This is a genomic window from Labrys neptuniae (genome assembly GCF_040797145.1).
Classification (GTDB): Bacteria; Pseudomonadota; Alphaproteobacteria; order Rhizobiales; family Labraceae; genus Labrys; species Labrys neptuniae.
Genome location: NZ_JBFNQD010000030.1, coordinates 1 through 42,076, shown reverse-complemented (window position 1 = coordinate 42,076; position 42,076 = coordinate 1). Strand labels below are relative to the sequence as shown.

The following is a 42,076-nucleotide window of genomic DNA, read 5'->3' as shown; positions in this document are numbered from 1 at the left end:
GCGGGGTGGAGCAGCCCGGTAGCTCGTCAGGCTCATAACCTGAAGGCCGCAGGTTCAAATCCTGCCCCCGCAACCAATTCTGTCATAAATCAATTACCGTCTGGGTCTAACAGCTCGGGTGGTGTTTGCGTTCGGAATCTCCAACCCCGACGGAAGCATGCCCACATACGCAATGCTCCGTTGATGGTTCAGATAGTCTCGCTGGTTCGCTGTAAAGCGAGTTCCTCAGCAAGGCTGAGGGCTATTTTTCTTGTGTCGTGGTCTCGTGGGCGTAGGTTCAAGTCCCAGTTCGATCAGCCGGCGTTCTGCCGCAAGAGAACAAATTGCTTTGAGGACGCTTGGATTCGTCAGGTGTGGGTCACGCAGTGCATGAAACGCAGCCTGGATGATCCGCTTGTTGTCCGATTTTGGATTCTTGTTGGCAACATAGGCAAAGAGTGGCGCGCTGTGCAGGCCGCTCGTGGCCCCGGCGACCAAGGCTTCATAGATCTTCTTCTTTGTTTCGCCCATGGTTTGACTCTCCACAATTGGCAGCCGTTTCAGTCGAACGATATCGTCGCTCCATGATAACTGAGCAACGTTGAATATCGCTGCTTGCAACAGCCGCCGCATTGATCCGCATCAATATGAAGTGGTGGGAGGCTAGATTCATTAGGAAAGCTGGAGGGGCTGATCAACCCCAAGCAATAAAGAGCGAAGCCAGATCGCGAGTCCGGAAACAAACGGAACGATGATCTTCCGGCTTGCATCGATTTCACAGGCCCTACGCGGTCTTGTGGCAGGTAGTTCTTGTCGCCTTTGTCTGCTTGCTCGATTTGGTGTTCTATTTCGAAATTAGCTGAACTACTCTTTGTCCAAAGTGTACGCTTTTTCTCTTGATGCCTGTCAATGCTCGGATCGGCGCTCAAGCTATATTAAGAGTTTGCCGGCAAGGAGCAAGGTTCGATGAGGTACTCGGCGGTCATGGTTTATGTCGATACTGGCGGCTACAATACTGCTCGCGTCGATCTTGCCTGCGAAGTCGCGCGACATTTCGAGGCCAGGCTTATCGGGGTGTCGGCAAGTGCCGCGCAACCGCGGGTCGTGCTACCCGAAAAGGGGCCGGCTACCATCAGCCTGGATATGAGCCCCTATCTGGACTACGCCGAAGCGGATCTGCGTTGCGCGAAGGACCTATTCCATCGTGTCGCGCAGGCCCATGAATGCCGCCTTGAATGGCGGAGTTCCATCGACAATCCAAACGATTTCGTGGCTAGCGAGGGGCGGGCCGCCGATATCATTCTGGCCGGTCGGATGGGGAACGACGTTTCGCCACATCATGCCATCGATCCGGCCAAGCTGATCGTGTACGCAGGGCGCCCCGTGCTGGTGGTGCCGGCATCGGTCAAGACCAGTCTCCTCGGCTCGCATGCCGTGATTGCCTGGAAGGATTGCCGTGAGGCTCGCCGTGCCGTGCTCGATGCTTTACCCTTGCTGAGCAAATCGAAAAATGTGAGCGTCATCAATATCGTGGAAGGAGACCAACGTCTGACAGCACTGCAACAAACGAGCGACGTGGAGTGCTTTCTGGCGCATCACGGCATCATTTCCCGATCGGTGATCATTGAGGACGATGGGCGCTCAATTTCGAGGCAAATCACGGATTTTGCCAAGGCGCACCAAACCGGCCTCATCGTTATGGGGGCTCGGATTCATGCCCGCCTGCATGATTGGACGATAGGCGGGGAAACGCACGACATGCTCAAGAAATGCCCTATCTGCCTCTTGCTCAGCAATTGAAATTCTCTCCCGAAGTCCCTGGCCAATTCCGGTCGAATAGAGCTCGACCGCTCTCCTCGAGTACCAGCGTGGTTCAGCCATACCGCTGCACCGGCTCCAGATGTGGCCAATACGGTCAACTCGCGAGAGGAGATATCAAAGCCCGAGTGACGATGCCCATGCTTTGCGGGCCGGTCCGGACCATCAGATTTTCCATACCCTCGAGCCGAAACGGCACGATCACGTCCAACTTCCTCAGGGAATTCATCCCGATGAAGGAGACGGACGTGATCTTTCAAGAGGTTTCAGACAAGATACTGGTATTGTGACTGTCTTCAGGCGACGTGCAGATTGTCTTCAACGCTGCGAACACCGGCGGCTGACCAGGCCGCGCGCTCTGCGACCTGCCGCTCGTGCCACGCCTTGATCTTGCCATCGAGAATTACCTTGTCGCCGATGACATTCACCTTGATCCCGTCGGCCTCGAACTCGGCATCCCGTTTGAGCGCGGCCAGGATCTTGGCCTGGACGTCGGGAATTTGCACGCGGGCCTTGACTTCAATGCTGTTGGTGATGCCGAGCACGCCGGAGAGCTTGCGAACTGCCCGATAGGCGGCTTCTCGCTGAAACTGCCAGTCGACGGTGCCCGCAAGGGTGACCCAGCCCTTCTCGACCTTCACCTTGACGACCCCCTCGGGGACCATGGCATCCCACGAGATGACTGAGACGGCCCTCGATGCGATCTGGTCGTCGGCTGTCTTCTTGTGGTCCGGGTAGCGGACCTCGATTTCCTCGGCTATCGCACGGACGCCTTTGATGCGGCGAGCCAACGTTTCGGCCGCGATCTTCTCGGCATAACTGCCGACATGGCCGCTCAGCGTGACGATGCCATTGTCGACGGCAACACCAATACGAGCGGCGTCAATGCTTGGATCGAAGTCGAGGGCGTCGATGATCGATTGACGCAAGACCTTGTCATTCATCGTTTCTCTCCATTTTTACTTGTCGTACGAAATGCCAGAAACAAACGCGCGGGCCGCTCGGGAGCGGCACTCACGCAGCGTTCTTGACGTCGATCTTCCGGGCGACGCTCGGCGAAGACTTGGGCACGGTCACCACCAATACGCCGTTCGAGAATTTGGCATCGATCTTCGATGGGTCGATTCCTGGCGGCAGCTCCATGCGGCGGGCGAAGGAGCCGTAGCGACGTTCGACGAGATGATAGTTCTTGTTGGTTTCGTCCCTCTCGGACTTCTTGTCACCACGAATGGTCAGGACATTGTCCGTGAGAGTCACCTCGATGTCCTTTTCCTGAAGCCCCGGCAATTCGGCGGTGAGTTCGATTGCCTGGTCGGTCTCGGCGACATCCATGCGCGGGGAAAGGTCGGCGTTTGTCGGCAGGCCGGTCCAAAGGGATTGCCTGAAATTGGGGAACCCCGAACCGAAGTCGTTGAACAGGCGGTTGACCTCGGTTTGCAAGGAAGTGAAGAGACTGCTCGGTGCGGAGTTCACGCCAGGTGAACCAAGCGGATTCGGAACCTTGTCACTCATATTTGGCCTCCATTGATCCTGGCGGGGTGCCAGTAAATGGAGTTCATCACATTCCGAGAATGAGCGCGTTGATTTCTGTCAAAACGATAGGCGCAAGAGGTAAAGTCTTATGCAATTACTTGTCTTATTGACGCCCGCGAACACGTCCGGATCGCATATCAGCTCACAGACCGCCTCAGACGTGGCTGTCCCGTCGAAGAAGGACTGGCCCCGCCGGCTTCCCGAAAACAGGGAGGTTTGACCGCGTCCTAGTGACTCAGCAGGCAGCATTTGGTTGAAGAATGCAGGAGGTCGCGGGTAACGCCGCCAAACATCCATTCCCTCGCCCGAGCATGGCCATAGCCTCCGGCAACGATCAAGTCGGCATGCTGCCGCCCGGCATGGACAAGAATGGTCTCGCAAACCGTGCCGTCGACCGTTTCGAGAACCTGTGCATGTGTTTCGACGTCGTGAAGCCTGAGGAACTCCGCAACGGCGTCGACGCGCCGCGCAGCGTTGTCCCGGCCGCTTTCTTCCACGACCTCGACGATGCTGACACGCGATGCTTCCCGTAGAAATGGAAGGGCGTCAATGACAGCCCTGCGAGCCTCGCGCGTGTTGCTCCAGGCCACGAGGACATGGTCCGCCGCCAATTGCGACAGGCTGGGTGGCACGACCAGAATCGGTCGGCCGCAGCGCAGCACGACCTCTGCCGGATCCAGCGCCAGGTGCGGCAGATTGGGCGGGTTGTGGCGGCGCTGTCCCACAATGATGAGATCGGCCCTGGCACTTTCATGATACAGCGCGTCGGCTGGAAACTGCATGCTGGTCTGCCATTCCAAGTCCTTGCGATTGGAAACCGCGGCATCCCTGAACCGAGGCTCCAGGTCCTCGTCGCCATACCAAGGCAGGACCGGGCGGCTAATGGCGGGATCGTGGCCGAGAGAAATCGGCTTTACCTGTTCCCTCGCCGCAAGATCGATTGCGGGTACGCAACCAATGCCAATGAGTTTGGCGTTGAACCGCGAAGCCAGCGTTGCCGCGAGTTTGGTTCTTTCGTCACTTTCCTTGTTATCCTGCACATGGACCAGCATGCTGGTATAGGTCATGTTTTCGCTCCGCCTATGGGATGAAAAAGTCATCGTTGCCCAAAGGGGTAGCGGATCCTGGGCGGATGTCGTTGATCTTGCGCAAAGGACCTATGAACCGATGGCGAGGAAGAGTGCTGGGATCTTGCTCTATCGGTTGAAAGGCGACGACCGCGACATCGAAATTCTTCTCGTTCATCCCGGAGGGCCGTTCTGGGCGAAACGAGATGAACAGGCCTGGTCGATCCCCAAAGGGGAATACGATGTCGGCGAGGATGCTTACAGCGCTGCCTTGCGTGAGTTTGAGGAAGAGCTCGGGATGCCATGCCCCCATGCCGTGCCGATTGACCTGGGCGATATCCGCTATTCCAGCGGCAAGCGTATGGCTGCCTGGGCTGTGGCAGGCGATTTCGATCCCAGCCAGCTACGCAGCAATATGTTCGAGATGGAGTGGCCACCTCGCAGCCGGCGCATCGAGCAGTTTCCCGAGGTGGACAAGGCGCAGTGGTTCGCGATGGCCGAGGCTCATGGCAAGATCCTGCCCGCTCAGCGGTCCTTCCTCGACCGATTGGCAGAGCAGCTCAGGCATGGCCACCATTCTGCGCCGAAATGATCCCGTTTTCAGATCGATATCTTGTAAGAACGGATCATCGACCCGCTCCATGCACGATACAAGTCTGTCAGGCCGGCCGGTTCATGGCCGGCGATGCCGGTCGCAAGGCCCGCAGAGCGTTGAGCACGACGGCGAGATCAATCGCCTCCTGAAGAAAGGCGCCAGCTACGGGATCGAGATACCCCAACGCAGCGCTTACCATGCCGACCAGCGAGAGCCCCATGCCGATAAGTACGCTCTGCAGGGCAATTCGACGCGTGCGGTGTGCGATGGCGAGGGCTTCTGCAACACGTTCGATCCTGTCGACCAGCACCACGACGTCGGCTGCCTGGGAGGCGGCGACGGCGCCTCTTGCCCCGAGCGCGGTGCCCACGTCGGCGGATGCGAGTGCGGGGGCATCGTTGATGCCATCTCCGATCATCATCGTGGGGGCGTGGCGCCTTTCCGCCGCTACGGCAGCCACCTTGTCCTGCGGCGTTGCGTCTGCGATGACATCGTCCAGCTTGAGCGACGTCGCCAGGGGTCGGGCGATGTCGGCGCGGTCGCCGGTCAGCAGGATGATGCGCTCGATTCCACTGGTACGAAATGCATCGAGGGTCGAATATGCATCGGGGCGCAGCTCGTCTTTGAACAGAACGCGGCCGACATAGTGTCCGTTCGAGGAAACGTGGAGTGCAGCATGGCCCGCCGGCACCGATGAAGTCCTCTCGGCACCCGCATCAGGCTCGACGAAGTCCAGGCGCCCGATCCGGATGCGAGCCTCTTCGAGCAATCCTTCCACGCCGTTTCCCGGGCTCTCATGGACTTCATTCGGCGGAATGAGATCGATATTGCGCCGGCGTGCTTCTTCGACCAGGGCCTGCGACATGACGTGATGAGAGGCCTGACCGACCGAGCCGGCCATGCGCAGGAACTGCTCAACACTCACGGATGGCTCGGGTTCGATTCGCGCGATCGACGGATAGCCGCGTGTCAACGTTCCTGTCTTGTCGAACAATACGGTGCGGATCCGGGCCAATGTCTCGAGTGTACCAGCGGTCTTGACCATTACGCCGCGCTTGGCGCAGCGTGACATGCCGGCGACCAGGGCAACCGGCACGGCGAGGATGAGCGGACAAGGGGTGGCCACGACGAGGACTGCGAGTGCGCGGTGAGGAGAGTCCCAGATCCACCAAGCCAGCCCGGCCAACCCCAGGGTCAGCAGGAGGAAACCGATGGCGTAACGATCGGCCATCCGCGCCATGGGGGCCTTGGATTGACGGGCGCACTCAACGAGGCTGAGGATTGCGGCGTATGTGCTCTCTCGTGCAGGCCTGGAAACCCGCAGATCGAAGGCGGCCCCCGCGTTCACGATTCCGCTCGAAAGGGCATCGCCGGCAAGTCGTCGCACCGGCATGGCTTCCCCGGTCAGGGCTGACTCGTCCAGGGTTGCATCAGGCCCGATGAGCAGGCCATCGGTCGGCAGGACATCTCCGGGGCGCACCAGGATGCGATCGCCAGGCGATAGGGATTCGATCGGCACCGTTTGGAGACGATCACCTTGATAAAGCAGGGCGCTGCGAGCGACCCGGCTGAGCAGGGCCGTCATGGCCGAACTCGCGCGGCCCTGCGCGAATTGCTCCAGGGCCTGGCCGCCGGCAAACATCAAGGCGATGACGACGCCGGCCAGGGCTTCGCCGCCCCAGATGGCGCCCGCCATCGCCAGAGCCGCAATGATGTCCAGCCCGACATTCCCTCGCACCAGGCCGCGCAGGATGGTGATCGCAAGGACGATTAGAACCGGTACGGTGCCGGCCAGCCATAGGGTGTGCGCGACCTGCAAACGCTCCAGCAGGTAAGCAACCAATCCTGCTGGTAGCGCAGCCGCGGGAAGCGCCGCGAGCGCTACGGAAGCCATCCGAGGCAGGTCGGGCTTTGTCGGCGGGGCAGACGCTTCCTTGGTATCTGCGGTGCGTCGTGCAATTAAGGAGAGGTCGTGAACCATGGAGTGGCCTGCAGGCGAAGCCGGATCGAGGCATCGGAAAACAGCACCGGTTGCACTGAATGCCGGCTTTCGAATGTCTCCGTCAGTGAGCCATCAGGAGCGGAACATCGGTTTTCTCGACGAGTTCAACGGTTGTGCCGCCCATGATCCATTCTCTCAGGCGCGAATGCCCGTAAGCGCCGGCAACGATCAGATCCGCTGAGATGCGGTGCGCTTCCTGCAGGAGTGTACTCGTCACGTCCTCAGTAAGGGGAAGAACGTCCACCACCGTTTCCACACCATGCCGTACCAGATAGGTCGCAATATCCGCCAGACCCACATCCTCATCGAGGTCGGCTTTTTGCCTTTCCTCTTCGACGGTCACGACTTTGACAAGCGATGCCAGCCTGAGGAGGGGGAGCGCCTCCGCGACGGCCCTGCTGGCTTCCTTGGTATCGGTCCAGCCGATGAGCACGGTCCGGATCGGCTGCCTGGGTTGTTGTCCGGGCGGCGCCAGATAGACGCTCCGGCCACTTTCGAACAATATCGCTTCGATCAAATGCCTCCAATCGGTGTTTGCCTCGTCCTTGCGCGGGCAACTGCCGATGAACAGGTCGGTGGTTCGGACTTGCGTTGCCAGAAGGGAGGATAACCATCCCGCGGCATCCTCGATGCGCCGGATTTCGCTGGATACGGAAAGGCGCTCGAGGCGCGGTTGCAGCCGTTCGATCGCGGCAGTAGCGCGTTGCTGGATCTGGTCCACCATGTCCATGCTGACGCCCGTACCCATCTCGCCGGCATAAATTGAAATATCGGGCAAGAGGCTGGTGAAAAGGCCGGTGAGATGGCTGTCAAAAGTCGCCGCCAGCATTTCGGCATGGGAGAGGCGAACTTCGTCCTCCTCGCTGCCATCGAGGTGGACGGCAAGGGTCTTGTAATTGTCCGGGCGAACGGAGGCTTTGGCTTCCAGTGGCTGGGTCGAGGAACTGTCGGCTTTCATTGAACCCTCCTGATTACGGGAATCCACGCTCTCTGCGTGCCCCGAGCGGAATGATGCCAGCCTTGCTTCTTCGAGCTTTCATTGCGTTGATCTGGCTCAAGGGAAATATCCGGAGGTCAAATATCGCGGCTCGCAGCGCCAATCCGGTAGCTCCGGAAGCTGCAGAGCTTGCGCTGAATCAAAGCCGAGCCCGCGCTCCAGCCCTAAACAGGCAGGTGCACCAAGATTGACGCGTCTTGTCGATGTCGCTGGCGCCGATGGCTGGCCTTGGTCGGAGGTCCTCACGGGCTGTCAGGCCGACGGAGTCGTCGCACTCCGGGCGTTGTGGTTTGCGGTCGTCGAGGAAGAACCATGATCCAGTCCAAGCCGCAGGCCAAGGTCGCCATCAGGGTGCGCGATCTCGTGGTTGGTTTTGGGGACAGGATCGTTCTCGATCACGTCGACCTCGATATTTGTGAAGGCGAAATCATCGGTTTGATCGGGGCGTCCGGCTCGGGCAAATCCGTCCTGTTGCGAAGCATCGTGGGGCTGGTGCCCAAGCGGGCCGGCAGCATTGAGATATTGGGACTCAATCCCGACGCGCTCGATGCCGAGGGACGACGGGATCTGGGCCTTCGATGCGGAATCATGTTTCAGCAGGGGGCCTTGTTCTCTTCCCTGACGGTGAGGGAGAACATCCAATTGCCGATGCGCGAGTTTCTCGATCTTTCCGACCACCTGATGGATGAACTCGCCATGTACAAATTGAAGATGGTGGGGTTGCTGGTGGATGCGGCCGACAAATACCCTGCTCAACTCTCCGGTGGTATGGCAAAGCGCGTCGCGCTGGCTCGAGCTCTGGCTCTCGATCCAGAAATCGTCTTTCTGGACGAGCCTACTTCGGGTCTCGATCCGATCGGAGCGGGCGATTTCGACGCATTGGTCTCCGTTCTGCATCACACCATGAAGCTGACGACCTTCATGGTAACCCACGACCTGGACAGCTTGCGCAATGTGTGCAGCCGGATTGTAGCGATGGCGAAGGGCAGGATTGTCGCCAGCGGCGGTTTGGAGGCGATGCTCCTCTCTCAAGATCCCTGGGTCAAAGCCTATTTTCACGGGGCGCGTGGCCAGGCGGCTTTTGGCTGACCTCTTGGCGCCAATGCCTGGACAGGCGAGAGGCCTTTCATCGAACGCCGCATCGTACTGCCGGTGACGGCCTATCAATCATCCGTGCAGGGGGCTCGCCTATGTCTGGTGCACATTTGCAGATGGAAAGCCCAGGCCATGCCGTTGAATCCGGCCGAGGCAACGTCGATAAGGACGGGGGCATGCCACGCAGTCTGTATCGCTTCATCTGGCAAGTGAGTGGTGCCCATCAGTTGTGGATCACGGTTCTGTCGATCCTCTTGTTCGCGGTCGGCACTTCCTCCCTCGAGGTGCAAAGGCGAGTCGTCAACGATGCGCTTCGCGGCGGGATCTATCGCCCTATCCTCATGCTGGCCGGCCTTTATTTGGGCATCAGCATCGCGGAAGGCTTGGTGAAGCTCTGCCTCAATATTTATAGGAACTGGGTGGGGGAGAGGGCTGTCCGGGCATTGCGCCAATCGGTGTTTGTAACGGGAGAGGGCGGTACGATCGCGCCGGTACCGGATCTGACCGAAGGCATTCAGCTTTCAATTGTTCTGGAGGAGGCGGATCCGCTCGGCGGATTCGTGGGGGAGGCCTTTTCCGAGCCCGTTTTGCAGGCTGGAGTCCTGATCTCCGTCGTTGGATATCTCCTCTATCTGCAGCCATTGATGGCGCTCCTCGTCGTGTTTGTTTTCTTTCCGCAGATCGGTTTCGTGCCGCTCATGCAGAACGCCATCAACCGGCGGGTGCAGACGAGGGTAGGTCTGCTGCGTGAAATGAGCGGCGAAATCGTGGGTGCCCGAGGGGCGATTGACGGTGACGGCCGTCAGCATACGCGCATCCATGCGGTATTCATGCAGAACATGGCCATCTACAAGCTCAAGTTCTCCATGAACTTTCTGATGAACCTGATGACCCAGCTCGGGGTGACGGCGATCCTGGCGCTGGGGGGCTATTTCGTCGTTGTCGGCAAAATCGAGATAGGCACTGTGGTCGCCTTCCTCTCGGGGCTGAGCAGGATCAACGATCCATGGGGCGATCTGGTCACCTGGTATCGGGATCTGCAGGCGACGCGGGTCAAATATCGTCTCCTGTGCGATGCCCAGAAGCTGGGAGCGATCGCGGGAGAGGTTGGGGAATGAGAGCTGCAGTGAGCCTGGCCGAACAGGGCAGCGGATCGCTTTTGCCGACCTGATGCGATCCTGGCTTCCCTCACGCGAGCAGTGCTTCCGACCGGTGGCCCGACTGTGCGGTCGCAGTGTCTTACTGAGCCGCCAGGAGCGCCTTGCGAAAACGTATGCTCGCGATCAGAAAGAAAACGCTGCCGATTGCAGTCAACGCCGCAAGCTGGGGCCAGATGATGGAAAGGTCGGCGCCTCGATAGAGGATGGCCTGGGATAGGCTGACAAAGTGGGGTGAGGGCGTGAACTGCATGACCGTCTGGAGCCATTCGGGCATGCTCTCCATCGGCGTGGTACTCCCCGACAGGAGGTTCATGACGATGAGGATCGGCATTACCAGCAACCCGAATTGCGCCATCGAGGTGGAGACCGTGGAAATCAGGATACCCAGCGCGGTAACCGAGAACAGGTAGACAATGCTCGATCCCACGAACAGGCCAAGGGAACCTGCGACCGGAACGCCCAGAAGGCGCTCGACGACGATCAGAAGCGAAAGGCTGGCTGCGACGACGATGACAAGCCCGTTGGCCCAGATCTTGGCCATCATGATCTCGAAGGGGGTGACGGGCATCACGAGCAGGTGCTCGATCGTGCCGTGTTCCCTTTCGCGGATCAGCGCGGCGCCCGTGAGGATGACCGCCAGCATCGTGACATTGTTGATCACCTGCATCACGGCCGTGAACCAGGCCGATTGCAGGTTGGGATTGAACTTGGCTCGGACCACCAGGTCGATTGGGGCCGGATTGTCGGCGCTGGGCAGGGCCTTGCGTGCTTCCTCGTAGATGATGGCCTGGATGTAGGAGGCACCGTTCCCGGCCTGGGACATCGCCGTCGCGTCGATGTTGAGCTGGACCGACGGATGACGCCCGGCCAAGGCATCCCGTTCGAAATTCGGGGGTATTTCGACGACGAATACGAAGCGCCCGGCATTCATTGTGCGATCGACGTCATCGGCATCGATGAGAACGGGTTCTTCGAAGAACGGTTTGAGCAGGGCGTCGCGCAGACGAAAGGACAGGGAGGAGCGGTCCTCGTCGACCACGGCGACCGAGGCATTCTGCACCTCGAAGGTAGCGCCTGTGGCGACCGTGTAGACGGCGAAGGTGAAGGTGTAGAGGATCAGGGCAACCAGAACGGGGTCGGCCTTCAGGCTGAATAGCTCCTTGATGCCGAGCCGCCATATCGTGGTGAGACGGCCCATGTCAGGCCCCCCTTTTGCGTAGCGCGAGCACGGAGGCTGCGATGAAGACCAGTCCGAACAGCAGGAGAACGGTGAGATTGGGCCAGAGGTCCCCAAAGCCCAGCCCCTTGGCGAACACGCCGACACTGACGGGCTGATACCAGGCGGCCGGGAAGGCAAGACCCATCAGGCGCCCTCCACCCGATAGGGAGGAGACAGGCACGAGCAGGCCGGAGAAGTTGACGGCGGGAATGATCGCAATGATGGCGGTGGCGAAGATGGCCGCGACCTGGCTGCGCACGAAACTGGACACGAACAGGCCGAAGCCGGTGGTGGCCAGCACATAGGCGAAGGACGCCGCCAGCAAAGTGGGAAGCGACCCGCGCATGGGGACCTGAAAGAGATAGACAGCCTGCAAGATCAAGGTCAGGCAACTGATGAAGGCGATTGCGACATAGGGCAATTGCTTGCCCAGAAGGAATTCGAGCTTGGTGACGGGGGTCGACTGGAAATTGGCGATCGATCCGGTTTCTTTTTCCTTGACGATGCCCAAGGCCGTCATCACCGCCGGGATGAGTACCAGGATCAACACGATCACGCTCGGAACGATGGCATTGGCGCTCCGGAATGCCTGGTTGTAACGAAAACGCGGTTCGATCCCGATCGGGTAGGCAGGGGCCGCCTGCCCTCTTTGCCGCTTTGCGGCATCGGTGAGGTAGGTCGTTGCCAATCCCGTGACATAGCCGCGAGTGGTTTCTGCGCGGAAGGGCATGGCCCCATCCAGCCAGATACCGACTTGCGGGGTGAGCTGGCGCATCAGGTCCCTGCCGAATCCGGATGGGAGCTCGATCGCCAGCTTCAGCTCTCCGCTCTGCATCCGGGTTTCGAGTTCCTCGGCCGATCGGATGGTGGGCTGCTGGGCGAAGTAACGGGAACCTTCGAAGCTCTCGAGCAATTGCCGGCTCTGCGCGGACTGGTCCTGATCGAAAGCCGCATAGGGGATTTTCTCCACGTCGAAGGAAATGCCATATCCGAAAGTGAGCAAGAGCAGGACCGGGCCTATCAGAGCGAAGGCGAGGCGCAGCGGGTCACGCATGATCTCCAGCGTCTCGCGCCGGGCATAGGCCCATAATCTACGCCCATCCAGCCGCCTTGGCCTGGCGGACGCCGCCTTGGCCGGAGCCACCGTCCGTGCCTTGCCGATCGAACTCGCCATGCCGGCCTGCTCGAGCACCTCGACGAAGGCGTCTTCCAGATTCGACTTGCCTCTGTCTGCCTTCAATTCCGACGGCGTTCCGACAGCAAGCACTTTGCCTTGATGCATGAAGGAGATGCGATCGCAGCGCTCGGCCTCGTTCATGAAATGCGTGGACAGGAAGATGGTGACGCCTTCCTCGCGCGAGAGCGACAGCAAGAAGCGCCAAAATCCATCACGCGCCACCGGATCCACCCCCGAGGTGGGCTCGTCCAGGATCAGGATTTCGGGGCGATGGATCACCGCCACGGCGAGTTGCAGGCGTTGGCGGATGCCGAGGGGCAGGCTTTCCGGACGGGTATCGGCGACGGTTTGCAGGTCGAAACGGGCCAGCATTTCGGCCACGCGTGGTTCGATGTCAGCACGCGCCAAGCCAAAGAGCTGCGCATGCAGGACGAGGTTCTGGCGAACCGTCAGTTCGCCATAAAGGGAGAAGGCCTGTGACATGTAGCCGACCCGGCGTCTGGTTTGCATGTCGCCGGCATCCAGAGGGTGACCGAACAGGCGCGCCTCGCCTTCGCTCGCGGGCAGAAGCCCGGTGAGCATCTTCATGGTGGTGCTTTTGCCGCTGCCATTCGAGCCCAGGAATCCGAAGATTTCGCCCTTTTCAATGCGGAAGCTGACATGATCGACGGCCGTAAAATCGCCGAAACGGCGTGTGAGGCCGGAAGCCTCGATCGCTGGCGGGCCATCTGCCGGGCCAGCGGGGCGCGGGGGGATCGTCAGCTCGGCCTTGTCGCCGGCGTCGGGCAACAAAGCGACGAAGGCGGCCTCCAGGCTGGAAGCATTTGCCTGTCGCTTGATGTCGTTTGGCGAGCCTTGCGCGATCACACGCCCTTCATCCAGGGCCGCAAGCCAGTCGAAATGTTCGGCCTCGTCCATATAGGCGGTTGCCACCAGAACACTCAGATTGGGGCTGTCTTCCCGAAGGCGTTCAATCAGACGCCAGAACTGCCGCCGCGACAATGGATCGATCCCGGTCGTCGGCTCATCCAGGATGATCAGATCGGGGTCGTGGATCAGGGCGGAGCAAATACCGAGTTTCTGCTTCATGCCGCCGGATAGTTTGGCTGCCGGCCGGTCGCGAAACGCCGACAGACCCGTCACCTCCAGCAATTGTGCGATACGCGCGCTGCGTTCGCTGGAGTTCTGACCGAAAAGCCGGGCAAAGAAATCGAGGTTCTCGGCCACGCTCAAGGTTGGGTAGAGGTTGCGGCCGAGGCCCTGGGGCATATAGGCAATGCGCGAGCGGTTGAGGCGTAATTGTTCGGTGGAGCGAACATCGCCTCCCAGAACCAGGATCTCGCCTTGCTGGGGCCGTGTGACCCCCGCCACGAGGCCGAGCAGGGTCGATTTGCCGACGCCATCAGGACCAATCAGGCCGGCCATGCAGCCGGCAGGTATGGCCAGAGAAACGTGGCTGAGGGCATCATGCCGCCCATAGCGATGGACGACGTCCCGCAACTCGATGACAGGCTCGGTCATTGCGGCAGCTTCACCAGAAGCCGGTCCGGCCAGGCCGCGGTCTGGCTGGTCCGCACATAGGCGACGCCACGCACGCCCGTCTTAACCCGGGCTTCGTATTGCTTCAAAAGTGTCGGTGCGATCTTCAGCTTGACACGGAACATCAGTTTTTCCCGTTCGTCGGCCGTTTCGACCGCCTTGGGGGTGAACTGAGCATCCGTGGCAACGAAACTCACGGTGGCCGGCACGACATAATCCGGAGCCGCGTCGAGGATGATGCGCGCTTCGTCGCCCAGAGCGAGGCGTCCCGCGGCTCGCGAGGGCAGGAAGATAGTCATGTAGACGTCCGACAGGTCGAGGAGAGTGACGACCGGAGCTCCGGCTGCGACGACCTCTCCCGACTGGACGAGCTTGTATTCGATGCGGCCACGTCGTGGCGCGGTCAGGACGGCGTCGTCGACGAGCGAACTGACGCGGGCAACCTCTGCCCGGGCGGCATCTGCCGCCGCGTTGGCTTCGTCGAGATTGGCGATGCCGGCCTTCCTTGCTGCCTCCGCGACATTGAGCTGGCTGCGCCTCAGGTCCAATTGCTGCGTCGTGCCGTAGCCCCGCGCAGCAAGGGTAGAGGCGCGGTCGAGTTCCTGATGGGCGAGGACGAGCTCGCTTTCACGCTGGGCCAGCGCCGCTTCGGCTTCGGCGATGGTTTTTTCGGCTCGCCGGACCTGAGCCTGCGTGCCGGCAAGCTGTGCCTGCAGGTCGGAGACATCCATGCGGGCAACGACCGAACCTGCCTCGACGGTTTGTCCTTCCTCGACAAGGACCTGTGCCACGCGCCCAGCGAATTTGGCTGCGACCAATACGTGTTCGGCTTCGATACGCCCGTTGGAGTAAGCGATGTCGGTGGGCAAGGCGGCCTTGCCGGTCCCGTTCCACAGGCTGCGCAGACGGTCGGCGATATTGGAGGTTTGGTCGGCAGCCGAGGACAGGCCGCTTATGGTGCATCCGGCGGCCACAACAGCGGCGAAAACACAAAGGCGAAGAGGCTGGCGCAACGAAGGTGCTCCCGAATGAATTGTGCGCCGACGGGCGCCTATCCATCTTCGTTACCTTCAGTCGGGCGGCACCCGGTTGATGCAGATCAAACGCTGGTCGTTTGCATGCGAACTGCTCGGGCGGCCTTCCTTTTCGGCTCAGTGCAAGGATGTTTCCTCGTCATCGGAAGCCGGAGGCGAAACCGATCGGCAGGGATGGCCGCGCTCGGACGGCATCAAGGCACCAGGACCGCCGCGCCCTGAAAGCGCCCCGCCCGCAGATCCGCAAGTGCTTCGTTCGCCTGCTCCAAAGCGTAGGCGGTGACCGTTGTCTGGATGCCGACCTTCGGCACGATCTCCAGGAATGTCTCGGCGTCGGCCCGTGTCAGGTTGGCGACTGAAAGAAGCTGCCGCTCTTCCCACAGAATGCGATACGGAAATTGCGGTATGTCGCTCATATGAATGCCGCCGCAAACGACCTTGCCGCCCTTGCGGACAGCGCGCAGCGCCTGAGGCACGAGCGCGCCGACAGGAGCAAAGATGATGGCAGCGTCCAGGGGCTGAGCCGGGAGCTCGTCGGATCCGCCGGCCCAGGCCGCGCCTAGCGACAAGGCAAGTTTCTGGGCATTGTCGTCGCCCGGCTGCGTGAAGGCGAAAATGTCCCGGCCCTGCCAGCGGGCTACCTGGGCGAGAATATGGGCAGCAGCTCCGAAACCATAGAGGCCGAGGCGTTGAGCGTCGCCGGTCATACGCAGGCAACGCCAGCCGATCAGGCCAGCGCACATCAAGGGAGCCGTGGCGACAGGATCCTCGCATCGGGGCAAAGGAAAGACGAAGGCCGCATCCGCCAGGACATGGGTGGCAAATCCCCCATCGCGCGAATAGCCGGTGAAGGCGGGCTCATCGCACAAATTCTCATGGCCGGACATGCAATAGGGACAGTGGCCGCATGTATGTCCAAGCCAGGCAATGCCCACGCGTGTCCCGGCTTCCAGCCCTGTCACGCCCCTGCCGATACGGTCGATGGTTCCGACGATCTCGTGTCCGGGAACGATCGGCGTTCTCGGGTTGGGCAGCTCTCCGTCGACCACATGCAGATCCGTCCTGCAGACGGCACAAGCCTCGACCTTCACCCGGATTTCGCCGAAGGAAGGCATCGGGTCGGGACGGACCTCCATTCGGAGCGGTTGTCCTGTCTGATGAAGCACCATGGCCTTCATGGCATCGTCCATGATCGCGTTGCCGGATATGTATCCGAATGGAGACTTTGATCGGCGCCACCGAGCAGGGGCAATCGGCTGCGGATTGCACGATGGTGTTGGCCGGCAGGCCATTGTCGTTGCTGCCCGGTTCCCCGAGCTTTATTCCAGATCATATTTGCCCTGCAGCGGCAGGATGGCGTTCAGCGCTTTCTGCCAGGTCGACACGCCTCCTGGATCAGGCTCGATATCCGCGACGGTCCATGGGTGTCGCGCGGAATGTTCACCAGGGCGCGTCGGTTTGATGGCCACCGATTGTGTCGCATGCAGACCGGCCACCTTGCGGATCTCCTGCAGGCACAGCTGCTCCAATCGCACTGCGGGCAACTTTTGCCGTGCCATGCTGGTTGCCTCTCCTGTTTCGGATGGATGCCATGTAGTCGCCCGGCTCATTCGGCCGCCGGCAATCCGATCGGCATGATGTCGGGTTCCCGTCGCATCCAATCATTCAATTGGGTGACCAGTTCGGCGTAGGGGATGCTGAGCGTCAGGCCGTGTCGTTCTCCGAACGAGACATAGGACGTCCCGTCGCCGTCGAGGCTGACATATTTCACCTGGTCGGGATTTATGGCGTATCGCCCCCCGTCGGATGTCACTTCGATCAAACCGCTACTCACCGCGCGCTCTCCGGAAATGCCTGTTCAAGCTTCTGTCGCGACATGGGAAGGCGGATGACGATATCCCGCTTGCCGCTTTCCGACGGTCTCCCATGACCGGGGGCACAAAGGTAACCCTCGGATCTCGTTCACCATGGATGCCTTCGACGAAACCAGCGTTGATCTGCATCAAGTCGGCGCACCGAGGTGGCGTGTCGAGATAAAGACGCTTCCCGGCCTCGGTCAGCCCGGCTTGCTTTGATCTGCCGCAAGAAAAGTGTTCCGATGGAGGTCTAGGTTCCTCGGGTGTTTGAAAAACAGGGCAAGAGCGACATGTCGGAGGCTTCCTCCTCGGATCCGAAGAATTTTCCCCGCCTCAGCTTCTTCGGCGCCACACAGACCGTAACCGGGTCGTGCTTCCTCATCGAGACGCCCAAGGCCAAGATTTTGGTGGATTGCGGTCTGTTCCAAGGCTCCAAGACCGAGAAGGAACTCAATTATCGCCCGTTTCCCTTCGATGCCTCCAGCATTGGTGCGGTTCTTCTGACCCATGCCCACATCGATCATAGCGGCCTGTTGCCCAAGCTCATGCGAGAGGGCTTTACGGGGCCGATCTTCGCGACGGCGGCCACCTTCGACCTGTGCTCGGTCATGCTGCCGGATTCGGGCCATATCCAGGAGACGGAGGTCCAGCAACTCAATATGCGCAATCGGCGCCGTGGCCTGCCGACCGTTACCCCGATCTATACCGTGGAGGATGCCACTGCCACGCTGGCGCTCTTCAGGCCCGCTGCCTTCAAGACCTGGCTTCGCATCGCCAACGGGATCAGGGCTCGCTTCTGGAACGCAGGCCATTTGCTGGGCTCGGCTTCGATCGAGGTCGAGATCACCGATGACGTCGGCAAGGTCACAAGACTGCTGTTTTCCGGCGACCTCGGACCCGGCCATAAATTGTTGCAGGCCGATGCCGAAGCCCCCGCAGGTTTCGACTATGTCGTCTGCGAGTCGACCTATGGTGACACGGATCGAGCCGATGCCTCGACCGAAAAACGACGGCGCCTGCTGAGCCACGAAGTCAAGGAGGCCGCACGCTCGAACGGGGCGTTGCTGATTCCATCCTTCGCCGTCGAACGAACGCAGGAACTGCTGGTCGATCTGGTCAGCCTGATGAATGCGAATGAATTGCCGAGGGCACCGATCTTCATCGATTCACCCCTTGCGACCGCGGCCAGCGGCGTGTTCGCGAAATATGTCAGCGAGATGCCGAGTGGCGAGGCCCTGACGTCGGCCCTGCAGGCCCCTAACGTTCATTTCACGGAGAGTGTGGAGCAGAGCAAAGCCATTTCCCGGTTCCGCAACTTCCACATCGTCATTGCCGCCAGTGGCATGTGCGAGGCGGGGCGCATCCGTCACCACCTCCGCAATTGGCTGTGGCGGGAAGAGGCGACGGTCCTGCTCGTGGGTTACCAGGCACAGGGTACGCTCGGCCGCCTCCTTCTCGATGGCACCTCCCGCGTGCGGCTGATAGGCGAGGAGGTGGAGGTCCGCGCCCGCATCCGCTCCATCGACCTGTATTCCGGCCATGCCGATGCAGGAGAACTGCTGTCGTGGCTGTTGGCGCGGCTGCCTGTTGCGGGCAACGTCTTTCTGACTCATGGCGAGCGTGAGGCCATCGCCGCGTTCAAGAACAGCCTGGCGAGTGCCCAGCCTGGGTTGTCCGTAGTGGTGCCATCGATCGACGAGGTCTTCTTGCTGGATGGGGGAACTGGGCAGTGTCTCGACCGGCCGCATCCGCCACGTATCGCGCCGGAGAATTCCGGGCGGCTCGACTGGAACAACGAATTGTCCAAGCTCCTGTTGGACATCAGCCAAACCACGGCGCAGGCGGCGGACGAACGGGCCAGACGCGTGATTATCCGACGCTTGCGAAGGGCATTGGCAAATGAGGATGCCCCGTCATAGGGGCATCCCCGACCGTTTCCGCATCCAACGGTTCAAGCCATGCCAAGGTCCATGGAGACCAGGGCCAGCGTGGAATCGCCCGGCACCGGCGCGACGCTGAAGCCCATGTTGCGCTCCAGTTCAATGGCATCGTAGTTGGCCCGGCTCTCCAGGGACTCGATCCGCCGCATGCCGCGGCGCCGCGCCTGCTCGGCCACGAAGCTCAACAGTTCCCAGCCAATTCCCCGATTTCGATAGTCGGCGTGGACACTGACGGCGACCTCGCCGCGCTGGCCATCGTCGCTGCGGACCAGCATGGCAGTGGCGACGGCCATATTGCTGGCTTGATCGAAGGCAAGAAAGGTCTCGACGCGGTCGTGATCGGCATTTGCCATCTTGCTTATCCATTCCGGACCTACCTCGCTGATGGCCGAGAGGAAGCGGAACCGCAAGTCTTCCTTGCGCAGGTGATGAAACAAGTCGCTCAGGACGGGGGCGTCGTCAGGCGTGACGGCCCTGATCCTGATGACAAGTCCCGTCCGCGTTTTCAGTTCCTTGATCGGTTCGTTCATGTCGGCCCTCCCTGGCGACAACTGAATAGTCCGCCATTCTTTTCTCAGTTCTCGCTCCGCCTGTCCTTGAGGACGATCAAATCGCGCGATGGATTCGAGCCCAGAAGCGGAGTTCGATCATCGAGGAAAAGGGGGCTGCGCCTTGCTTGCTGCGGCTGGCACGGGTCCCATGCGAATGGCAGGCTTCGGCGGCCTTCTGATCGCCAGGGGCTTCAGCAGTTCGACACAAACAAGATAGAGGATGACGATACCCGCCGTGGCCAGGAGCAGACCGGGAGGTGGTGCGACGAAGCCAAACCAGGGGCCTAGCGGCGTGAAGGGCACGATGAGCGCGACCAGCAGGGCGGACAGGGACGAAGCCGCCAGCACCGGACTTGGTCGATTGCGCCATGGGCGTCCAGCGGTGCGGATCAGGAAGATCACCAGGATCTGCGTGGCCATCGACTCCAGGAACCAGGTGGTCCGGAACTCGTCGGGGGCAGCATGGAAGATCGCCAGCAAGACAGCGAAGGTCAGAAAATCGAACAGGGAGGATAAGGGACCCATGATGGCGGCAAAACGCATCAGCCCGCCCATGTCCCAGATTTGGGGCTCGGCGATTGCCTCGCGGCGGACCTGGTCGAAGGGAATGCCGATTTCCGACAGGTCATAAAGCAGGTTGTTCAACAGAATTTGGGTCGGCAACATGGGAAGGAACGGGAGCAACATGGATGCCAGTGCCATGGAGAGCATGTTGCCGAAATTGGAGCTGGCACCCATGCGGACATATTTGAGGATGTTCGCAAACGTTCGTCGTCCCTCTTCCACGCCGGCGGCGACAACCTCGAGATCGGAAGCCAGCAGGATCATGTCCGCGGCAGCCTGGGCGACTCCGGTGGCTCCCTCGACCGACAGGCCGATATCGGCGACTTTCAGGGCGGGCGCATCGTTTATGCCGTCGCCTAGATAGCCGACGACCGCCTGCGATTGTTGCAACGCCTTGATGATACGAGACTTTTGGTCAGGCGTCAGTCTAGCAAAGGCATCGACCGACCGAACTTGCACCGCCAGAGCCTGGTCGTCGAGCTTGGCGACATCGCTTCCGGATAGAACCGTCTGTCCTTTGAGGCCGACCAATCCGGCCAATCTTCGCACGACAAGCGGATCATCCCCGGAGAGGATCTTGAGGTGCACACCGATCTTCGCAAGATGGGCGATGGCGGGGCCGGCGGTCGGCTTGGGAGGATCGGCAAAAGCACAAAATCCTTCCAATGTCAGGTTCTGCTCATCCGTTTCGGTGATTTCCTGCCGTTGCTCCGACCAGGGCTGCGTGGCTACTGCGATGCTGCGCAGGCCCTCCTGAGCCATGCCATGCAAGATTTCCAGTGCCTTCGTCCGCTCTTCCGTTGTCAGGGGCAGGGTCTGTGCCCCGTCTTTCATATGCGAACACAAGCCAAGGATAGCCTCCGGTGCGCCTTTGGCGATGAGCATCGGGCCATCCGGCCCTTTCGCAAGGACCGAACCCATCCTACGCGTATAGTCGAAGGGGCGACGCCCCATGAGAGTCCAGGAAACGGAGGGCTCTTGTTCGGCCGCGATCAAGGCGGCATCAAGCGATCCTCGGTCGCCGCCCAGATTTGCTGCGACCGCCGCCAGGCTGGCTGGACGCCCCGTCTGCAAGCCATGGACGTCGATGCTCCTGGCAAGCGTGATCTGGGCCGAGGTCAAGGTGCCCGTCTTGTCGGTGCACAGGACGGTCATGGCCCCGAGATCGTGAATGGCGGCAAGTCGCTTGACGATGACCTTGCGGCGCGCCATGCGGATCGCTCCGCGCGAAAGCGTCACCGTGGTGATCATCGGCAGCAATTCGGGGGTGAGCCCGACGGCGAGTGCGACGGCAAACAGAAGGGAATCCAGCGGCGGGCGGCCGAACAACACGCGAGCGGCCAAAACCAGCACGACCAGGGCCAAGGTCAAGCGAGCGATCACCAGGCCGAATTCGCGCAGGTCACGCTGGAAGGGAGAAGGGGCGCTCGCTTCCCCGAGCATGCTGGCTGCAGCCCCGAAGATGGTTGCTCTCCCGGTCGCGATCACCAGCGCAATCGCCTCGCCCGTTTGCGCAACGGCACCGCGAAACACTGCGTTCGAGGCATCCGCCGGATTGGCAGAACTGACCCTACCCGGGGACTTCTCGACCGGATAGGGCTCCCCGGTGAGCGCTGCCTCGGCCGCAGTGAAGGCCGTACTTTCCATGACGAGAGCATCGGCAGGAATGACATCGCCGGCGCGGATGCGGATGATGTCGCCGGGCGCGACCCTCTCGACGGCAATCTGCCTGAAGCTGCCATCGCGCTTGACCTCGGCCTTGAGGGCGACGGAGCGGCGGAGGGCCTCGGCTGCCCGTGTCGCGTGCCCCTCCTGAAAAGTATCCAGCCCGATGGAGATTGCCAGGATTGCGACGATGATGGCCCCGCCAATGGCATCGCCGGTCGCGATGGAGACGAGACCGGCACCAAACAGAATGAGAGAAAGCGGTTCCAGCAGCCGGCGCAGGATCGCGTGCAGCGCCGTCTCGCGCTGGCCCCTCCTATCGGCATTGAGGCCGAACCTCGCCAGCCTTTTTTCTGCCTCGCTCGAAGTCAGGCCGTGGTCGTTGCAACCCAGCGTTCGGAGCCAGTCATCCGGGGAGTGCTCCCAGAACACAGCGGCTTCGCCTTGTGAATGCTGGGCTTGCGAATGCTGGGGTGATGCTGTCGATGGCATGGCGCCGCTCCGTCAGGAAGAAGGCGTTCCAGTGACGGGCCCGCTTGCGGCTTCCCGGATAGGCAAGTCGGAAGAGGTCGCTTGTTCTGCGCTGATCCCGTGTACTTTTTCGTCGTCGGCCTCGATTTCGAGGCCGAGCCTGGCAGGATCCGTTCTTCGGCAGCCCGACCCGCTGGTGGAAAAGCCGGGATTGCTGGTGAGAAGCATGCCGATCATCGAGTGAACCCTCCCTTGGCCGCCAGTTTGGCGAGCGCGATCGAGGCGAGGCGGACGTCGACCGAGTCGGATCTGCTAGTAAGGATGATGGGAACGCGGGCGCCGAGAACGAGGCCTGCAGCCTCCGCTCCTCCGAGGTAGATGAACTGCTTGGCCAGCATGTTCCCCGCTTCGAGGTCGGGCGCAACCAGAATGTCCGCCTGTCCCGCGACCGGAGAGATGATGCCCTTCATGTGGGCTGCAGCGAGATCGACGGCATTGTCAAAGGCAAGCGGGCCGTCGACCTTGGCACCGGTGATCTGTCCCCGCGCCGCCATGACGCTGAGGGCTGCGGCGTCCAATGTCGCGGGCATGGCGGGATTCACCGTCTCGACCGCCGCGAGAACAGCCACCTTCGGTTCGTCGATGCCGAGCACATGCAACAGATCGATGGCATTCTGACAGATATCGCGCTTGTGCTCGAGGGTGGGAGCGATGTTGATGGCCGCGTCGGTGACAACCACCAACCTGGCATAGGCCGGTATGTTCAAGACATACACGTGGCTGATGCGCCTCTGTGTGCGCAGGCCGGATTGAGGCGCGACCACGGCGGCCAGCAACTCGTCGGTATGGAGGCTACCCTTCATCAAGGCTGCGGCATGGCCGCTGGCGGCCAGGGCGACCGCTCGCTGTGCGGCGGCATGGCTGTGTTCGGTGGCCTCGATGCGTATGCCCTCCAGGCTCAAGCCAGCTTGTTCGGCCACGGCCCGGATCTTGGCGTCCGGGCCGATGAGGATGGGGTCGATCAGGCCTTCGGCGCGGGCTTCGAGCGCGGCCCGGATGGCCTCTGGCTGGCACGGATGAACCACGGCTGTGGTGAGTGGTGGCAAAGCGCGGGCTGCTCGCAGAAAGGGAGTGAACCGGTGTTTGCACTGGGATGGTGCCTTCGACAGCGGCGCGGATCGATCCGCCAGTCTTCCAGATGGTGCGATAACGATGGTGGTGCCGGCGAGCACTTCGCTGCCTGCCTGGTCGAGGCAACGCGTCTCGAAGGTGACGGAGCGGTCTGCGGGGTTTTTCGCCCGCACGGTTATGGTGGCCGTTATCGTGTCGCCCGCCGATATCGGGCGGCGGAACTCGAGCGTCTGGTTGCGGTATAGCGTGCCGGGTCCGGGCAATTGGGTACCCAGGACTGCCGAGATCAGACTGGCTGCCCACATGCCGTGGACGACGTAGGGGCAAGGGGCATCGCCAGCCGCACAGTCGGGATCGAGATCTCCCGGGCCGAGGTTGCCCGATGCCAGGGCGAGAAGCCCGATATCGTCATTGCTGACGGTCCGCGTAAGGCTGGCGGAGTTCCCGATTGCCAATTCGTCGAAGAGGTGGTTGACCAGCGGAGGCGTGGAAATGATCTCGTTCATGGTTGCAGCACATGGGTTCCAGGCACATCGTCGAGGGCCCGGAACCTGCCGATGAACCTGGCCGAGCGGTCGCGCCAGGATTGAGCTCCCGCGACCGGCAGGACGACTCTAATTGAGACTCCTCAGGGGGCCTTGATACGGATCAAGGAGGCGCCGCATGCCGGGGCACCGGTGCTGGCACGGTTAGGGCAGTGAGACCCAGTGGTCGCCTTCTTTGTGATATTTGGTTTTGACCGCTGCCCAGGCGACGCGGTGGGCCATTCCCTCACGGCGGCGCGCATTGCACCGACCATAGCCGTCCCAGGCATGGTTGAAAGCCGCGCGATAGATTTCTTGCGCGTGATGAGGCAGCCTTGCACGTAATATCGGTGGCAGATCGTCGATTGTCGGATAGGGCATGGTTCATTCCTGTCAATCAGGAGAGCGCTTTACCGCCGCCGCGAAGCCTTGTAGGCAACAAGGACGGTGAGACACACTCCGAGCAGGAGGATCGCCAGCCATGCCAGCATTTTGAGATCATTGGTAAATTGGTCAACGAGGGCCTCGATCATATTGGCCTCCTGGCCTTGAGCGGCAGCTCTGTCGAACGCAGCATCCGGTTGACCTGGGTGCGCGAAGCCGCCCGTGTCGAGCCTATTGGCGATGATGCTACCTTGCTGGCGCAGGACTTTCCGCCAATGGACCCTGCGGGAACGTAGTAGTGGTGCGCGGCCACGCCAGCCTGAATATTCTCAACGGTCGTTGTCACGCCTCTCTCCCGACAGATCTTCTCTGCACTTTGGAGGCTGTCGGAAGGGATGGCGTTGATCCATCGCAAATGAATATCTCCATCCGCGCGGCCTTGGCATCCGCTTGCACTTGACCGAATTGTTCAAGGCTGTGCGGTGTGTCGCTCTCCGGGTCGTTCGGCTGTTCGCCTGGTCGGTACGAGATGGAGGACTCTCGCGAACAGATGGTCGTGCCCTTCGCTACGGCCGATGTGGATGACACTGCTCTGTTTCAGGTCTTCGTGGAGAATTTGCAGGAAGCGCCGATGTGTTTCTCCCGTCGCGGAGTCGAGCACCTCGTCCATGACGATCCAGGCCGGTCTGTGCAGAATGAGGCGCGCGAAGGCGAGTGCCTGCTGTTCGTCTTCATTGAGTTGGCGGTCCCAACGCCCTGGTTCGTCAAGCGCGATCGCGAGCCCTTTCAGACCGACCCTGTCGAGAGCCGTCTCATAGGACCTCGTTTCAAAAGATTGGGCCGCAACGGGGTAGGCGAGGGCTTCGCGCAAATTCCCGGGAGGCAGGTAGGGGGTACGAGGTATATACATGATCACCTCTCCCTTCGGCCGCACGATCCTGCCCGATCCCCATGACCAAAGTCCCGCCAGGGCGCGGAAGAGCAGGGTCTTGCCGCTGCGCCGCTCTCCGATAATCGCCACCTTCTCGCCGGCCTCGATGGTCGCGCTTTCCTCCCGCAGTTGCGTGCTTCCGTCGGGAACGAAGACGCAGAGGCGATCCAGGCGGTAATGTCCCGGTTCGCCTTCGGCCAATTGAATCCGGTCGACGCCCTCTCGCTCGGTGTCGTCTTGCGCTGCTGCCCGCCGAAAGGTTGAGACCCGCAGTAACGTCGCACGCCAATCCGCGATCACACTGAAATTGTCGACAAACCAGCGTAGCGAGGATTGGACCTGATTGAACGCGCCGACTGTCACCATCAGCCCACCAAATGACAGGGAGCCGGAAAAATACGCCGGTGCTGCCACCCCGACCGGGACTACCAGTGCAGTCCAGCCATAGCCGGCGGTGATCCAAGTGAGCCTCGTCTGGCTCCATGCCAATCTTCTCATGGCGGCTAGGACCTTGGCCAGATCGATCGTTATCCGGCGTTTCTCGTCGGGCTCGCCGTTCGCAAGGGTGATCGCATCGATGTGCTCGCTAACGCGCATCAGGCCATAGCGCAGATCCGCTTCTCGACTATAGCGTTCGGCATTCAGGCCGACCAGCGGCCGCCCCACCAGATAGCTTAGCATGGAGGCCGAGCCGGCATAGAAAACCGCGGCCCAAACGAGGTAGCCGGGCACAGTCAAGTTGGCCGTTCCCAGGTGGAAGACGAAGCCGCTGGACAACGCCCACAGGACGCCGACGAAGCTGAAAAGCAGCACCGATGCCTGCAGCAAGCCGATGCCCAGGTCCGTCGAGAGTTCCGTCAGGTGGCGCGCATCCTCATGCATGCGCTGGTCGGGGTTGATGCCGATTGGGCGCGTGGAGAGTCGAAAAGCACGTCCGGGGTTCAACCATTGCTCGACAAGGTCATGAACAAGGCCCTCGCGCAGTTTGATTTTTATCGATTGATTGAGCCAGGCTTGCGCGACGTTCATCACGAGAAGGGCGATAGCAATCTGCGCAAAGCGGAAAAGTTGATTTATGAATTCCTGCCAATCCTTTCGGGCCAGCGCATCATAGAAGGGCTGGTTCCACTCGTTGAGCTTGATCTGGCCATAGGCTGTCAGGGCGATGACCATCACAATCGCGAAAGTCAGTGCGGCAAAGTTTGTCCGGATCGGTGATACCCAGAATGCCCGCAGCATCACGCCAAGCTCGGGCATCAAGGCTGCCTGCGCGTCGTCGACAGGCTTGAGGGCGGCTTCACCGGTTGCGACGGCCATGGGTAACACCTCCAGGACAGCCAGGAAATCGTCCGTTCACATTGTGCTGATCATGGGAACACGATTTTGGCGGGGCGCCCCTTGATCTTGCTCAAGGAAGGTGGCTGTCGCGACGACCATGTTGCAAACTCTTCAGATAGCGGTTTTCCGTCTGGTGCTGTCTTCACTTCTGGGAAGTGCACCATGTCGAAGGCCATCACTCCGAGTGCTCTGCGCTGCCGGTAATGGGAGCGCAAGTATCTGGCTAACCACCTGAGCTTGTGCAGCGTTTCAATCAACAAAAGCAGGAATTCTTAGAGCGGAATGCAGTCGACTTGCCGCCCATGTCGTAATCCGTCGTGTGAAATCGCGGTTTCGAGCAGTGTAGCGTACAATGGCATACGCCTTGGTTGCGCGCCCCCCGCAACCAATTCTGTCATAAATCGCTAACCGTCCTGATCTGATCACCGGGGCGGTTTTTGCGTATAAGCGCACGATGCGAGCGAATTCTGTTAACCTAAGATACTGGAATTAGATCCCGTGCTGGAGATCGTTTCCGAAGAATGACGGCCATCATCATCCTCGACGATCAGCTATAAATACTCGCCATCTTCCAAAGCGGCCTGCTGGCCTTGCCTCTTTTCAGTTTGATCACGTCACCGATTTCAAGCCAAATAAGCCGATTTCCCTCCGAGATTGCCTCAAACGGATGATTTTAAACATCTTCGGCAATGGGCCTGCAACGTCCTCCTGAATGCCGACCCTGCTATCTATTGCCGCAACGGGCCTAGGTCCCGTGACGAGCGCCTTCCGCCTGTTATTGCCCTCGACTATGATCCCCCCATGATCGGAAACGGAAAAGAACAGCCTTCGCTGGACCTTACGCTGGATGGCATGGGTCCACCGCATCAGCAGATCGAGCGCGCCATCAGGGGCAAGATCCAGACCGGCGCATGGCCGCCCGGCTATCGGATTCCGCCGGAGGAGGAACTGGCGGTGTTCCTGGGTGTCTCCCGCGCGCCTTTGAACAAGGTCCTGAACAACCTCGCGAACGCGAAAGTCATCGTGCGCCGCCGACGGCACGGGACATTTGTCCGCGAGCGGTCGGACAATCACGCCGTTATCGGCATTATCGACATCCGCGACAAGATCGAGAGTACGGGCAAGACCTATAGTTTCAAGCTTCTCAAGCGAGACGTGGTCGATGCTGACGACGCCTATATCTGGCCGGACGTGGCGCGGAGCGAGCGCTTGCTGCGGCTGGAGCTGGTTCACAAGGCCAACGGTGTCAGCGAGGTCTATGAGGAGCGGCTGATTCGAATCTCGGTGATTCCGGAGGTCGAGTCCGAGGCGTTCGACAATGTCCTGCCGAATGAATGGCTGTTGGCCCGGCTGCCCTGCACGCGGCTCGTCAACACGATCCGCGCCGCGATGGCCGAGCGCCGGATCGTAAAGGCGCTTGGCCTGGCAGCCGATGAGCCGGTTCTGACCTCCGAGCGCAAGACCTGGGCGCACACGGAGGCGGTGACCTGGGTGAAGCTGTCCTTCCCCGGCCATCGCAACGAGTTCGTCGGCGAATTCAACCCGCTTGAACCCCTTTCGAAGCTCGGCTGACAGCATGCGGGAGTATGATTTCTCCCGCGGCCGCGGGGCCGACGCGAAAGCTTTGCGGGCTGGCTATTCATGATGAGCGGGAAACATGAGCGCCCAACGATGACGCAACTAGCGAGCGAGCTTCGCGGGAAGTTTTTTCGTGAAGCGCCTGACGATATTGCGCTGGTCGTGTCATCGGATACAGCCAACAAGGGCTATCTCTCCGGCTATGTCAGCATGGCTCATGACCTCGCGCCGTCTTATCGCTCGGCAGTTCTGGCTTCCCGCGACCGGGCCACGCTCGTCGTGAGCGCTGCCGATGCGGGCCCTGCCTTCGAATTCCTGGGAGAGACGGGCCTGATCCACCGCTATGGCGCGTTTTATTTCGAGGCGGCCGAGAATGGGCCGACGGATTTTCTCAGGCCCGCGGAAAGCGATTTCACGGCCGCCTTCAAGCAGGCGATGGGCGCTGTTGGTCCGAATGACGGTTTGATCGGTGTCGATCGCACGAATGACGATTTACTCTGGGACCTGTGCCGCGAGCTTCTGGGCGAAAGCCGCGTCGTCGACGTCACTCGCTATCTCGGCGCAGCACGCGCAACCAAGAGCCCTGGCGAAGTCGTGCGCCTGCGCGAAGCAACCAGACTTGCGGAGGATGGCTTTCGCAAGATCGTCGAGCATGCCCGTTCCGGAATGACGGAGATTGATCTCGCTGCCATGATCACAGAAGTGATGGTTGCTGGCGGCGGCGTCCCGCGTTTTGTCTCAGTGACCTCCGGACCTCGGTCGGCGCTGGCCGATACCTATTCGACGCGCAGGGTGATCGCGAAAGGCGAGACGATCAGGATCGATGCCGGCTGCACGGTGGAGGGCTACTGGTCCGACATGGCGCGGACGTTCGTTTTCGGCGAGCCCGACACACGACAGAAGAGGACTTACGCCGCCTTGCTGGCGGGCCTCGAAGAGCAGCTTGCCGCGGTTCGTCCCGGTGTGCCTGCAAATGTCCTGTTCGATATCGCGATGACCGCTGTCCGATCGAACGGGCTGCCGCATTACAAGCGACAACATTGCGGGCATGGCATCGGCTTGCGATCCTACGATTCTCCGACCGTGAACGCGACCGACACCACGGTGTTGCTTGAGGGGATGTGCCTCTGCCTGGAGACGCCTTACTACACGCTCGGCCTCGACGGGATGATGGTCGAGGACACGATCCGCGTCACGGCGGATGGCTATGAGCCCATCACGACCCTGTCGCGCGAACTCTTCGTTCTGTCCTAACGGCTATGGGCGCAGTCACGGCTCGCTGTCGGCGGCCAGCCCATAGAGCGCATCGCCGAGCGCCGTCAGCGTCGGGTGCCGCTGGTAGACCACGATCCCTGCCGTCTTGAATTGCAATTCGATGGGCTCTGCCAGGGGCTGGCCGAGTTGGTGAAGATAGCCGGCGGGCTGGCCTGCGTGCACACTCGCACCGACCTCCACGAGCGGTTCGAAGAGACCGTCGGAGCTGGCGTAGATCGCGGTCTCGGGTGGCAGGATCCTGAGCCTGCGCGTCGGCGCCGGAGCGGGAGCTGGAAGATCAGGAACGATGCCGAAGCGACGCAGGACACGCCGGATCCCCTCTTCCGCGAGTCTGACGCCTGCTTGCGACAGGCCTTGCCCGCCGCCCAGTTCCGTCGTCAGGGCCGCCAGCCCATGGGCGGCTGCCGAAGCATAGAGCGTGGTCGCGCCGCCTCCGCCGCGGCCATCGGTCAGGATGTTGTGCGGGGCAGCGAAACATTCGAGCAGATCGTGGATTCGCTGCTCCTGTTCGGGCGTCTGGCCGCGATGCGCGTAGGCGACCTGCAGGTAGTCCAGCGAACTGCCGCCCGAATGCAGGTCGAGGACGTAGTCAGTGAGGGGGAAGAGCACCTCCGTCACATATTGCGCGATCATCGCCGTGGGCCCGCCGGACGCGCTGCCGGGGAACAGACGGTTCAGGTTGCCGGCGTCGAGCGGAGAGTTCCTGCGCCCAGCGACAACGGCGGGGCGGTTCAGTTCCGGCAGGATGATGACGCGCCCCTTGACCTCGGTCTGGGTCAGGGCGCGAGCGATCCTGCGCAAGGCGATCTGTCCCTCATACTCATCGCCATGCGTGCCCGCTGTCAGCAGGGCCGTTGGGCCATCGCCACCGTTGAAGCAGATCATCGGAACCGGAATCCAGCCATAGGCGGAGGTGTCCGATGAGTAGGGAATGCGGGCATAGTCACTTTGCAGGCCGCGCTGTTCGAAATCGATGGTGCTCCAGACGGGGCTAGCCACGGCGGTCTCCTTCATAATGAGAGCTTGCTGCCGTCATCGGCGGCGTGCTCGAAATTCAGCGGTTGTCGGGATGGTGTTTGCGGCCAGCGCGGCGCCAAAGCAGACGATCGATGTGGCGATCAGCACGGTCGTCGTGCCGAGAATATTGGTGACCGGTGTGATGGCCGACAGACCGAGCGGAGCGAGGCCATAGGAAATGATGAAGTCGAGCGACGAGACGCGAGCCAGCTTGGCCCGCGCGACCTCGTCCTGGATGGCTGTGAACCAGACGATATTGAAGAGCTCCATTCCCAGCCCCGCCAGAAAATAGGCGGTGATCGGGATCCAGAATTGCACGGGCGCCAGGAGCCCGAGAGGCACAAGGCCATAAGTTCCCAGACCAAGAAGCGCCCACCAGCCGCGTTTGGCGGGCCGCCATCGCGACGCGGCGATCGCGCCCAGAAGAGCGCCAGACATGTAGGCGGTGACGCTGCCCGTGAGCAGGCTGGCGTCGCCATGGCTGTCGCGGCTGATCAGCGGCACCAGTACGGCCGTGACCGAATAGCCGGTCGCGATGACCGTCGACAGAGCCGCCAGCCCGGCAAAGAACCAGGGATGGCGCCGGGCTTCGCGGTAGCCGTCGAGCAGGTCGTGAAGGAAACGGCCAAGCAGCGAAACACGGCCCGTGTCCGCGACTGCATCGGCAACGGATTCGTGCGGCCAGGGAGGGGCCAACGCGCTGGCCATCCAGAGACTTGCGATGCCAAGGATTGCGGCGCCCGGGCCCCAGCTGGAAGCAATCAAGGTCGCCGTCGCCGGTCCGACAAGCACCGTTGCTCGCACGGAGAGGCTGAGCGCCGCGTTCGCAGGCTGAAGCGCGTCGCGCGATACGACGGATGGGACGATCGATTGATAGGCTGGCCTGCAGGCGCCTTGCCCCATTCCGGACAGGATGACGCCGAGAGCAGCGAGGGTGGAACGCAGGGGCAGATTTGCGAAGAGGCCGAGGAAGAGCAGCAGCGTCCCGCATGCAGCGGCCAGGCTGGCGATCAGGATGACGCGCCGGCTTCCGGCGCTATCCGCCATCACCCCGCCGACTGGAACGGCCGTCAGGAAGCCGGCGGATCGAAGCGCCAGGAAGATGCCCAGTTCGAGCGCGGTGAGGTCGCCATTGGAAACCATGAACCCCAGAACGAAGGGCAGCGCCCAGGTCGCGATGCCGGAGCCGGCGTTTCCGGCCCATAGCCGGAAAAACGGAATTGAACGGATTTTGGAGGATGTGATGGACATCGCTTTCGAGATACTCGTCAGCCTCGACGGCGGACGTTGTTAGCCAAGGGAAAGCACCTTCCCAGCTCCTCCAGGTTCGACGTCACCGTGCCATGCGCTGCACTTCGTCGAGGATGCGCACCCAGCTTCGAATGCCTTTGTGGAGACGCTCGGTGTCGTAGCGCTCGTCGGGGCCGTGGATCGCGTCGTCGGGCAAGATGAAGCCGATCGCGATGCAGTCGAGCCCGACCGTTTCCTTGAGCTGCTGGGCGAGCGGGATGGAGCCGCCGCTTCCCTTGAGAATGGTCGGCACACCCCATTCCTTCTCCAGTCCGCGAGCCGCCGCCTTCACGAAGGGATTGTCGCGCGGCATGGTCACGGCCGAGCTCCCGTTCGCCCCCTCGAACTCGGCCGAGCAGCCGTCGGGCAAGCGCGAGCGCACGAATTGGCGGAAGCATTCGCGGATCTTTTCGGGCTCCTGTCCTTCCACGAGCCGGAACGAGAGGCGCGCCGTCGCGTAGCCGGGAATGACAGAGCGCTCACCCGGTCCCTGATTGCCGCTGGTGATGCCGTTCATGTCGACGGTCGGACGGCCCCAGATCGCTTCGAGCGGCGAATAGCCCGTCTCAAGGACGCCTCCCCGCAGGTCGATCGTCTCCAAAGAATCGGCTTGCCGCGACAGCTCGGCCCATTGCTCACGCAAGCTGTCCGGGATCGGCCCTACGCCATCGTAGAATCCCTCGATCGCGATGCGGCCGTCTTCATCGTGGATGGCGGCGAGGATTCCGCTCAAGATCCGGATCGGATTGGCGGCGACCGCGCCGAAGGCGCCGGAATGAAGATCACCGTTCGGGGCGAACACCGTCACCTTCTCATGGACAAGGCCTTTGAGCTGGATGGTGAGAGCCGGCTGGTGCGGCAGCCACATGTCGCTGTCACAGATGAAGGCGATGTCGCAGGCGAGTTCCTCGCGGCAGGATTCGATGAAGGCGGGCAGATTCTGCGAGCCGGATTCCTCTTCGCCTTCCAGCAGCACGATGATCCTGGCTGGAAAGCCGCCGTGAACGGCCTTCCAGGCTCGAAGGCCCTCGATGAAGGTCCAGAGCTGGCTTTTGCTGTCGGAGGCGCCGCGGCCATAGAAGCGATGGCGCCCGTCTTCCTCGATAACCTGCGGCCCGAACGGCTCATGCTTCCAGTCCTCGGCCACGCCGACGGGCTGCACGTCATAATGGCCGTAGAAGAGCAGGCCTCTCCCATTAGTTTCTGCCGTTTCGCCGGTATGCGCCAGCACGAGCGGATGGCCTGGCGTTGTGACGATCCGTGCCTCAAAGCCGATTGCCGAGAGCTCGTCCTGCAGCCAACGGGCGGCCTGCTCGATGCCGTGCTTGCCGATCGGGTCGCTGGAGATCGACGGGATCGAGATCAGGTCGAGCAGTTTTTCGATCGCGACGGGCAGATTGCGGTCGACTTCCTTGAGCACGTCTTCGACGTCAGGCATTTTTCGCGTTCCTGTTTCCGTTTGATGCGGGATGGCTCATGCGCGCCGGGTGATGCCGGTCCTCGCGCGAGCGGCATCGCGCCTCGGCTAGATGACGAAGCCGAATTCCGTTTTCAGATAGCCGCGCATGGAGGCGAGATCGGGCGTCGTGGCCGTCGCCGCCCTCGGTTCGGCGGGTTCCTTCAGCCCGGTCGAACAGCCGATCACGACGACGGGTCCATCGGCATCGAAAGCTTCGATGTCATCCAGCGCCGCGAAGGCCGCGCTCGACGAAATCTCCTGCCAGAGGCCCTGCCGGGCGAGGACGGCGTTGGCGGCTCGCGCCCGGTCGTCGGACACCAGCAGCGCGAGGCCATTGCTTTCCCGGAGCGCGACGACGGCGCGATAGCCGTTGACGGTGACCGCGGTGCCTGACTGGACCGTCGGACCTGCTGCGACCGTCGTGGCTGGAAGACCGGCTTTGATGGCGTGATGGAGTGGGCCGCGCGTGGCGGGCTCCACCGAGACGAGCCGGGGGATTTGGTCGATCCGCCCCAGCAGCCTCGCCTCGTGAAAGCCCTTGTAGATGCCATAGAGCATCTCGCCATAGCCGGTCGGCACGACCACCGCGGCGGGCGCCGCGCCGTCGAGATCGGCAAGGATCTCGTACGCCATGGTCTTGTAGCCTTCCGGCCCCCAGGGGTGGCCGGTATGGACCGGAGTGAGATTGCTGACCGGATAGGTTCCGGGAATCTCCTTGAGGGCGCGCATGGCGGGCCAACGCGCGTCGGCCGGCAGGTAGACCGGATAGGCGCCATAGCCGAGGATCATGTCGCGAACGGCCGGGCTGACCTCAGGCATGGTCAGGACGAGGCAGTTCAGCCCGGCGCGGCTCGCCATCGCCGCCGCGGAGACGCCGTGGTTGCCCGAGGAGGCGACGATGATCGTGGACGCCCCCTCATACAGGGCCGCGCTGATCGTGAAGGTGTTGAGCCGGTCCTTGTGACTCCAGGTCGGATTGCGGCTTTCGTCCTTCACGAACACCCGCCGGTGGCGGAAGCGCGGAGGCGCTACGTCGGAGACGTCGACCAAGGGCGTGCCACCGACGGGCATACTCGCGCGCGGGTGGCGCGGAGGAAGGATCGCCTGCCAATCCTGCCAACGCGTTCCGCGGGCGAAAGAAACATTGCCGGCCGACGCGTAGTCGTAGGCGACCTCGAGCGGAAACTGGATGGTTTCGTTCGAGGTCTTCGGGCAGCCTGAGAGCTGCGCCGGCAGAAGCGGATAGGTGGGGTTTCCGGGGCCAAGTGATCGCTGGGCCGTCGCCAGCGATGGCGTCTGGATATCGAAAGTCATGATTGCGTTGTCTTCCAACTCTGTGGGCTCGTTCGCTCCAGGTTGGCCTGGACGCTCCCTCGCATGTTGAAGTTCGGACACACCTGCAGTGCGTGCGGCGTGTCGCGGTCGGATAATCGGAGCGGCTGGCCGCGCTAATGCAGAACCTGCTCGAGGAACCGCTTTGTCCGGGCTTCCCGCGGGTTCTCGAAGAAGATGGTGGGCGGCGCTTCTTCGACGATCCGGCCCTGATCCATGAAGATGACGCGGTCGGCGATCCGGCGCGCGAAGCCCATCTCGTGCGTCACGCAGATGATGGTCATGCCGTCATGCGCTAGGTCGGCCATCGTATCGAGCACCTCCTTGACCATCTCAGGGTCAAGCGAGGAGGTCGGCTCGTCGAACAACATGACACTGGGGCGCAGACAAAGAGAGCGCGCAATGGCGACACGTTGCTGCTGCCCGCCAGAGAGTTGGCCCGGGAATTTTCCGGCCTGCTCTGGAATCCTCACTCTTTCCAAATAGCGGCGGGCGATCTGTTCGGCTTCCGGGCGCGGCACCTTGTGCACCCATGTCAGCGCCAAGGTGCAGTTCTGCAGTACTGTCAGATGCGGGAACAGGTTGAACTGCTGGAACACCATGCCGACGTTCTTGCGGACCGCATCGAGCACCTGCGATTTTTGCGTGAGCTCGATGCCGTTCACGGTGATCTTGCCGTTCTGAAACGCTTCCAGTCCGTTGATGCAGCGGATCATCGTCGACTTTCCGGAGCCGGAAGGACCGCAGACGACGATGCGCTCGCCCTGTTTCACGCTCAGATCAATGTCGTTCAGAACCTGGAAATCCCCGAACCATTTGCTCATCTTCTCGATCTCGACAGATCGCGCGACCGGGCTGTCGGGCATGGCTGAGTCCTTCTCAAATGAATGATTGTCTGGCGCCGTCATCACAGCGCCTCCGCACGGGCGCCCGAGACCGAGATCAGCGAGAAGATCCTGCTGAGGACGAGGCGCGTGGTGATGGTGATGCAAAGGTAGATTGCGCCGGCGGCGAGCAGCGGCTGATAGACATCGAGCGTCCGCGACCTGATCTCGTTGGCGAAGCCCATCACGTCCATGACGGTGACCGTGAAGGCCAGGGCCGTGGTCTTGCAGAGCAGGATGACTTCGGTCGTGTAGGCGGCGAAGCCGTTCCGGATCATCGCCGGGAAGATCGCTACCCTGAAGGTCTGAAAACCATTCAACCCGAGCGAGCGCGCGGCTTCGATCTGCTCCTTGGGCGTCTGCAAATAGGCGCCGCGCATGATCTCGGACGTGAAGGCCATCTCCACGATGGCCAGGCAGATGATCGTGCACCAGAACGGGCTGGAGAACACCGACCACAGAAAGGTCTCGCGGACGATCGGGAGCAGCGGCAGACCGTAATAGATGACGTAGAGCACCAGCAGCATCGGCACGCCGCGGATGCAGAACATCAGGTTCCAGACACTCTTCGAGACGAGGCCGGGAAAGCGGATCTGGACGAACGCCATCGCCGCCGCGAGAACAAATCCGATCACGAGGGAAATGAGAAACAGGCTCAGGGTCGTGGACAGGCCGCCGAGGATCTCCCGGCCATAGGCGATCACGAGTTCCATCAGATCGCTCCCATTGATCGGCGAGAGCGACCTTCGAGATGGGAGAACACTCTGGAGGACGCGACAGCGAAGGCGATGAAGATTGCGATCGCGATGCCGTAGAAGGTGAACGGTGCGCCGGTCGAACGCGCGCCGAGTGAGGCGATACGGACGATATCGGGAATGCCGATGATGCTGAGTAGCGCGGTTTCCTTCATGCTGATCAGCCAAAGCGATCCGAGATGCGGCAGCACCTTTCTATAGATCTGAGGCAGGATGATCAGCGCGAGCGACTGAAAGCGGGTGAACCCGAGCGCGGGGCCGGCCTCATGCTGTCCGGTCGAAATGTCGGCCCAGCCGGCCTTGAACAATTCGGTGGCATAGGCGCCAAGTACGATCGATGTCGAAAGCACTGCCGGAACGACCGGGCTCACGCTGGCGTCGGGCGTTCCCGTCAGAAATTGCAGCAAGGACTGGATCAGGCTGTCGGCGGTATAGAAAATCAACAGAAGCAGAAGAATGCCGGGCAGACTCCTGAACAGATATGTGTAGAATTTGATGATCGCAGCGGCGAACGTGATGCGCGACGTCGCCAGGAGTGTTGCACTAATCCCGATGATTATGCTGAAAACAAAACTGATCACTGCGATGGAAAAGCTCATTCCAAACGCGTTGATGAACTGATGTCCCCATCCTTGCTCAAGGTAACTCAACATTCCCTTCACCTGTTATTGATCGGTCAAGAAGCCGATTTCCGTTTTCCGTTCAGAAGCGGAGGTGAGCGAAACGAAAACGCTCGTCTTACTCGGCATCGACCCGTCAGGGCGCCGCGCCGAGGGGCTCGAGGGCCGGCGCTGTGACGCCGCGCGGTCGTCCCGACGCAGCTGAAGCAACGCTGAGAAAGGGGCATAGAGCCAGGCCGAAGCCCTGATCCAAGCCGCATTCGACAAGCGCGCCGACCCTTGTGATGCTTCGCCGGCGGCTCGATGACGTCCGAGCTTTCCGAAACCGGAGATCAGCGGTCGTGCCTGGGTCTCATTTGATTGTCGGACCCCATTTCTTCTGAAGCTCCGCCCAGGTGCCGTTGGCCCGCAATGTCTTCAGGGCAGCGTTGAATTCGTCCCGGAGTGCGGTGTCTTCCGGGCGGAAGGCGATTCCGATCCCTTCGGAGACCTGAACTCCCTCTCCGATCGTGACGAGCTTTGGGGCGTCGCCTTCTTTCGTGAACTTCTCTTCCAGCCCCAGGACGATATCGATACGGCCAGCCTTGAGATCGGAGATGAGTGCATCGATCGAGGGATAGCGCCTGATCTGGGCACCCGGATATGTCTTCTCGAGATAGGCGGCGTTGGTGGTTCCCTGCTGCACACCGATGACCTTGGTGGCCATCGTTTGCGGCGTTATGGCGAACTCCTTGCCTGCGACGACGCCGAATTCTGAATAGGTGATGCCATAGGGGTCACTGAAGATGACCCGCTTCTTGCGCTCTTCGGTGATTCCCATGGCACCGAGGATCACGTCGAACTTCTTCGAGAGAAGGGCGGGAATGATGCCGCTCCACTCATTCGTGACGAAGGTGCAGTGAGCGTGGATCAGTTGGCAAATGGCGTTGCCGATATCGACGTCGAAGCCCTGAACTGTGCCGTCGGCGGTGGTCATGTTGTACGGCGGAAAGCCGCCTTCGTTTGCGATGACGAGATTGCGTGACGATTGAGCCTGCGCAGTCGATAGCGACGCAATGAAGGCCATAGCCATGAGGGCTTTGATGAATTGAAGTGCCATAGTGTTCCCCTGCTTCATTTGTAATTACAAATGAAGCTAACGAGGATGCGGCATTTGTCAACTGTGTGTTTGAGTGTTGATCCTCGCCGGGATCGATATCCCGAACTATCAGGCGAGGGACGAGAACGTGAGCTTTGGCCGTAGGCATCCCGACAGGGAGGCCGGCGTTTGATCTGTCACTCGCGGGGGCCGCTGCAGGCGGCGCCCGCGAAAATTGGAACGGTGACATTCCCAAATTCCAGTCAAAGGCGGAACGGGGCGTCTTGGGGGCGATCGGTTGATCAAAATCGTAATGTCATATAAGCAACATTTCTTTCTCAAAGAATGCCTTCCGTCGGGCAAATGAGATTTGAAATCGGAGAATTTTTCACTGATTTTCTTCATTTTTAGTGATCTTTTCTGGCTTTCTTGCATTCCTGGTGGCCAGTCCCGACCACTGACGATACCTACCAAATTGTAATAAAGGTGACATTTGCGTGTGCCACCACGAACAATGTGGGCGGCAAAATGTTGCTTTGATCAAGCTGGATGCTCCGAGCAGATCCGGTCATGGCCGCCCCGCATGATTGTTTGAATGGGGGTAGTCCAATGGCTATTGGGAATGGTCGTCGCACATGTCGGCTCAGGCTTTTCGGCATTGGTGCGCATTTGCTGTGCGGGGTAGCGCTGTGCGCCTTGGCGTCCACGCCGAGCTTGGCCCAGGATGACGGCACGCTGCGGATCATGACGCTGAACATCTGGAATCAGTTCAAGCAGAATCCGGAAGTCGTGGCCGACTTCATGACCAAGGCTAATTTCGACATCCTTGGCATGCAGGAGGTCAACGGCAGCCGATACGTTTCCGATATTCCTGGCTTCCTCGAAGAGGCCGGTCTGGGAACCTATGGCAAGGTCCAGATCGGGGATGTCGGCATCATATCTCGGCTGCCGGGAAGCTTTGGCACCTATGTCCTGCCGGGCATTTCCACGCAAGGCCGCAATATCAGCTACACGGTGACCGGTCAGCAGGGCGGGCGGCCGGCGACGTTGGTCGGTACCGTCCATCTCGACTATAGCGACGGCTCGCAGGGACGCGTCAAGGAAGCCCAAGCTCTCAATGACTGGGCGAAGACCTCTACGCGCCCGGTCATCCTCCTGGGCGATTTCAATGCGGGCGACGTCGCCGAACGCGGGCTGCACAGCGCCACGCAACAGTCCTATCTGTTTGCCGGATATGTCGTCGGCTCCTATGGCGACAATGCGCTCTACAGAAAGCTGAGGGACGAGTATCTGGGCGCCGACCAACTGGCCAAGGCCCAGGATTATTTCGACGACATGCGCTCCGGCGGCAAGGGTAAGGAAAAATATCGCAGCGTCATCCAGGCCTATTTCGACGCCAACAGGAGCAAATATCCCGGCATCACCAGCATCAGCCAGATGAGCTGGCGGCAATGGGAGGAAATCATCGCGCTCGACGCGCAGGCCAAGGGCATCACCTTCAAGGACGAGACCTATCCGGTCGCCGACAATCAACCGGTGACGATGAACGTCCTCAAGAAGCAATATATGCTTCTTCAAACGGAAGCCGAGCGCGAGCGATTCAAGCCGCATGATTTCAACGACGGCAGTTCGACCTGGCCCTCGGCCGGGGAGGACGATACCAACACCTGGCAGAGCTGGGATCGCACCAAGATCGACCACTTCCTGGCCTCGCGCCCCTTCGGTAAATGGTATGTGCTCGCCGACGACCCGAACGATCCCTATTCCGGTGTCATCAAGGACGTGTATGTAACCAAGCCCGATGGCACGAAAGCACCGATATCCGATCATGAGCCGGTAGCCCATGAGATCAAGTGGATCGGCCCGGCGCTTCAGACCTATAGCGAATCTGCCGGTGGCATGCAGTCCGATAAGACACGTCTGGTTTGGGGCGAGGAGGCCAATACCTTCGACAAGGACGGCAAGGCGTTCTTCCTCACTCGCAACAATATGCGCAACGACGTCTATCTCGGCCAGATCTCCGATGCGAGCGGCAACCCCATTCTCACCGGCCTGACTCTGGAGGAGAAGAAGACCCTGCTCGACTGCACGAGCAAGGATCCGCGCTTCCAGCAGGCGATCCGCGATTATTGCATCGACGACCACTCCTTCATCGGCGAGACGCTGGTCAAGGACAAGGGCGTGCTGATCGTCGATGAGGACGCGGCGCTCGGCACCTCGCAGGCCAGGCTCCGGCTTGCCGATGGCACGCTGCGCATCATCGGCAACGACATGCATGGTCTCGACCGGGCCCTGGTGCTGGAGGGCGCGGGCGGCACACTCGATGTCTCCAGTGCGGGCAATGCCGTGACGCTGGGCCAGACGATCACGGGCGAGGGCGGCCTCACCAAGCTGGGGGCGGGTGGACTTCGCCTCACCGGCACGGGAACCTATGCAGGGCCGACCCTCGTGAAGCAGGGCACGCTGGTGGTCGATGGCTCGCTGACCTCGTCTGTGACCATTGACAAGGGCGCGGTACTCGGCGGCAGCGGCGCGATCGGCGGCATCGACGCCAAGTCTGGCAGCCTGGTCACCCCGACCGGGGCTGGCGTACTGACGGTGAAGGGCGATGCCCGCTTCGGCCAGGGCAGCTATTACCAGGTGGATGTCGGCGCCGGCGACAAGGCGGACCGGATCGCGGTGACCGGCAAGGCGACCCTGGACGGCGGCACCGTGCTGATCGGCACCCAGGGCGGCAACAGCCTGTTGAGCAAGGAGCAACTGCTCACGCTCTACGGCAAGGAATACACCATCCTGACCGCCGAGGGCGGCGTCAGCGGGCGTTTCGAAGGCGCTCTGCCCGATTATGCCTTCCTCGGGGCACGCTTCGGCTATGATCCCACCCAGGTGACGATGACCATCGGTCGCAATGGCCGTAGCTTCGCGAGCGTCGGGCAGACGGCCAATCAGCGGGCCGCCGCTGCCGGCTTGGAAGCGCTGGGAAGGGGGAATGCCCTCTTCGATGACTTCCTGGTGGCCAATGCCGGTGCCGATCTGGCCGGTCATCTGGCTTCGTTGTCGGGCGAGGTCAATGTTTCCGCACGGACCGCTCTGATCGAAGGCGGCAGCCAGCTCGGCGCCATGGCAACCGATCGCTTGCGTTCGGCTTTCGAGACGACGGCGGCAGCGGGCTTGCCGACGACGGGGAGCGGCGCGGCTTCCGCCATGCCCATGCAATTTGCCTCGCTCGGCAATCCGACTGCGCCAGCGGCCTCGTCTTCACCGGCAGCGCTTGCTGCGGCGGACGGGCTTTCCGTCTGGGGGCAGGGTTTCGGTTCCTGGGGGCGTACCGGCAGCACCGGCAACGCGGCCGGCATGACACGCAACAGCGGCGGTTTCCTGTTCGGCGCCGATGCGCCCCTATCGCTCGGCGAGACGGATGTGCGGCTCGGTGCACTTGCCGGCTATAGCCGCACCAGCTTCAGCACCCGGGGACTGGGCAGCGGCGATAGCGACAACTACCATCTCGGCCTCTATGCCGGCACGATGGTAGGGCAGCTCGCCTTGCGTGCCGGCGCCTTCTACACTTGGCACGACATCGCCACCAGCCGCGTGGCGGCGGGGCAGGGCATCAGCGCCGACTACCAGGCCGGCACGGCGCAGGTCTTCGGGGAGGCCGGCTATAATCTGCGCTTCGGCACGCTCGGCCTCGAGCCCTTCGCCAATCTCGCTTTCCTCGATCTGCGCACCGATGGCTTCCATGAGCGCGGCGGCAATGCGGCGCTTGCGGCCTCGTCCTCCACGACGGACGTGACCTTCAGCACGCTGGGGCTGCGGGCCTCCACCGACTTCGAACTCGCCAGCCTGAGGGCACGCCTCAACGCCACGCTCGGTTGGCGCCACGCCTTCGGCGATACTACGCCGCATGGAACGTTCGCATTCGACGGCGGCACGCCGTTCGGCGTGGAGGGCGTTCCGATCGCCGAAGATGCGCTGGTCGCCAAGGCCGGGCTCGATCTTGCCCTTAGCCAGTCGGCGACGCTGAGCGTGGCCTATGGCGGCCAGTTCGCCCGCCGCGGCAGTTTCGACCAGAACGTATCGGGCAAATTCAGTCTGCGGTTCTGATTACATCGCAAGAAAAAGGGCCGCCTTGCTGGCGGCCCTCAGACCGCTGACAAACCCCGCCATTTTTGGCGGGGTTATTTTATGTGCCTGCTGCAAAGGTTTGAGTTATCGACT

Annotated in this window: 35 protein-coding genes; 8 read left to right on the top strand and 27 right to left on the bottom strand. The window is 61.4% G+C overall.

Annotated elements, in window-relative coordinates:
- Positions 1 to 225 precede the first annotated feature (225 nt).
- Entirely contained in the window at positions 226 to 612 is a 387-nt protein-coding gene (locus ABXS05_RS33930; protein WP_367626960.1) for a hypothetical protein, read from the bottom strand.
- A gap of 351 nt (positions 613 to 963) precedes the next feature.
- Between ABXS05_RS33930 and ABXS05_RS33925 the strand changes: the two genes are divergently transcribed.
- The gene (locus tag ABXS05_RS33925) at positions 964 to 1,779 is read left to right on the top strand and encodes a universal stress protein (protein WP_367626959.1); all 816 of its coding nucleotides are present in this window, start codon (positions 964 to 966) and stop codon (positions 1,777 to 1,779) included.
- 314 nt (positions 1,780 to 2,093) lie between these two features.
- Here the strand turns inward: ABXS05_RS33925 and ABXS05_RS33920 are convergent, their stop codons facing one another.
- The 3 genes from ABXS05_RS33920 to ABXS05_RS33910 form a co-directional block, all read right to left on the bottom strand.
- Complete coding sequence (locus ABXS05_RS33920) at positions 2,094 to 2,741, bottom strand: BON domain-containing protein (RefSeq protein WP_311939394.1); 648 nt, start codon at positions 2,739 to 2,741, stop codon at positions 2,094 to 2,096.
- A 70-nt stretch (positions 2,742 to 2,811) separates the two neighbouring features.
- On the bottom strand, positions 2,812 to 3,309 hold the full coding sequence (locus tag ABXS05_RS33915; RefSeq protein ID WP_367626958.1) for an Hsp20/alpha crystallin family protein: 498 nt from the start codon (positions 3,307 to 3,309) through the stop codon (positions 2,812 to 2,814).
- Between the two features lie 248 nt (positions 3,310 to 3,557).
- Positions 3,558 to 4,397: a universal stress protein gene (locus ABXS05_RS33910; protein WP_367626957.1), complete on the bottom strand. Its 840-nt coding sequence runs from the start codon at positions 4,395 to 4,397 to the stop codon at positions 3,558 to 3,560.
- Between the two features lie 100 nt (positions 4,398 to 4,497).
- On the opposite strand from ABXS05_RS33910, the gene ABXS05_RS33905 reads away from it, so the two are divergent.
- Entirely contained in the window at positions 4,498 to 4,989 is a 492-nt protein-coding gene (locus tag ABXS05_RS33905) for an NUDIX hydrolase (protein ID WP_149250677.1), read from the top strand.
- 67 nt (positions 4,990 to 5,056) lie between these two features.
- Here ABXS05_RS33905 and ABXS05_RS33900 read toward each other — a convergent pair whose 3' ends face one another.
- Complete coding sequence (locus ABXS05_RS33900) at positions 5,057 to 6,886, bottom strand: heavy metal translocating P-type ATPase (protein ID WP_367626956.1); 1,830 nt, start codon at positions 6,884 to 6,886, stop codon at positions 5,057 to 5,059.
- 169 nt (positions 6,887 to 7,055) lie between these two features.
- On the bottom strand, positions 7,056 to 7,952 hold the full coding sequence (locus ABXS05_RS33895; protein ID WP_367626955.1) for a universal stress protein: 897 nt from the start codon (positions 7,950 to 7,952) through the stop codon (positions 7,056 to 7,058).
- A 351-nt stretch (positions 7,953 to 8,303) separates the two neighbouring features.
- On the opposite strand from ABXS05_RS33895, the gene ABXS05_RS33890 reads away from it, so the two are divergent.
- Both ABXS05_RS33890 and ABXS05_RS33885 read left to right on the top strand, forming a co-directional pair.
- Positions 8,304 to 9,080, top strand: coding sequence for an ABC transporter ATP-binding protein (locus ABXS05_RS33890; protein ID WP_367626954.1), 777 nt, complete (start codon positions 8,304 to 8,306; stop codon positions 9,078 to 9,080).
- Between the two features lie 182 nt (positions 9,081 to 9,262).
- Entirely contained in the window at positions 9,263 to 10,204 is a 942-nt protein-coding gene (locus tag ABXS05_RS33885; RefSeq protein ID WP_367626953.1) for an ABC transporter ATP-binding protein, read from the top strand.
- 121 nt (positions 10,205 to 10,325) lie between these two features.
- On the opposite strand, the gene ABXS05_RS33880 is transcribed toward ABXS05_RS33885, so the two are convergent.
- From ABXS05_RS33880 to ABXS05_RS33855, 6 genes are all read right to left on the bottom strand, one after another.
- Positions 10,326 to 11,444 carry an ABC transporter permease gene (locus ABXS05_RS33880; protein ID WP_367626952.1) on the bottom strand — a complete coding sequence of 373 codons (1,119 nt, stop codon included), beginning with the start codon at positions 11,442 to 11,444 and terminating at the stop codon, positions 10,326 to 10,328.
- 1 nt (position 11,445) lies between these two features.
- The gene (gene rbbA, locus ABXS05_RS33875; RefSeq protein WP_367626951.1) at positions 11,446 to 14,163 is read right to left on the bottom strand and encodes a ribosome-associated ATPase/putative transporter RbbA; all 2,718 of its coding nucleotides are present in this window, start codon (positions 14,161 to 14,163) and stop codon (positions 11,446 to 11,448) included.
- Positions 14,160 to 15,194, bottom strand: coding sequence for an HlyD family secretion protein (locus tag ABXS05_RS33870; protein WP_376717710.1), 1,035 nt, complete (start codon positions 15,192 to 15,194; stop codon positions 14,160 to 14,162). The genes rbbA and ABXS05_RS33870 overlap by 4 nt, the downstream gene beginning before the upstream one ends.
- A 215-nt stretch (positions 15,195 to 15,409) precedes the next feature.
- Positions 15,410 to 16,393, bottom strand: a complete 984-nt coding sequence (locus ABXS05_RS33865; RefSeq protein ID WP_311939400.1) for a zinc-dependent alcohol dehydrogenase family protein — start codon at positions 16,391 to 16,393, stop codon at positions 15,410 to 15,412.
- Between the two features lie 141 nt (positions 16,394 to 16,534).
- On the bottom strand, positions 16,535 to 16,774 hold the full coding sequence (locus tag ABXS05_RS33860; protein ID WP_311939369.1) for a hypothetical protein: 240 nt from the start codon (positions 16,772 to 16,774) through the stop codon (positions 16,535 to 16,537).
- Between the two features lie 47 nt (positions 16,775 to 16,821).
- A complete protein-coding gene (locus tag ABXS05_RS33855) occupies positions 16,822 to 17,049 on the bottom strand; it encodes a hypothetical protein (RefSeq protein WP_149249230.1) in 228 nt (75 codons plus the stop codon).
- A 312-nt stretch (positions 17,050 to 17,361) separates the two neighbouring features.
- Here ABXS05_RS33855 and ABXS05_RS33850 point away from each other — a divergent pair, with 312 nt between their 5' ends.
- Positions 17,362 to 18,990: an MBL fold metallo-hydrolase gene (locus ABXS05_RS33850; protein ID WP_367626961.1), complete on the top strand. Its 1,629-nt coding sequence runs from the start codon at positions 17,362 to 17,364 to the stop codon at positions 18,988 to 18,990.
- 32 nt (positions 18,991 to 19,022) lie between these two features.
- Here the strand turns inward: ABXS05_RS33850 and ABXS05_RS33845 are convergent, their stop codons facing one another.
- From ABXS05_RS33845 to ABXS05_RS33815, 7 genes are all read right to left on the bottom strand, one after another.
- Positions 19,023 to 19,541 (bottom strand): GNAT family N-acetyltransferase, encoded by a 519-nt coding sequence (locus tag ABXS05_RS33845; RefSeq protein WP_367626950.1) that lies wholly within the window; start codon positions 19,539 to 19,541, stop codon positions 19,023 to 19,025.
- Positions 19,542 to 19,658: 117 nt separating this feature from the next.
- The gene (gene mgtA / locus ABXS05_RS33840; RefSeq protein ID WP_367626949.1) at positions 19,659 to 22,283 is read right to left on the bottom strand and encodes a magnesium-translocating P-type ATPase; all 2,625 of its coding nucleotides are present in this window, start codon (positions 22,281 to 22,283) and stop codon (positions 19,659 to 19,661) included.
- A gap of 12 nt (positions 22,284 to 22,295) precedes the next feature.
- Positions 22,296 to 22,499, bottom strand: a complete 204-nt coding sequence (locus tag ABXS05_RS33835) for a hypothetical protein (protein ID WP_367626948.1) — start codon at positions 22,497 to 22,499, stop codon at positions 22,296 to 22,298.
- Positions 22,496 to 23,899 carry a bifunctional enoyl-CoA hydratase/phosphate acetyltransferase gene (locus tag ABXS05_RS33830; RefSeq protein ID WP_367626947.1) on the bottom strand — a complete coding sequence of 468 codons (1,404 nt, stop codon included), beginning with the start codon at positions 23,897 to 23,899 and terminating at the stop codon, positions 22,496 to 22,498. Before ABXS05_RS33830 ends, ABXS05_RS33835 begins: the two co-directional genes overlap by 4 nt.
- A 183-nt stretch (positions 23,900 to 24,082) precedes the next feature.
- On the bottom strand, positions 24,083 to 24,298 hold the full coding sequence (locus ABXS05_RS33825) for a ChaB family protein (protein ID WP_311939351.1): 216 nt from the start codon (positions 24,296 to 24,298) through the stop codon (positions 24,083 to 24,085).
- A gap of 29 nt (positions 24,299 to 24,327) precedes the next feature.
- Positions 24,328 to 24,450, bottom strand: a complete 123-nt coding sequence (locus ABXS05_RS33820; protein ID WP_367626946.1) for a hypothetical protein — start codon at positions 24,448 to 24,450, stop codon at positions 24,328 to 24,330.
- Positions 24,451 to 24,770: 320 nt separating this feature from the next.
- Positions 24,771 to 26,549, bottom strand: coding sequence for an ABC transporter ATP-binding protein/permease (locus ABXS05_RS33815; protein ID WP_367626945.1), 1,779 nt, complete (start codon positions 26,547 to 26,549; stop codon positions 24,771 to 24,773).
- 822 nt (positions 26,550 to 27,371) lie between these two features.
- On the opposite strand from ABXS05_RS33815, the gene ABXS05_RS33810 reads away from it, so the two are divergent.
- Both ABXS05_RS33810 and ABXS05_RS33805 read left to right on the top strand, forming a co-directional pair.
- Positions 27,372 to 28,142, top strand: coding sequence for a GntR family transcriptional regulator (locus tag ABXS05_RS33810; protein WP_367626944.1), 771 nt, complete (start codon positions 27,372 to 27,374; stop codon positions 28,140 to 28,142).
- 99 nt (positions 28,143 to 28,241) lie between these two features.
- The gene (locus tag ABXS05_RS33805; RefSeq protein WP_367626943.1) at positions 28,242 to 29,402 is read left to right on the top strand and encodes a M24 family metallopeptidase; all 1,161 of its coding nucleotides are present in this window, start codon (positions 28,242 to 28,244) and stop codon (positions 29,400 to 29,402) included.
- A 15-nt stretch (positions 29,403 to 29,417) separates the two neighbouring features.
- Here the strand turns inward: ABXS05_RS33805 and ABXS05_RS33800 are convergent, their stop codons facing one another.
- From ABXS05_RS33800 to ABXS05_RS33765, 8 genes are all read right to left on the bottom strand, one after another.
- Positions 29,418 to 30,422, bottom strand: coding sequence for a succinylglutamate desuccinylase/aspartoacylase family protein (locus ABXS05_RS33800; RefSeq protein WP_367626942.1), 1,005 nt, complete (start codon positions 30,420 to 30,422; stop codon positions 29,418 to 29,420).
- 33 nt (positions 30,423 to 30,455) lie between these two features.
- A complete protein-coding gene (locus ABXS05_RS33795) occupies positions 30,456 to 31,691 on the bottom strand; it encodes an MFS transporter (RefSeq protein WP_367626941.1) in 1,236 nt (411 codons plus the stop codon).
- A gap of 82 nt (positions 31,692 to 31,773) precedes the next feature.
- Positions 31,774 to 33,168, bottom strand: a complete 1,395-nt coding sequence (locus ABXS05_RS33790) for a M20/M25/M40 family metallo-hydrolase (protein ID WP_367626940.1) — start codon at positions 33,166 to 33,168, stop codon at positions 31,774 to 31,776.
- Positions 33,169 to 33,255: 87 nt separating this feature from the next.
- Complete coding sequence (locus tag ABXS05_RS33785; RefSeq protein ID WP_367626939.1) at positions 33,256 to 34,503, bottom strand: threonine synthase; 1,248 nt, start codon at positions 34,501 to 34,503, stop codon at positions 33,256 to 33,258.
- A 134-nt stretch (positions 34,504 to 34,637) separates the two neighbouring features.
- Positions 34,638 to 35,387 carry an amino acid ABC transporter ATP-binding protein gene (locus ABXS05_RS33780; RefSeq protein WP_367626938.1) on the bottom strand — a complete coding sequence of 250 codons (750 nt, stop codon included), beginning with the start codon at positions 35,385 to 35,387 and terminating at the stop codon, positions 34,638 to 34,640.
- Positions 35,388 to 35,428: 41 nt separating this feature from the next.
- Entirely contained in the window at positions 35,429 to 36,118 is a 690-nt protein-coding gene (locus ABXS05_RS33775; protein WP_367626937.1) for an ABC transporter permease subunit, read from the bottom strand.
- Entirely contained in the window at positions 36,118 to 36,813 is a 696-nt protein-coding gene (locus ABXS05_RS33770; RefSeq protein ID WP_367626936.1) for an ABC transporter permease subunit, read from the bottom strand. Before ABXS05_RS33770 ends, ABXS05_RS33775 begins: the two co-directional genes overlap by 1 nt.
- A 319-nt stretch (positions 36,814 to 37,132) precedes the next feature.
- Positions 37,133 to 37,879 carry a transporter substrate-binding domain-containing protein gene (locus tag ABXS05_RS33765; RefSeq protein WP_367626935.1) on the bottom strand — a complete coding sequence of 249 codons (747 nt, stop codon included), beginning with the start codon at positions 37,877 to 37,879 and terminating at the stop codon, positions 37,133 to 37,135.
- A 693-nt stretch (positions 37,880 to 38,572) separates the two neighbouring features.
- Here ABXS05_RS33765 and ABXS05_RS33760 point away from each other — a divergent pair.
- Positions 38,573 to 41,962, top strand: coding sequence for an autotransporter domain-containing protein (locus ABXS05_RS33760; protein ID WP_367626934.1), 3,390 nt, complete (start codon positions 38,573 to 38,575; stop codon positions 41,960 to 41,962).
- Positions 41,963 to 42,076: the final 114 nt, after the last annotated feature.

Excerpts from the sequence above, each read along its gene's own strand:
- ABXS05_RS33930 (WP_367626960.1), bottom strand. The coding sequence starts at position 612 with ATGCGGCGGCTGTTGCAAGCAGCGATATTCAACGTTGCTCAGTTATCA.
- ABXS05_RS33925 (WP_367626959.1), top strand. The coding sequence starts at position 964 with ATGGTTTATGTCGATACTGGCGGCTACAATACTGCTCGCGTCGATCTT.
- ABXS05_RS33920 (WP_311939394.1), bottom strand. The coding sequence starts at position 2,741 with ATGAATGACAAGGTCTTGCGTCAATCGATCATCGACGCCCTCGACTTC.
- ABXS05_RS33915 (WP_367626958.1), bottom strand. The coding sequence starts at position 3,309 with ATGAGTGACAAGGTTCCGAATCCGCTTGGTTCACCTGGCGTGAACTCC.
- ABXS05_RS33910 (WP_367626957.1), bottom strand. The coding sequence starts at position 4,397 with ATGACCTATACCAGCATGCTGGTCCATGTGCAGGATAACAAGGAAAGT.
- ABXS05_RS33905 (WP_149250677.1), top strand. The coding sequence starts at position 4,498 with ATGGCGAGGAAGAGTGCTGGGATCTTGCTCTATCGGTTGAAAGGCGAC.
- ABXS05_RS33900 (WP_367626956.1), bottom strand. The coding sequence starts at position 6,886 with ATGGCTTCCGTAGCGCTCGCGGCGCTTCCCGCGGCTGCGCTACCAGCA.
- ABXS05_RS33895 (WP_367626955.1), bottom strand. The coding sequence starts at position 7,952 with ATGAAAGCCGACAGTTCCTCGACCCAGCCACTGGAAGCCAAAGCCTCC.
- ABXS05_RS33890 (WP_367626954.1), top strand. The coding sequence starts at position 8,304 with ATGATCCAGTCCAAGCCGCAGGCCAAGGTCGCCATCAGGGTGCGCGAT.
- ABXS05_RS33885 (WP_367626953.1), top strand. The coding sequence starts at position 9,263 with ATGCCACGCAGTCTGTATCGCTTCATCTGGCAAGTGAGTGGTGCCCAT.
- ABXS05_RS33880 (WP_367626952.1), bottom strand. The coding sequence starts at position 11,444 with ATGGGCCGTCTCACCACGATATGGCGGCTCGGCATCAAGGAGCTATTC.
- rbbA (WP_367626951.1), bottom strand. The coding sequence starts at position 14,163 with ATGACCGAGCCTGTCATCGAGTTGCGGGACGTCGTCCATCGCTATGGG.
- ABXS05_RS33865 (WP_311939400.1), bottom strand. The coding sequence starts at position 16,393 with ATGAAGGCCATGGTGCTTCATCAGACAGGACAACCGCTCCGAATGGAG.
- ABXS05_RS33860 (WP_311939369.1), bottom strand. The coding sequence starts at position 16,774 with ATGGCACGGCAAAAGTTGCCCGCAGTGCGATTGGAGCAGCTGTGCCTG.
- ABXS05_RS33850 (WP_367626961.1), top strand. The coding sequence starts at position 17,362 with ATGTCGGAGGCTTCCTCCTCGGATCCGAAGAATTTTCCCCGCCTCAGC.
- ABXS05_RS33845 (WP_367626950.1), bottom strand. The coding sequence starts at position 19,541 with ATGAACGAACCGATCAAGGAACTGAAAACGCGGACGGGACTTGTCATC.
- mgtA (WP_367626949.1), bottom strand. The coding sequence starts at position 22,283 with ATGCCATCGACAGCATCACCCCAGCATTCGCAAGCCCAGCATTCACAA.
- ABXS05_RS33835 (WP_367626948.1), bottom strand. The coding sequence starts at position 22,499 with ATGATCGGCATGCTTCTCACCAGCAATCCCGGCTTTTCCACCAGCGGG.
- ABXS05_RS33830 (WP_367626947.1), bottom strand. The coding sequence starts at position 23,899 with ATGAACGAGATCATTTCCACGCCTCCGCTGGTCAACCACCTCTTCGAC.
- ABXS05_RS33825 (WP_311939351.1), bottom strand. The coding sequence starts at position 24,298 with ATGCCCTATCCGACAATCGACGATCTGCCACCGATATTACGTGCAAGG.
- ABXS05_RS33820 (WP_367626946.1), bottom strand. The coding sequence starts at position 24,450 with ATGATCGAGGCCCTCGTTGACCAATTTACCAATGATCTCAAAATGCTG.
- ABXS05_RS33815 (WP_367626945.1), bottom strand. The coding sequence starts at position 26,549 with ATGGCCGTCGCAACCGGTGAAGCCGCCCTCAAGCCTGTCGACGACGCG.
- ABXS05_RS33810 (WP_367626944.1), top strand. The coding sequence starts at position 27,372 with ATGATCGGAAACGGAAAAGAACAGCCTTCGCTGGACCTTACGCTGGAT.
- ABXS05_RS33805 (WP_367626943.1), top strand. The coding sequence starts at position 28,242 with ATGACGCAACTAGCGAGCGAGCTTCGCGGGAAGTTTTTTCGTGAAGCG.
- ABXS05_RS33795 (WP_367626941.1), bottom strand. The coding sequence starts at position 31,691 with ATGTCCATCACATCCTCCAAAATCCGTTCAATTCCGTTTTTCCGGCTA.
- ABXS05_RS33790 (WP_367626940.1), bottom strand. The coding sequence starts at position 33,168 with ATGCCTGACGTCGAAGACGTGCTCAAGGAAGTCGACCGCAATCTGCCC.
- ABXS05_RS33785 (WP_367626939.1), bottom strand. The coding sequence starts at position 34,503 with ATGACTTTCGATATCCAGACGCCATCGCTGGCGACGGCCCAGCGATCA.
- ABXS05_RS33780 (WP_367626938.1), bottom strand. The coding sequence starts at position 35,387 with ATGCCCGACAGCCCGGTCGCGCGATCTGTCGAGATCGAGAAGATGAGC.
- ABXS05_RS33775 (WP_367626937.1), bottom strand. The coding sequence starts at position 36,118 with ATGGAACTCGTGATCGCCTATGGCCGGGAGATCCTCGGCGGCCTGTCC.
- ABXS05_RS33770 (WP_367626936.1), bottom strand. The coding sequence starts at position 36,813 with ATGTTGAGTTACCTTGAGCAAGGATGGGGACATCAGTTCATCAACGCG.
- ABXS05_RS33765 (WP_367626935.1), bottom strand. The coding sequence starts at position 37,879 with ATGGCACTTCAATTCATCAAAGCCCTCATGGCTATGGCCTTCATTGCG.